At 60.0% G+C, this 56,030-nt stretch carries 53 protein-coding genes (2 of these 53 cut by a window edge); 24 read left to right on the forward strand and 29 right to left on the reverse strand.

What is annotated here, in order from left to right; translation table 11 throughout:
• From B723_RS05265 to glyQ, 4 genes are all read right to left on the reverse strand, one after another.
• Positions 1-662, reverse strand: the 5' portion of a protein-coding gene (locus B723_RS05265; protein WP_017341713.1) for a lysophospholipid acyltransferase family protein. Its footprint begins 118 nt before the window's first position; 662 of the gene's 780 nt are visible here — the first part of the coding sequence; it begins with the start codon at positions 660-662; its stop codon lies off the left edge, out of view.
• 82 nt (positions 663-744) lie between these two features.
• A complete protein-coding gene (gene gmhB / locus B723_RS05270) occupies positions 745-1,278 on the reverse strand; it encodes a D-glycero-beta-D-manno-heptose 1,7-bisphosphate 7-phosphatase (RefSeq protein WP_017341714.1) in 534 nt (177 codons plus the stop codon).
• Positions 1,279-1,284: 6 nt separating this feature from the next.
• Complete coding sequence (gene glyS, locus B723_RS05275; RefSeq protein ID WP_017341715.1) at positions 1,285-3,339, reverse strand: glycine--tRNA ligase subunit beta; 2,055 nt, start codon at positions 3,337-3,339, stop codon at positions 1,285-1,287.
• Positions 3,336-4,289 carry a glycine--tRNA ligase subunit alpha gene (gene glyQ, locus B723_RS05280; protein ID WP_003213601.1) on the reverse strand — a complete coding sequence of 318 codons (954 nt, stop codon included), beginning with the start codon at positions 4,287-4,289 and terminating at the stop codon, positions 3,336-3,338. Before glyQ ends, glyS begins: the two co-directional genes overlap by 4 nt.
• A gap of 81 nt (positions 4,290-4,370) precedes the next feature.
• On the opposite strand from glyQ, the gene tag reads away from it, so the two are divergent.
• The 3 genes from tag to B723_RS05295 all read left to right on the forward strand — a co-directional run bounded on the left by tag (position 4,371) and on the right by B723_RS05295 (position 6,168).
• Positions 4,371-4,928 (forward strand): DNA-3-methyladenine glycosylase I, encoded by a 558-nt coding sequence (gene tag, locus B723_RS05285; RefSeq protein ID WP_017341717.1) that lies wholly within the window; start codon positions 4,371-4,373, stop codon positions 4,926-4,928.
• Between the two features lie 40 nt (positions 4,929-4,968).
• Positions 4,969-5,856: a lysophospholipid acyltransferase gene (locus tag B723_RS05290; RefSeq protein ID WP_017341718.1), complete on the forward strand. Its 888-nt coding sequence runs from the start codon at positions 4,969-4,971 to the stop codon at positions 5,854-5,856.
• Positions 5,857-5,928: 72 nt separating this feature from the next.
• The gene (locus B723_RS05295) at positions 5,929-6,168 is read left to right on the forward strand and encodes a PilZ domain-containing protein (RefSeq protein WP_008027574.1); all 240 of its coding nucleotides are present in this window, start codon (positions 5,929-5,931) and stop codon (positions 6,166-6,168) included.
• Here the strand turns inward: B723_RS05295 and B723_RS05300 are convergent, their stop codons facing one another.
• The 5 genes from B723_RS05300 to def are packed head-to-tail and all read right to left on the reverse strand — an operon-like array spanning position 6,169 to position 10,757.
• Entirely contained in the window at positions 6,169-6,483 is a 315-nt protein-coding gene (locus B723_RS05300; RefSeq protein WP_017341719.1) for a tetratricopeptide repeat protein, read from the reverse strand. It abuts the gene before it with no gap.
• A gap of 46 nt (positions 6,484-6,529) precedes the next feature.
• Positions 6,530-7,903 (reverse strand): Trk system potassium transporter TrkA, encoded by a 1,374-nt coding sequence (gene trkA, locus B723_RS05305; RefSeq protein WP_017341720.1) that lies wholly within the window; start codon positions 7,901-7,903, stop codon positions 6,530-6,532.
• Positions 7,904-7,926: 23 nt separating this feature from the next.
• Entirely contained in the window at positions 7,927-9,237 is a 1,311-nt protein-coding gene (gene rsmB / locus B723_RS05310; RefSeq protein ID WP_017341721.1) for a 16S rRNA (cytosine(967)-C(5))-methyltransferase RsmB, read from the reverse strand.
• On the reverse strand, positions 9,234-10,193 hold the full coding sequence (gene fmt / locus B723_RS05315; protein WP_017341722.1) for a methionyl-tRNA formyltransferase: 960 nt from the start codon (positions 10,191-10,193) through the stop codon (positions 9,234-9,236). The genes rsmB and fmt overlap by 4 nt, the downstream gene beginning before the upstream one ends.
• Before the next feature lie 57 nt (positions 10,194-10,250).
• Positions 10,251-10,757, reverse strand: a complete 507-nt coding sequence (gene def, locus B723_RS05320) for a peptide deformylase (RefSeq protein ID WP_017341723.1) — start codon at positions 10,755-10,757, stop codon at positions 10,251-10,253.
• A 171-nt stretch (positions 10,758-10,928) separates the two neighbouring features.
• On the opposite strand from def, the gene B723_RS05325 reads away from it, so the two are divergent.
• The 3 genes from B723_RS05325 to B723_RS05335 all read left to right on the forward strand — a co-directional run bounded on the left by B723_RS05325 (position 10,929) and on the right by B723_RS05335 (position 13,747).
• On the forward strand, positions 10,929-11,954 hold the full coding sequence (locus B723_RS05325; RefSeq protein ID WP_017341724.1) for a LysM peptidoglycan-binding domain-containing protein: 1,026 nt from the start codon (positions 10,929-10,931) through the stop codon (positions 11,952-11,954).
• A gap of 80 nt (positions 11,955-12,034) precedes the next feature.
• Entirely contained in the window at positions 12,035-13,135 is a 1,101-nt protein-coding gene (gene dprA / locus B723_RS05330; protein ID WP_017341725.1) for a DNA-processing protein DprA, read from the forward strand.
• A 54-nt stretch (positions 13,136-13,189) separates the two neighbouring features.
• Entirely contained in the window at positions 13,190-13,747 is a 558-nt protein-coding gene (locus B723_RS05335) for an L-threonylcarbamoyladenylate synthase (RefSeq protein ID WP_017341726.1), read from the forward strand.
• A 112-nt stretch (positions 13,748-13,859) separates the two neighbouring features.
• On the opposite strand, the gene B723_RS05340 is transcribed toward B723_RS05335, so the two are convergent.
• Positions 13,860-14,837: an NADPH:quinone reductase gene (locus B723_RS05340; protein ID WP_017341727.1), complete on the reverse strand. Its 978-nt coding sequence runs from the start codon at positions 14,835-14,837 to the stop codon at positions 13,860-13,862.
• Between the two features lie 178 nt (positions 14,838-15,015).
• Between B723_RS05340 and hemF the strand changes: the two genes are divergently transcribed.
• Both hemF and aroE read left to right on the forward strand, forming a co-directional pair.
• On the forward strand, positions 15,016-15,930 hold the full coding sequence (hemF, locus tag B723_RS05345) for an oxygen-dependent coproporphyrinogen oxidase (RefSeq protein ID WP_008155665.1): 915 nt from the start codon (positions 15,016-15,018) through the stop codon (positions 15,928-15,930).
• A 13-nt stretch (positions 15,931-15,943) separates the two neighbouring features.
• Positions 15,944-16,765 (forward strand): shikimate dehydrogenase, encoded by an 822-nt coding sequence (gene aroE, locus B723_RS05350; RefSeq protein ID WP_017341728.1) that lies wholly within the window; start codon positions 15,944-15,946, stop codon positions 16,763-16,765.
• Between the two features lie 127 nt (positions 16,766-16,892).
• Here the strand turns inward: aroE and B723_RS05355 are convergent, their stop codons facing one another.
• The 3 genes from B723_RS05355 to betC form a co-directional block, all read right to left on the reverse strand.
• Positions 16,893-18,461 (reverse strand): SulP family inorganic anion transporter, encoded by a 1,569-nt coding sequence (locus B723_RS05355; protein WP_017341729.1) that lies wholly within the window; start codon positions 18,459-18,461, stop codon positions 16,893-16,895.
• Positions 18,462-18,614: 153 nt separating this feature from the next.
• The gene (gene choX, locus B723_RS05360) at positions 18,615-19,535 is read right to left on the reverse strand and encodes a choline ABC transporter substrate-binding protein (protein ID WP_017341730.1); all 921 of its coding nucleotides are present in this window, start codon (positions 19,533-19,535) and stop codon (positions 18,615-18,617) included.
• A 16-nt stretch (positions 19,536-19,551) separates the two neighbouring features.
• Entirely contained in the window at positions 19,552-21,066 is a 1,515-nt protein-coding gene (gene betC, locus B723_RS05365; protein WP_017341731.1) for a choline-sulfatase, read from the reverse strand.
• A gap of 114 nt (positions 21,067-21,180) precedes the next feature.
• On the opposite strand from betC, the gene B723_RS05370 reads away from it, so the two are divergent.
• Positions 21,181-22,131 (forward strand): choline sulfate utilization transcriptional regulator, encoded by a 951-nt coding sequence (locus tag B723_RS05370; protein WP_017341732.1) that lies wholly within the window; start codon positions 21,181-21,183, stop codon positions 22,129-22,131.
• A 79-nt stretch (positions 22,132-22,210) separates the two neighbouring features.
• Here the strand turns inward: B723_RS05370 and B723_RS05375 are convergent, their stop codons facing one another.
• Positions 22,211-22,876, reverse strand: coding sequence for an NAD(P)-dependent oxidoreductase (locus B723_RS05375; RefSeq protein WP_017341733.1), 666 nt, complete (start codon positions 22,874-22,876; stop codon positions 22,211-22,213).
• An 84-nt stretch (positions 22,877-22,960) separates the two neighbouring features.
• On the opposite strand from B723_RS05375, the gene B723_RS05380 reads away from it, so the two are divergent.
• On the forward strand, positions 22,961-23,287 hold the full coding sequence (locus B723_RS05380; protein ID WP_017341734.1) for a DOPA 4,5-dioxygenase family protein: 327 nt from the start codon (positions 22,961-22,963) through the stop codon (positions 23,285-23,287).
• Here the strand turns inward: B723_RS05380 and B723_RS05385 are convergent, their stop codons facing one another.
• Complete coding sequence (locus tag B723_RS05385; protein ID WP_017341735.1) at positions 23,288-23,689, reverse strand: GFA family protein; 402 nt, start codon at positions 23,687-23,689, stop codon at positions 23,288-23,290.
• Positions 23,690-24,099: 410 nt separating this feature from the next.
• Between B723_RS05385 and B723_RS05390 the strand changes: the two genes are divergently transcribed.
• From B723_RS05390 to B723_RS05430, 9 genes are all read left to right on the forward strand, one after another.
• Complete coding sequence (locus B723_RS05390; protein WP_017341736.1) at positions 24,100-25,407, forward strand: CitMHS family transporter; 1,308 nt, start codon at positions 24,100-24,102, stop codon at positions 25,405-25,407.
• Between the two features lie 85 nt (positions 25,408-25,492).
• Positions 25,493-26,260 carry a TerC family protein gene (locus tag B723_RS05395; protein ID WP_017341737.1) on the forward strand — a complete coding sequence of 256 codons (768 nt, stop codon included), beginning with the start codon at positions 25,493-25,495 and terminating at the stop codon, positions 26,258-26,260.
• Between the two features lie 267 nt (positions 26,261-26,527).
• Complete coding sequence (locus B723_RS05400; protein WP_017341738.1) at positions 26,528-28,186, forward strand: Na/Pi cotransporter family protein; 1,659 nt, start codon at positions 26,528-26,530, stop codon at positions 28,184-28,186.
• Positions 28,187-28,379: 193 nt separating this feature from the next.
• The gene (locus B723_RS05405) at positions 28,380-29,756 is read left to right on the forward strand and encodes a M16 family metallopeptidase (RefSeq protein WP_017341739.1); all 1,377 of its coding nucleotides are present in this window, start codon (positions 28,380-28,382) and stop codon (positions 29,754-29,756) included.
• Positions 29,757-29,986: 230 nt separating this feature from the next.
• Positions 29,987-31,015: a DUF5924 family protein gene (locus B723_RS05410; RefSeq protein WP_017341740.1), complete on the forward strand. Its 1,029-nt coding sequence runs from the start codon at positions 29,987-29,989 to the stop codon at positions 31,013-31,015.
• A gap of 54 nt (positions 31,016-31,069) precedes the next feature.
• On the forward strand, positions 31,070-32,218 hold the full coding sequence (locus B723_RS05415) for an ABC transporter permease (protein ID WP_017341741.1): 1,149 nt from the start codon (positions 31,070-31,072) through the stop codon (positions 32,216-32,218).
• Entirely contained in the window at positions 32,215-33,018 is an 804-nt protein-coding gene (locus B723_RS05420; RefSeq protein WP_017341742.1) for an ABC transporter ATP-binding protein, read from the forward strand. The genes B723_RS05415 and B723_RS05420 overlap by 4 nt, the downstream gene beginning before the upstream one ends.
• 1 nt (position 33,019) lies before the next feature.
• Positions 33,020-33,958, forward strand: coding sequence for an MlaD family protein (locus B723_RS05425; protein ID WP_017341743.1), 939 nt, complete (start codon positions 33,020-33,022; stop codon positions 33,956-33,958).
• Positions 33,955-34,578, forward strand: coding sequence for an ABC-type transport auxiliary lipoprotein family protein (locus tag B723_RS05430; protein ID WP_017341744.1), 624 nt, complete (start codon positions 33,955-33,957; stop codon positions 34,576-34,578). Before B723_RS05425 ends, B723_RS05430 begins: the two co-directional genes overlap by 4 nt.
• Positions 34,579-34,652: 74 nt before the next feature.
• On the opposite strand, the gene B723_RS05435 is transcribed toward B723_RS05430, so the two are convergent.
• The 5 genes from B723_RS05435 to B723_RS05450 all read right to left on the reverse strand — a co-directional run bounded on the left by B723_RS05435 (position 34,653) and on the right by B723_RS05450 (position 39,151).
• Positions 34,653-35,882, reverse strand: coding sequence for a nucleoside recognition domain-containing protein (locus tag B723_RS05435; RefSeq protein ID WP_017341745.1), 1,230 nt, complete (start codon positions 35,880-35,882; stop codon positions 34,653-34,655).
• A gap of 221 nt (positions 35,883-36,103) precedes the next feature.
• Positions 36,104-37,435, reverse strand: a complete 1,332-nt coding sequence (gene gltP, locus B723_RS05440) for a glutamate/aspartate:proton symporter GltP (RefSeq protein WP_031319203.1) — start codon at positions 37,433-37,435, stop codon at positions 36,104-36,106.
• A gap of 715 nt (positions 37,436-38,150) precedes the next feature.
• The gene (locus B723_RS05445) at positions 38,151-38,615 is read right to left on the reverse strand and encodes an inhibitor of vertebrate lysozyme family protein (RefSeq protein WP_017341747.1); all 465 of its coding nucleotides are present in this window, start codon (positions 38,613-38,615) and stop codon (positions 38,151-38,153) included.
• A gap of 2 nt (positions 38,616-38,617) precedes the next feature.
• Positions 38,618-38,782, reverse strand: a complete 165-nt coding sequence (locus tag B723_RS31970) for a DUF1328 domain-containing protein (RefSeq protein ID WP_003177151.1) — start codon at positions 38,780-38,782, stop codon at positions 38,618-38,620.
• 81 nt (positions 38,783-38,863) lie between these two features.
• A complete protein-coding gene (locus B723_RS05450; RefSeq protein WP_017341748.1) occupies positions 38,864-39,151 on the reverse strand; it encodes a hypothetical protein in 288 nt (95 codons plus the stop codon).
• 436 nt (positions 39,152-39,587) lie between these two features.
• Between B723_RS05450 and algB the strand changes: the two genes are divergently transcribed.
• Positions 39,588-40,934 carry a sigma-54-dependent response regulator transcription factor AlgB gene (algB, locus tag B723_RS05455; RefSeq protein ID WP_017341749.1) on the forward strand — a complete coding sequence of 449 codons (1,347 nt, stop codon included), beginning with the start codon at positions 39,588-39,590 and terminating at the stop codon, positions 40,932-40,934.
• Between the two features lie 10 nt (positions 40,935-40,944).
• Positions 40,945-42,735, forward strand: coding sequence for a KinB sensor domain-containing domain (locus tag B723_RS05460; protein ID WP_017341750.1), 1,791 nt, complete (start codon positions 40,945-40,947; stop codon positions 42,733-42,735).
• 7 nt (positions 42,736-42,742) lie between these two features.
• Here the strand turns inward: B723_RS05460 and B723_RS05465 are convergent, their stop codons facing one another.
• The 7 genes from B723_RS05465 to B723_RS05495 form a co-directional block, all read right to left on the reverse strand.
• Positions 42,743-44,356: an EAL domain-containing protein gene (locus B723_RS05465; protein ID WP_017341751.1), complete on the reverse strand. Its 1,614-nt coding sequence runs from the start codon at positions 44,354-44,356 to the stop codon at positions 42,743-42,745.
• Positions 44,357-44,432: 76 nt separating this feature from the next.
• Positions 44,433-45,215 (reverse strand): N-acetylmuramoyl-L-alanine amidase, encoded by a 783-nt coding sequence (locus B723_RS05470; protein WP_017341752.1) that lies wholly within the window; start codon positions 45,213-45,215, stop codon positions 44,433-44,435.
• A 100-nt stretch (positions 45,216-45,315) separates the two neighbouring features.
• Positions 45,316-47,358: a GGDEF domain-containing protein gene (locus B723_RS05475; protein WP_017341753.1), complete on the reverse strand. Its 2,043-nt coding sequence runs from the start codon at positions 47,356-47,358 to the stop codon at positions 45,316-45,318.
• On the reverse strand, positions 47,355-48,233 hold the full coding sequence (locus B723_RS05480) for an endonuclease/exonuclease/phosphatase family protein (protein WP_017341754.1): 879 nt from the start codon (positions 48,231-48,233) through the stop codon (positions 47,355-47,357). Before B723_RS05480 ends, B723_RS05475 begins: the two co-directional genes overlap by 4 nt.
• A gap of 14 nt (positions 48,234-48,247) precedes the next feature.
• Positions 48,248-48,889 carry a thiol:disulfide interchange protein DsbA gene (gene dsbA / locus B723_RS05485; protein WP_017341755.1) on the reverse strand — a complete coding sequence of 214 codons (642 nt, stop codon included), beginning with the start codon at positions 48,887-48,889 and terminating at the stop codon, positions 48,248-48,250.
• A gap of 200 nt (positions 48,890-49,089) precedes the next feature.
• Positions 49,090-49,701 (reverse strand): c-type cytochrome, encoded by a 612-nt coding sequence (locus tag B723_RS05490; RefSeq protein WP_017341756.1) that lies wholly within the window; start codon positions 49,699-49,701, stop codon positions 49,090-49,092.
• 46 nt (positions 49,702-49,747) lie between these two features.
• Positions 49,748-50,038 (reverse strand): c-type cytochrome, encoded by a 291-nt coding sequence (locus B723_RS05495; RefSeq protein WP_017341757.1) that lies wholly within the window; start codon positions 50,036-50,038, stop codon positions 49,748-49,750.
• Between the two features lie 191 nt (positions 50,039-50,229).
• On the opposite strand from B723_RS05495, the gene yihA reads away from it, so the two are divergent.
• Positions 50,230-50,871 (forward strand): ribosome biogenesis GTP-binding protein YihA/YsxC, encoded by a 642-nt coding sequence (gene yihA / locus B723_RS05500; RefSeq protein WP_017341758.1) that lies wholly within the window; start codon positions 50,230-50,232, stop codon positions 50,869-50,871.
• A gap of 290 nt (positions 50,872-51,161) precedes the next feature.
• Here the strand turns inward: yihA and polA are convergent, their stop codons facing one another.
• Complete coding sequence (gene polA / locus B723_RS05505; RefSeq protein ID WP_017341759.1) at positions 51,162-53,933, reverse strand: DNA polymerase I; 2,772 nt, start codon at positions 53,931-53,933, stop codon at positions 51,162-51,164.
• Between the two features lie 74 nt (positions 53,934-54,007).
• Here polA and B723_RS05510 point away from each other — a divergent pair, with 74 nt between their 5' ends.
• Positions 54,008-54,298 carry a DUF2782 domain-containing protein gene (locus B723_RS05510; protein WP_017341760.1) on the forward strand — a complete coding sequence of 97 codons (291 nt, stop codon included), beginning with the start codon at positions 54,008-54,010 and terminating at the stop codon, positions 54,296-54,298.
• 58 nt (positions 54,299-54,356) lie between these two features.
• Complete coding sequence (locus tag B723_RS05515) at positions 54,357-55,307, forward strand: homoserine kinase (RefSeq protein WP_017341761.1); 951 nt, start codon at positions 54,357-54,359, stop codon at positions 55,305-55,307.
• Between the two features lie 106 nt (positions 55,308-55,413).
• On the opposite strand, the gene B723_RS05520 is transcribed toward B723_RS05515, so the two are convergent.
• Positions 55,414-56,030, reverse strand: the 3' portion of a protein-coding gene (locus B723_RS05520) for a zinc ABC transporter substrate-binding protein ZnuA (protein WP_031319205.1). 304 nt of this gene lie beyond the right edge of the window; only the last 617 of its 921 coding nucleotides appear in the window; its start codon lies off the right edge, out of view; the stop codon is at positions 55,414-55,416.

Genomic DNA, 56,030 nt, shown 5'->3' on the forward strand with positions numbered 1-56,030 from the left:
CGCGGCCCGCTTCCTTCGGCGTACATCGGCTCGCCGATGATCACAGTGATGACACCCTGCTTCTTCGCCCAACCGGTTTTCGGCCAGAACTTGCCGGCATTGTGAGCAATCGGCAGCACCGGAAGCGCGGCGTTGACCGCTAACGCGGTACCACCCCGAGAGAACTTGCCAATGGTGCCGTAAGGCACTCGCGTTCCTTCAGGGAAGATCAGCACCCAGACGCCATCTTTCAGCAGTTCATCGCCCTTCTTCGCCACATGCTTGAGCGCCGCTTTTGGGTTGTCACGGTCGATGGCGATCGGTCGCAACATGGCCATGGCCCAGCCAAAGAACGGCACAAACAGCAATGAGCGTTTCAGTACCTGGCTCAACGGCTCGAAGTAGGCCGAGAGGAAGAACGTCTCCCAAGTGCTCTGGTGGTTCGATTGAATCACGCAGGGCTGGTCAGGTACGTTCTCGGCGCCCTTCACTTCGTAGCTGATGCCCAGAAAGACTTTGCTCAGCCACAAGGCGCAGCGGCACCAATACACATTGATAAATCGATAGCGCGCCTTGAACGGCAGAAAAGGCGCGATAAAAAAGCTCAGGCTGCACCAGAGCAACGAGCTGGTGCCCAGCAGCAGGTAAAAGAGAAAGGTTCTGATGGCCTGCAGTATCGACATGGCGACGTTTACCGTGCGGGCTCTGCCCGTCTATATAAAGCGCACTCCCGATCAATCCTTGGTCAGGAAATTCGAAAGCACTCTAATTGTGGATAAGTTCTGCGGCAATCGCCGCGAGATCGTCAAATATCAAGGTGCCTACCGGTAGGGACTTGCCCAACGTCTTTGCGCCTTTCCCGGTCTTTACCAAAACTGGCTGAGAATCGACGGCTTTGGCGGCTTCCAGGTCACCAAGACTGTCGCCGACGAACCATAGATCAGTCAGCGATACGTTGTAATGCGCGGCGATGGTTTTCAGCATCCCGGGTTTTGGCTTGCGGCAAACACAGCCTTCGTCCGGCCCGTGCGGGCAATAGACGATCAGCCCGACCTCACCGCCCTGCTCCGCCACCAACGAACGCAAGCGCTCGTGCATGGCGTTCAGGGTGGCGATGTCGTAATAGCCGCGAGCGATGCCCGACTGGTTGGTAGCGACCGCTACCGTCCAGCCAGCCTTGCTCAACTGCGCGATGGCTTCGATCGAACCGGGGAGCGGTATCCACTCCTCCACCGACTTGATGTAAGCGTCGGAGTCGTAATTGATTACCCCGTCCCGATCGAGAATCAGCAGTTTCAAACAGTCTTACCCCAGCAGCGAAATGTCGGCGACGCCGAGGAACAACCCACGCAAACGCGACAGCAGTGCGTAGCGGTTGGCGCGCACGTTGGCATCATCCGCGTTGACCATCACGGCTTCGAAGAAGGCATCCACCGGCTCGCGCAAGGCCGCCAGGCGCGCCAGAGATTCGCTGTACTGACGCGCAGCAGCCATTGGCTGAACAGCCTGGTCCGCCTGCTGAATCGCCGAGTACAGGGAAAACTCGTTGGCATTGTCGAAATACTTGGCTTCAACGACCGATGGAACAGAGCCTTCAACCTTGCTCAGCAAGTTCGAAACGCGCTTGTTCACTGCGGCGAGGGCAGCAGCTTCCGGCAATTTACGGAACGCTTCCACCGCTTGTACACGCTGATCAAAGTCCAGCGCCGAACCCGGCTTCAATGCCCGTACCGACAGATAAGTCCCGACATCAACGCCTTCGTCTTCGTAGCGAGCACGCAGTCGGTCGAATACGAATTCGAGTACCGAGTCGGCCAGGCCAGCCGCCTTGACCTTGGCACCGAACGCGTTCACAGCGAACGCCACGGCGTCATTCAGATCAAGGTCGAGCTTCTTGTCGATCAGGATGCGCAACACGCCGAGTGCAGCACGACGCAGGGCATACGGGTCTTTGCTACCGGTCGGCAGCATGCCGATACCGAAGATGCCAACCAGTGTGTCGAGTTTGTCGGCGATGGCCACGGCCGCACCGGTCAGGGTGGTCGGCAGCTCTGCGCCGGCACCGCGCGGCATGTATTGCTCGTTCAGTGCCAGAGCTACTTCATCCGGCTCGCCATCGTTGAGGGCGTAGTAGTAACCGGCGACGCCTTGCATCTCCGGGAACTCACCGACCATCTCGGTTGCCAGGTCGCACTTGGACAGCAGGCCGGCACGGGAAGCCCATGCCGCGTTGCCGCCGATGCGTTGTGCGATGAATGCAGCCAGTTTGGAAACGCGCTCGGCCTTGTCGTAGACGCTGCCGAGTTTTTCCTGGAACACCACGTTCTGCAGACGCAGATTGAAATCTTCGAGTTTCTGCTTCTTGTCCTGCTTGAAGAAGAACTCGGCGTCGGTGAGGCGTGGGCGAACCACTTTCTCGTTACCGGCGATGATTTGCTGCGGGTCTTTGCTTTCGATGTTGGCCACGGTAATGAAACGTGGCAGCAACTTGCCGTCGGCGTCCAGCAGGCAGAAATACTTCTGGTTGTCCTGCATGGTAGTGATCAGCGCTTCTTGCGGCACGTCGAGGAAACGCTCCTCGAACGAGCACACCAGCGGCACTGGCCATTCAACCAGAGCGGTCACTTCGTCGAGCAGGGCTGGCGGAACGATTGCCGTGCCTTCCTGCATCGTCGCCAGCTCTTCGGTGCGCTTGCTGATGATCGCGCGACGCTCGTTGGAGTCGGCCAGCACGTAAGCGGCACGCAGGTCGCTCAGGTAGTTGGCGGGCGAAGTGATACGCACGCTTTCCGGGTGATGGAAGCGGTGACCACGGGAATCGCGACCGGCCTTCTGAGCGAGGATCGTGCAATCGATGACCTGGTCACCGAGCAGCATCACCAGCCATTGGGTCGGACGAACGAACTCTTCCTTGCGAGCGCCCCAGCGCATGCGCTTCGGGATCGGCAGGTCGTTCAGAGAGTCTTCGACGATGGTCGGCAGCAGGCTTGCCGTCGGCTTGCCGGCGATGCTCTGGCTGTAACGCAGCTTCGGGCCGCTCTGATCGATTTCGCTTAGCTCTACACCGCACTTCTTGGCGAAGCCCAACGCCGCTTGAGTCGGGTTGCCGTCTGCATCGAACGCGGCCTGACGTGGTGGGCCATCGAGGTTGATGCTGCGATCCGGTTGCTGGGTGGACAGCGAGGTGATCAGCACCGCCAGACGACGTGGCGCGGCATAGACGGTTTTGGTCTCGTAGTTCAGGCCAGCGGCTTGCAGGCCCTTGTCGATACCGGCCAGGAAGGCCTCGGCCAGGGTGTTCAGGGCTTTGGGTGGCAGTTCTTCGGTGCCCAGTTCAACCAGAAAATCTTGAGCACTCATTGTGCAGCCTCCAGCTTGGCCAGTACTTCATCACGCAGGTCCGGTGTCGCCATCGGGAAGCCCAGCTTGGCGCGAGCCAGCAGGTAGGCTTGCGCAACGGAACGCGCCAGGGTGCGCACACGCAGAATGTATTGCTGACGCGCAGTCACCGAGATCGCCCGGCGCGCATCCAGCAGGTTGAAGGTGTGGGAGGCCTTCAACACCATTTCGTAGCTCGGCAACGGCAGCGGCTGGTCGAGTTCGATCAGGCGCTTGGCTTCGCTTTCGTAGAAGTCGAACAGTTCGAACAGCTTCTCGACGTTGGCGTGTTCGAAGTTGTAGGTCGATTGCTCCACTTCGTTCTGGTGGAACACGTCGCCGTAGGTCACCTTGCCGAACGGACCATCAGCCCAGACCAGGTCGTAGACCGAGTCCACGCCCTGCAGGTACATGGCCAGACGCTCGAGACCGTAGGTGATCTCGCCGGTTACCGGGTAGCACTCGATGCCGCCCGCTTGCTGGAAGTAAGTGAACTGTGTCACTTCCATGCCGTTCAGCCAGACTTCCCAGCCCAGACCCCAGGCGCCGAGCGTCGGCGATTCCCAGTTGTCTTCGACGAAGCGAATGTCGTGGACCAGCGGGTCCAGGCCGACATGCTTGAGGGAGCCCAGGTACAGTTCCTGGAAGTTGTCCGGGTTCGGCTTCAGGACTACCTGGAACTGGTAGTAGTGCTGCAGGCGGTTCGGGTTTTCGCCGTAGCGGCCGTCAGTCGGGCGACGACTGGGCTGCACATAAGCGGCGTTCCAGGTTTCCGGGCCGATGGCGCGCAGAAACGTGGCAGTGTGGAAAGTCCCGGCGCCTACTTCCATATCGTAGGGCTGAAGTACCACGCAACCTTGCTCGGCCCAGTATTGCTGGAGGGCGAGGATCAAGTCTTGGAAGGTACGCACGGCTGGCGTAGGCTGGCTCACGAAATTCACCTGTTTCTTGGGCTGCGATTTAAAGAGCGGGAGTATACCCGATTCATTGCTGCGCACGCCCCCTGGAGCCTTATGCCACGCTGCTTTTGGTGTTCCGAAGATCCGCTGTACATGGCTTATCACGACCAGGAGTGGGGCACGCCGCTACGCGATGCGCAGGGATTGTTCGAGTTGCTTTTGCTCGAAGGGTTCCAGGCCGGCCTCTCCTGGATCACCGTGTTGCGTAAACGTGAGCGATACCGCGAGGTGCTGTTCGGCTTTGACGTACAGCGCGTGGCGCAGATGAGCGACGCTGAAATCGATGAATTGATGCTCGATCCCGGCATTATTCGCAATCGCCTCAAACTCAATGCGGCCAGGCGCAATGCCCAGGCCTGGCTGGCGCTGGAGGACCCGGTGGCGTTTCTCTGGTCCTTCGTGGGTGGCCAACCGGTGATCAATCATTTCAAGGATCGCACCGAAGTGCCGGCGGTCACGCCGGTCGCTGTGGAGATGAGCAAAGGCCTGAAAAAAGCCGGCTTTACCTTCGTCGGCCCGACCATTTGCTACGCGTTGATGCAGGCCTCGGGCATGGTCATGGACCACACCCGGGATTGCGATCGCTACGCGACCTTGTCGATCGGCGGTTAGAATAGCCGCCTCGCGCACAGCACAAGATCAGGAGTGACCTGTGGATAAGTTGAAAGGCGCCTTGCTGGTAGGCGCTCTGCGGCTGTTTGCCTTGCTTCCTTGGCGAGCAGTGCAGGCAGTTGGCTCGGCCATCGGCTGGGTGATGTGGAAAACCCCTAACCGTTCCCGCGACGTGGTGCGGATCAATCTGGCCAAGTGCTTTCCCGAGATGGACCCTGCCGAGCGCGAGCGTCTGGTCGGTCAGAGCCTGAAAGACATCGGCAAGTCGCTGACCGAAAGTGCGTGCGCGTGGATCTGGCCGGCGCAGCGCTCCATTGACCTGGTGCGGGAAGTCGAAGGGCTCGACGTCTTGAAAGACGCCCTCGCCTCTGGCAAAGGTGTCGTGGGCATCACCAGCCACTTGGGCAACTGGGAAGTGTTGAACCACTTCTATTGCAGTCAGTGCAAACCGATCATTTTTTATCGTCCGCCGAAGTTGAAGGCGGTGGATGAATTGCTGCGCAAGCAGCGGGTGCAACTGGGTAACAAGGTTGCAGCTTCCACCAAGGAAGGCATTCTCAGTGTCATCAAGGAAGTGCGCAAAGGTGGTGCAGTGGGCATCCCCGCTGACCCTGAACCGTCCGAATCCGCCGGGATCTTCGTGCCGTTCTTCGCCACCCAGGCCCTGACCAGCAAGTTTGTACCGAACATGCTCGCTGGCGGCAAAGCCGTCGGCGTATTCCTGCACGCCCTGCGCCTGCCGGACGGCTCAGGCTACAAAGTGATCCTCGAAGCCGCGCCAGAGGCCATGTACAGCACTGATACCGAAACGTCCTGCGCGGCCATGAGCAAGGTGGTCGAACGCTACGTGCGGGCTTATCCGAGCCAGTACATGTGGAGCATGAAACGCTTCAAGAAGCGTCCACCGGGTGAAGAACGCTGGTACTGAGTGGATTGGCACGATCTGTGGATAACCTCGCAATCAGGGTTATCCACAACTGTTCAGAAAAGGGCGCAGAAGATGTCCGAACACAGAAAATCATTTCGTATCAAAATCAGCCATGAAAGCTTTGGCGAATGCCTGGGCCAAACCCGCAACCTCTCGACCACGGGCGTCTACGTCAAGCATCCGGGTTTGTCTGCGTTGCCTAAAGGCGCCGTGGTGTATGGTCAGGTGCAGGATTTACCCACAGGGGCGCCGCGGGTGCGCATGGAAGTGGTGTTGGTGGACGCCGACGGTATTGGCCTGCGCTATCTCTAATCAGGGCGCCTGACGCTCCAGCTTCTTCAGAAACACCGTCATCTCCTTTTCCGCCTGCTTGTCGCCGTGAGCACGAGCAGCTTCCAGACCCTGCTCCCACGCCTGGCGTGCGGCCGGATATTCGGCCAACGCCAAATGCGCCTTGCCCAACAGTTTCCACGCCGCTGAATACTTCGGATCGAACTCGACGCAACGCTGAAAATGTTCGGCGGCCTTGGTGTTTTCCCCAAGATCCAGGTAGCCCTTGCCCAGGCCGAAGCGCAGCAATGAGTTATCCATACCCTTGGCGAGCATTTTTTCCAGGGATTCAATCATGGGGGACACCTTGGGTTATTGGGTGACGTTCGAAACCACCTTCGGATCAGAAGAAGCTAAGCCCCACATGGAACAACTTCTCCACATCGCGAATATGCTTCTTATCCACAAGGAACAGAATCACATGGTCACCCGCCTCGATCACCGTGTCGTCGTGGGCAATGATCACTTCTTCATCGCGAATGATCGCGCCAATCGTCGTACCCGGCGGCAGTCCAATGTTTTCGATAGCCTTGCCAATCACCTTGCTCGATTTCGCATCGCCATGGGCGATCGCCTCGATGGCCTCCGCCGCGCCGCGACGCAACGAGTGCACGCTGACGATATCGCCACGCCGTACGTGAGCCAGCAAGGTGCCGATGGTCGCCAGTTGCGGGCTGATGGCGATGTCGATGTCGCCGCCCTGAATCAGATCGACGTAGGCCGGGTTGTTGATGATCGTCATCACCTTCTTCGCGCCCAGGCGCTTGGCCAGTAGCGACGACATGATGTTGGCTTCGTCGTCGTTGGTCAGGGCGAGGAAGATGTCGGCGTCGGCGATGTTCTCCTCCATCAGCAAATCGCGGTCGGAGGCGCTGCCCTGCAGGACCACGGTGCTGTCGAGGGTGTCGGAGAGATGGCGGCAGCGGGCCGGGTTCATCTCGATGATCTTCACCTGATAACGGCTTTCGATGGCCTCGGCCAGACGCTCGCCGATCTGCCCGCCACCGGCGATGACGATGCGCTTGTAGCTTTCGTCGAGGCGGCGCATTTCGCTCATCACTGCGCGAATATTCGCCTTGGCGGCGATGAAAAAGACTTCGTCGTCGGCCTCGATCACCGTATCGCCCTGGGGCAGTATCGGCCGGTCACGTCGGAAAATCGCCGCAACGCGGGTTTCGACGTTCGGCATGTGCTCGCGCAACTGACGCAGTTGCTGACCCACCAGCGGTCCGCCGTAGTAAGCCTTCACTGCGACCAGCTGCGCTTTGCCTTCGGCGAAGTCGATCACTTGAAGCGCGCCCGGATGCTGGATCAGGCGCTTGATGTAGTTGGTGACCACTTGTTCCGGGCTGATCAGCACATCCACCGGAATCGCTTCGTTATCGAACAGCTCGGAGCGCGTCAGGTACGCCGCTTCGCGGACCCGGGCGATTTTCGTCGGGGTGTGGAACAGGGTATGGGCAACCTGACAGGCCACCATGTTGGTTTCGTCACTGTTGGTCACCGCGACCAGCATGTCGGCGTCGTCCGCGCCGGCCTGACGCAGCACCGTCGGTAGCGAGCCGCGGCCCTGCACGGTGCGGATGTCCAGCCGGTCGCCGAGATCGCGCAGGCGTTCGCCGTCGGTGTCGACCACGGTGATGTCGTTGGCCTCGCTGGCCAAGTGTTCCGCCAGCGAACCACCGACCTGCCCTGCTCCGAGGATGATGATTTTCATCCAGTCACTCCCTTAAAAACCGGTTAACCGCGCGCGGCGGCGATCTTGATCAGCTTGGCGTAGTAGAACCCGTCGTGGCCGCCTTCCTGGGCCAGCAACTGGCGACCATGGGGCTGCTTGATCCCGGCCGTTGTGGCGAGGTCCAGCTCACGGGCGCCCGGCGTGCGGGCGAGGAAAGCTTCGATGACTTCGGTGTTCTCGGTCGGCAACGTGGAGCAGGTGGCGTAAAGCAGAATCCCGCCGACCTCCAGAGTTATCCACATGGCATCGAGCAATTCGCCTTGCAGCACCGCCAGCGCGGCGATGTCATCCGGTTGGCGCGTCAGCTTGATGTCCGGGTGACGACGGATCACGCCGGTGGCCGAGCATGGCGCGTCAAGGAGGATGCGCTGGAAGGGTTTGCCGTCCCACCAGGTTGCGGTGTCGCGACCGTCGGCGGCGATCAGTTCGGCGCTCAGGCCCAGGCGTGCGAGGTTTTCCCGTACGCGCACCAGACGTTTGGCTTCCAGGTCTACGGCGACGACGCCGGCCAATGCAGGCTCGGCTTCAAGGATGTGGCACGTTTTGCCGCCCGGTGCGCAGCACGCGTCGAGCACCCGTTGCCCCGGCGCCAGGTCCAGCAGATCAGCGGCCAGTTGCGCCGCTTCGTCCTGCACGCTGATCCAGCCTTCAGCGAAGCCCGGCAGGCTGCGCACATCGGCAGCGGCGTCGAGAATGATGCCGTCCTGGCTGTAGACACATGGCGTGGCGGCGATGCCCGCTTCGGTCAGCAACTGCAAGTAGGCATCGCGAGTGTGATGGCGACGGTTGACCCGCAGAATCATCGGCGGATGCGCGTTGTTCGCCGCGCAAATGGCTTCCCATTGCTCAGGCCAGAAGGCTTTCAGGGATTTTTGCAGCCAGCGCGGGTGCGCCGTGCGCACCACCGGGTCATGTTCCAGTTCGGCCAGCAGCGCTTCGCTTTCACGTTGGGCGCGGCGCAATACGGCGTTCAGCAATGCCTTGGCCCACGGTTTTTTCAGCTTATCGGCACAGCCGACGGTTTCGCCGATGGCGGCATGGGCCGGGACGCGGGTGTAAAGCAGTTGGTAGAGGCCGACGAGCAACAGCGCCTCGACATCGGCGTCCGCAGCCTTGAAGGGTTTCTGCAGCAGCTTGGCCGCCAGCGCCGACAAACGTGGTTGCCAGCGTGCCGTGCCGAAGGCCAGGTCCTGGGTGAAGCCGCGATCACGGTCTTCAACCTTGTCCATTTGTGTCGGCAGCGAACTGTTAAGTGAGGCTTTTCCGTTAAGAACAGCAGCAAGTGCCTTGGCGGCAGCCAGACGTGGATTCATTGAGCGTCCGCCGTTTGACCGAGGACGGTGCCGACGGCAAATTTCTCACGACGGCTGTTGAACAAATCGCTGAAGTTCAGCGCCTTGCCGCCGGGCAATTGCAGGCGGGTCAGGCAAAGGGCCTGCGCACCGCACGCAACGATCAGACCGTCCTTGCTGGCGCTGAGGATTTCCCCTGGAGCGCCCTGCCCTTCAGCGAGATTCGCGGCCAGCACTTTCAGTGCTTCGCCGTTCAGTGTGCTGTGGGTGATCGGCCAGGGATTGAAGGCGCGAACCAGACGTTCGAGCTCAATGGCCGGCCGGTTCCAGTCAATGCGCGCTTCGTCCTTGTTCAATTTGTGAGCGTAAGTGGCGAGTGTGTCATCCTGCACTTCGCCTTCCAGGGTGCCGGCAGCGAGGCCGGCGATGGCTTGTAATACTGCCGGTGGACCGATTTTCGCCAGACGGTCATGAAGGCTGCCGCCAGTGTCTTCAGCACTGATCGGCGTGGTGACTTTCAGCAGCATCGGCCCGGTGTCGAGGCCCAGTTCCATGCGCATCACGGTCACGCCGCTTTCGCTGTCGCCGGCTTCGACGGCACGTTGGATCGGCGCCGCCCCGCGCCAGCGTGGCAGCAATGATGCGTGGCTGTTGATACAACCCAGGCGCGGGATATCCAGCACCACTTGCGGCAGGATCAGGCCATAAGCGACCACCACCAGCAAATCCGGCTTCAGCGCGGCCAGCTCGGCCTGAGCGTCTTCGTTGCGCAGGGTCGGCGGTTGCAGCACCGGGATGTTGTTTTCCAGTGCCAACTGCTTGACCGGGCTTGGCATCAACTTTTGCCCGCGGCCCGCCGGACGGTCCGGTTGGGTGTAGACCGCGGCGATCTCATAAGGGCTGTCGAGCAGGGCCTTGAGGTGTTCGGCGGCGAATTCCGGGGTGCCGGCAAAGACGATGCGCAGTGGCTCAGTCATGGGAACAATCTCTGAAAAGAAAAAGGCTTGCCGCAGCAAGCCTTTGAAAGGAGGGCATCAAGCGTTCTGGCGATGGAGCTTTTCCAGTTTCTTCTTGATTCGGTCGCGTTTGAGGTTCGACAGGTAGTCGACGAACAATTTGCCGTTGAGGTGGTCGCATTCGTGCTGGATGCACACGGCGAGCAGGCCTTCGGCGATCAGTTCGTAAGGCTGGCCGTCGCGGTCCAGGGCCTTGACCTTGACCTTCTGCGGGCGATCGACGTTTTCGTAGAAGCCCGGCACCGAGAGGCAGCCTTCCTGGTATTGCTCCATCTCGTCGGTCAGGGACTCGAACTCGGGGTTGATGAACACCCGCGGTTCGCTGCGGTCTTCGGAGAGGTCCATCACGACGATACGTTTGTGCACGTTGACCTGGGTTGCGGCGAGGCCGATGCCTGGCGCTTCATACATTGTTTCAAACATATCATCGACCAACTGGCGCACTTCGTCGTCCACTACGGCCACAGGTTTGGCGATAGTGCGCAGACGCGAGTCGGGAAATTCGAGGATGTCTAAAATGGCCATAAGCTTGATTGCTGCACGTCTGAGGTAAAGTCGGGTCGATGGCCTGGCAGGTCCGGAGATGCAGGCTACCGTTGTGAAGCGTAGCTCCTTTTTCTTTTTGGCAAGAATCCGGAGCGAGCCACGAGGGCTCTGGCGTTTCACGCGAACGCACATAATAAAGGGATTCACCGCATGAGGAAATCACTACTCGCCTTGCTCCTTCTGGCCTCGGCCGGTTTGGCGCACGGGCAAGTGCAACTCAGGGAAGGTTTTCCACAGCAATACACCGTTGTCACGGGTGACACACTTTGGGACATCTCCGGAAAATACCTCCGTGAGCCGTGGAAATGGCCTGAGCTCTGGCAGGCCAATCCGCAGATCCAGAACCCCAATCTCATCTACCCCGGCGATGTACTGTCGCTGGTCTACGTCAATGGCCAGCCGCGTCTGACGCTCAATCGCGGGGAATCCAGGGGCACTATCAAGCTCTCTCCACGGGTGCGCAGCTCGCCGGTGGCGGATGCCATCCCGAGTATTCCGCTGCAAGCCATCAACAGCTTCCTGCTGAGTAACCGCATCGTCGACAAGGTGGAGGATTTCGACAAGGCGCCTTATATCGTCGCGGGCGATGCCGAACGGGTGCTCAGCGGTACCGGTGACCGGATCTTCGCCCGTGGCCAGTTCGACCCGAGCCAGCCGGTTTACGGCATCTTCCGCCAGGGCAAGGTCTACACCGACCCCGACAGTAAAGAGTTCCTGGGGATCAACGCGGACGACATCGGGGGCGGCGAAATCGTGGCCACTGAGGGCGATGTCGCTACCCTCGCCCTGCAGCGCACGACTCAGGAAGTACGTCTTGGCGACCGTTTGTTCAGCACTGAAGAACGATCCATCAACTCGACCTTCATGCCCAGCGCGCCAACAACCGACATAAACGGGCTGATCATCGACGTGCCGCGCGGGGTTACTCAGATTGGCGCGATGGATGTTGTCACGCTGAACAAGGGGCAGCGTGATGGCCTGGCCGAAGGCAACGTGCTGGTGGTGATGAAAACCGGCGAAACCGTGCGTGACCGGATCACCGGCCAGCCGCTGAAGATTCCTGATGAACGCGCCGGTTTGCTGATGGTTTTCCGTACCTACGACAAGCTCAGCTACGGGCTGGTGCTCAACGCATCGCGCTCGTTGGCGGTGATGGACAAAGTGCGAAATCCGTAAGCAGGCTCCACAAGTTACCAACAGAGTTATCCACAGCTTATTCCCGTTTGAACGGGGCTCATAACGATCAAGGATGATCCATGTCGCTGTCTGCTTTAACACCGGTTTCGCCTGCGGAACTGGAAGCTCGTTTACGCCTGCATCGTTTGCCGGAACTCGGCCCTGCGCGTTTCAAGAAATTGCTTGAAGCCTTTGGCTCGGCGTCCAAAGCCATCAGCGCGCCGGCCAGTGCCTGGCGTGCATTGGGTTTGCCGTTTGCGTGTTCAGAGGCCAGGCGCTCGAGCGAAATTCGCGATGGCGCAAGCCACGCATTGGCCTGGCTAGAGCGTCCGGGCCAGCATTTACTGATGTGGGACCAGCCTGACTACCCGGCATTGCTGGCGGAAATCAGCGACGCACCGCCGCTGTTATTCGTGGCGGGCGATCCGGGGATTCTGGAAAAGCCACAACTGGCGATGGTCGGCAGTCGTCGCGCCTCGCGACCGGGCATGGACACCGCTGCGGCGTTTTCCCGGAGTCTGGCCAGCGCCGGTTTTGTCATCACCAGCGGTCTGGCGCTGGGCATCGATGCCGCCGCGCACCAGGCCGCTCTGGACGTGGGCGGGCGAACGGTCGGTGTACTTGGCACGGGACTTGAAAAGTTTTATCCACAGCGCAATCGGAGACTGGCGGACGCCATGATTGCGTCGGGCAGTGCGGTGCTTTCCGAGTTCCCGCTGGACGCAGGGCCCACCGCCAGCAACTTTCCCCGGCGCAACCGGATCATCAGCGGTTTGTCCCTCGGCGTGCTGGTGGTGGAGGCCAGTGTCGCCAGTGGTTCATTGATCACCGCGCGGCTGGCGGCGGAGCAAGGTCGTGAGGTGTATGCCATTCCGGGGTCGATTCACCATCCCGGTGCCCGTGGCTGTCATCAGCTGATCCGTGACGGTGCGGTATTGGTGGAAACCATCGAGCATATCCTCGAAGGCTTGCGCGGCTGGCAACAGTTGCCGTTGTCCACCGAGACGCCATCGGTGACTCATCCACTGCTGATGCTGTTGCATGCGGCGCCGCAGACCAGTGAAGCGTTGGCAGACAGCAGCGGCTGGACCCTGCCCAAAGTGCTGGCGGCGTTGACGGAGCTGGAAATGGACGGCCGGGCAGTCTGCGAAAGCGGACGCTGGTTTGCGCGGGTGAGCTAGGTTTTACAAGGAAGATCGGTAAACTGCGCAGAGCCTTATTCCGGAGAGTTTTTCATGGTCAATAGTTGGCGTGTGCAACAAGCAGCGCAAGCCATTCGCGCAGGGGCGGTGATTGCCTATCCAACCGAGGCGGTCTGGGGCCTGGGTTGCGACCCGTGGGACGAAGAAGCGGTAGAGCGTCTGCTGATGCTCAAGGGCCGGTCGGTGGAGAAGGGCCTGATTCTGGTCGCCGACAACATTCGCCAGTTCGATTTTCTCTTCGAGGACTTCCCTGAGCTGTGGATGGATCGTATGGCCAGCACCTGGCCCGGGCCGAATACCTGGTTGGTGCCGCATCAGAATATGCTGCCGCAGTGGATTACGGGTGTGCACGAGACGGTGGCGTTGCGGGTCAGCGATCATCCGTTGGTGCGGGATTTGTGCGCGGTGGTCGGGCCACTGGTTTCGACATCCGCTAACCCTCAAGGACGGCCAGCGGCGCGGACGCGGCTTCGCGTGGAGCAGTATTTCCGGGGGCAGATTGATTTCATCCTCGGTGGCAACCTCGGTGGGCGCAAGAATCCGAGCGTGATTCGCGACCTGGCGACCGGTAACGTCATCCGCCCGGATTGAGACCGAGTCATCGTTCATCGCTGGCAAGCCAGCTCCCACAGGATTCCGGTTGTTCACATGACTTGTGTACGACGCTGTACCTGTGGAAGAGGGCTTGCCCGAGAAGGCGTCCTCAAGGCAGCAGAACAGTCGAACCGGTAGTCCGGCGCGCCGACAACTCGGTCTGCGCCTTCGCCGCATCAGCCAGTGAGTACTTCTGGCTGATCTCCACCTTCAACTTCCCGCTGATGATCATTTCGAACAGCTCATCCGCCATCCGCTGCAGGTTTTCGGCGTTGTTGGCGTAGGTCGCCAGTGTCGGCCGGGTCACGTACAACGACCCTTTCGCCGCCAAAATCCCCAGGTTCACCCCATCCACCGCGCCCGATGCGTTGCCAAAACTCACGACCAGACCCCGAGGCGCCACGCTGTCCAGCGAGGTGAGCCAAGTGTCCTTGCCGACGCCGTCGTACACCACCGGGACTTTTTTGCCATCGGTCAATTCCAGTACGCGCTGTGCGACGTTTTCATGGCTGTAATCGATGGTCGCCCACGCACCGTTGGCCTTCGCCAGTGCGGCTTTTTCCGGCGAGCTGACCGTGCCGATCAACTTCACGCCCAGGGCCTTGGCCCATTGGCAGGCCAGGGAGCCGACACCACCGGCAGCGGCGTGAAACAAAATGGTTTCGCCGCCCTTGAGTTCATAGGTCTGACGCAGCAAGTACTGCACGGTCAGGCCTTTGAGCATGACCCCTGCCGCTTGTTCAAAGCTGATCGCGTCTGGCAGGTGCACCAGATTGGCCTCCGGCAACACGTGAACTTCGCTGTAGGCGCCCAACGGACCGCTGCCATAAGCCACGCGGTCACCGACCTTGAAGCGGGTGACTTCACTGCCCACCGCCTCGACCACGCCCGCACCTTCCGAACCCACGCCCGACGGCAAGGCGGGTGGCGCATAGAGGCCACTACGGAAGTAAGTGTCGATGAAGTTCAGGCCGATGGCCTTGTTGGTAACGCGAACTTGCTGCGGGCCGGGTTCGGCGGGCTGGTAATCCACATACTCGAGTACTTCGGGGCCGCCATGGGTGCGGAACTGGATACGCTTTGCCATCAGAACTCTCCATAGGTCTTAGCTTTTGGATTAGTAGCGCCAAGCCCTCTATCGGACTCCTAAGCTTGATCCCCGTCAACTGCGGCAGGCCCATCTGCGATGTTATGCTACGCGCCCATTTGCGTCGGCCCTGCTCCGAGGGAGCGCCGCGTAGTTTTGCCCGATTCAAGGTGATGACATGACGACCCGCACCGAGGCCGTAAAAGCCTACCTGCTCGACCTGCAAGACCGCATTTGCGCTGCCCTGGAAGCCGAAGACGGCGGCACGCAGTTCGTCGAAGACGCCTGGACCCGCCCTGCCGGCGGTGGCGGTCGCACGCGAGTGATCGAGAACGGTGCTGTCATCGAAAAGGGCGGCGTCAACTTTTCCCACGTCTTCGGCAGCGGTCTCCCACCGTCCGCCAGCGCCCATCGGCCGGAACTGGCCGGGCGTGGCTTCGAGGCCCTGGGCGTGTCGCTGGTGATTCACCCGCACAACCCGCATGTGCCGACTTCCCACGCCAACGTGCGCTTTTTCATCGCTGAAAAAGAAGGTGAAGAGCCGGTCTGGTGGTTCGGTGGCGGCTTCGACCTGACCCCGTATTACGGCAACGAAGAAGACTGCGTGCACTGGCACCGCGTCGCCGAGCAGGCCTGCGCGCCGTTCGGTCCGGATGTCTATTCACGCTACAAAGCCTGGTGCGACAGCTATTTCCATATCAAGCATCGTCACGAACCGCGCGGCATCGGCGGCCTGTTCTTCGATGACTTGAACGAGTGGGACTTCGACACCAGCTTCGCCTTCATGCGCGCCATTGGTGATGCTTTTATCGACGCTTACTTGCCGATCGTGCAGCGTCGCAAGAACGATGCGTTCACCGCCAAACAGCGCGAATTTCAGGAGTTCCGCCGCGGCCGTTACGTCGAATTCAACCTGGTTTACGACCGTGGCACGCTGTTCGGCCTGCAATCGGGTGGGCGTACCGAGTCGATCCTCATGTCACTGCCGCCGCAGGTTCGCTGGAGCTATGACTGGAAAGCCGAGCCGGGCAGCGAAGAAGCGCGCCTGACCGAGTACTTCCTGCAAGATCGCGATTGGTTGGCCAAGGCCTGAACGAGGAATCCTGATGGACCGTTACGTCGTATTCGGTAACCCGATTAGCCACAGCAAGTCGCCAATGATTCATCGTCTGTTCGCCGAGCAGACCGCTCAGCAACTGGACTACAGCACTTCGCTGGCACCGCTTGATGATTTTTCCGACTTTGCCCGGGAGTTTTTCCTTGAAGGTCGCGGGGCGAACGTGACGGTGCCGTTCAAGGAAGAAGCGTTTCGCCTGGCGCACAGTTTGACGGCGCGAGCGCAGCGCGCCGGTGCGGTGAACACCCTGAGCAAACTCGCCGATGGCACGCTGCTGGGCGACAATACCGATGGCGCCGGTCTGGTAAGGGATCTGACGGTCAACGCCGGATTCAGTCTCAAGGGCAAACGCATCCTGCTGCTCGGTGCCGGTGGCGCAGTGCGCGGCGCGCTTGAGCCCCTGCTGGCCGAGCAGCCGGCCTCGGTGATCATTGCTAACCGCACGGTGGATAAAGCCGAGTTGCTGGCGGAGCTGTTCGCTGATCTGGGGCCGGTGTCAGCCAGCGGTTTCGATTGGCTGCAAGAGCCGGTGGACCTGATCATCAACGCGACGTCCGCCAGCCTGACAGGCGATGTACCGCCGATTGCCAGCAGTTTGATCGAGCCGGGCAAGACCGTTTGCTACGACATGATGTACGGCAAGGAGCCGACCTCGTTCTGCCGCTGGGCTACGGAACAGGGCGCGGCAGTGTCGATGGATGGCCTGGGGATGCTCGCTGAACAAGCAGCAGAAGCTTTCTTCCTGTGGCGTGGCGTGCGCCCGGACACGGCGCCGGTGCTGGCCGAACTGCGCCGCCAACTGACACTTTAGGCTTTTGTGGCGAGGGAGCTTGCTCCCGCTGGGGGGCGAAGCAGCCCTGATATCTGGAGGGCGCTTCGCACCCTAGCGGGAGCAAGCTCCCTCGCCACGGGTATTTGGTTGTCCAAAAAGCGGTGTTTCAGTCTTCAAACCGGATCGGGCATTTCTCCGCGCCTTCGAGCTTCCTCAACTCCTCCACCACCGGCGGCCGCGCACCGCGCAAGGTCAGGCTGCGGTCCTGCTTACGCAGCCGTCGCGCTTCCTGGTGCAGCATTTCCACACCCGAATAGTCGATGAAGTTGATGTGCTGCGCCTCGATCACCACGCGCGCGCCGTGCATCCGTTGCAGGCGCACTTGCAGGTAATGGCTGGCGCCGAAGAAGATCGACCCGCCGACCCGCAGAATGTCTTCATCGCCGTCGCGCCAGTGCTGCACCCGAGGTTGTGAGGTGCGCTTGAGGTAGAAAAACAGGGACGCGAGCACTCCGGCATAAATCGCCGTCTGCAACTCCAGCAACAGCGTGGCGATACAGGTCAGCGCCATCACCACGAACTCGGCGCGGCTGACCCGCAGCAACGCGCGAATGCCGCGATGGTCGATCAATCCCCAGGCGATCAACAGAATGCTGCCGGCCATGGCCGGGATCGGAATATGCGCAATCAGATGGGCGCCGAAGATCGCGAACAGCGCCACCCACATCGCCGAAAAAACCCCGGCCAGCGGCGAGCAGGCACCCGCTTCGTAACTCAGTCCCGAGCGTGTGAAGGACCCGGCTGACAGCGAGCCGGAAAAAAACGCACCGACAATGTTCGACAAGCCTTGGGCGCGAACTTCCTGATTCGCATCGAGCAACTGCTGCGACCGCGCCGACAAGGAGCGGGCAATCGACAGACTCGTCACCAGCCCGAGCATCCCGACCGCCACGGCGCTGGGCAACAGACGCAGGATCAGATCCAGGTCCAGCGGCAACGGGCTGAAGGGCGGCAGGCGCCCGACAAACGCGCTGACCAACTGCACGTGACCAAACATCGTTGGCCAGAGCCATACCAGCAATCCGCTCAGGACCAGGGTGATCAATAGCGTTGGCCAGCGCGGCAACAGCAGTTTCAGCGTCACCCCCACGACGACAGTTGCCAGGCCCAGCACCAGCGAAGGTTGGTCTACCTCGCCGAGATGCCTGAACAGCATCATAAAACTGTCCAGTGCCGTGGCTTGGTTGGGCACGTCCAGCCCCAGCAGATTGGGTATTTGACCGATGGCAATCACTACCGCGGCGCCAAGCGTGAAACCGAGCACGACCGAGTGCGAGACAAAATTTACCAGCGCGCCGAATCGCAGCAAACCCAGCAGCCACTGGAAAATACCGGCGAGGAGCGTCAGAAGCAGGATCAGCGTGATGTAGTCCTTGGACGCGGGAACGGCCAGAGGACTGACGCTGGCGTACAGGACAATCGAAATGGCCGCCGTAGGGCCGCAGATCAGATGCCACGACGATCCCCAAAGACAGGCAATCAGCACCGGGATGATCGCCGCGTACAAGCCGTATTCCGGTGGGAGACCGGCAATCAGCGCGTAGGCAATGGATTGCGGCAACGCGAGAATGGCGCCGCTGAGGCCGACAATCAGGTCACGGCCGACGCTGGCGCGGGTTTGCCGGGGCAACCACGTGAGGAAGGGAAAGAGTGAATGGCGGCTGGGAAGGGCCATGGGTCCTCTCGGTCGGGGGTTTTGCGCAGGGTAACAGGACGACGCGATCATTGTGGCGAGGGAGCTTGCTCCCGCTGGGCTGCAAAGCAGCCCTAAACATCTGCGGGCGCTTCGCACCCGAGCGGGAGCGAGCTCCCTCGCCACAGATCATGCTTACAACTTGGCTTTCACTGCCGGCAACGCATCCTTCCCGTCCACGGTCTTCACGCCATCCAGCCACTTGTCCAGCACCGCCGGATTAGCCTTGATCCACGCTTTTGCTGCATCGGCATTGCTGACCTTCTTGTTCACCACGTCCGCCATGATGCTGTTTTCCATTTCCTGAGTGAAACTCAGGTTGGTGAGCAATTTGCCAACATTCGGGCAGGCCTGTGCATAACCTTTGCGGGTCAGCGTGTGAACGCTGCCGGTATCGCCGAAGTATTTCTCGCCACCTTTCAGGTAATGCATTTTCAACTGCACGTTCATCGGGTGCGGCGTCCAGCCGAGGAAGGTCACGAACTTCTGCTTCTTCACGGCACGAGACACTTCGGCCAGCATTGCCTGTTCGCTGGACTCGACGAGTTTCCACTGACCCATGTCGAAGTCGTTCTTCTTGATGATTTCTTGCAGTGAAATGTTCGCCGGGGCTCCGGAACCGATGCCGTAGATCTTCTTGTCGAATTTGTCGGCGAACTTGTTCAGGTCGGCAAAGTTATGCACACCCGCGTCCCACACATAATCCGGAACAGCCAGGGTGAACTCGGTGCCATCGAGGTTCTTCGCCAGTTGCGTGACGTCGCCGGTGGCCACGAACTTGTCGTAGAAACCCTGCTGCGCAGGCATCCAGTTACCCAGGAACACGTCAACCTGACCATCCTTCAAGCCGCCAAAGGTAATCGGCACCGCGAGGGTGTCGACTTTGGGCTTGTAGCCCATGCCGTCCAGCAGAAACCCGGTGATGGCGTTGGTTGCGGCGATGTCGCTCCAGCCAGGGTCGGCCATTTTCACCGTCTCGCAGCTCTGATCGGCATACGCCGATGCACTGCCCAGGGCCAGCAGCCCGACCGTCAGTACTGTGGATAACTTTTGCATGGACTTCCCCTTAACATTATTGGTTTTGGCAGGGTTGTGGATAACGTGCTTTGCGCTCCAGGTCGTCGAGGTCGATGTGGTTGCGCATGTATTGCTGACTGGCGTCCACCAGCGGCTGGTGGTCCCAGCTCTTCAGCTTGCCGATGGTCAGCGCGTCGGCGACAAATCGCCGGCGACGCTGGCTTGCGAGCACCTGCTGGTGTATCGCCGGGATGTTCCATTTGGCCCGCGCTTCGCTAAGAAACTCTTCGAACAGTGGCCGATGTTGCGGCGATTGGCTGAGTTCTTCCTGCTCACGCGGGTCGTTGTGTACGTCGAAGAGTAGGCATGGGTCGTCTTCGCTGTAGATGAATTTGTAGGCGCCGCGACGAATCATCATCAAGGGGCTGATGGTGCCCTCGGCCATGTATTCGCCGAAGACTTCGTCGTGACCGCCCTGCCCTTGCAGGTGCGAAACCAGCGAGCGGCCATCCAGTGGCAGGCCCGGCTCCAGCGAGCCGCCGGCCAGCTCTACAAACGTCGGCAACAGGTCGGCGGTGGAAACCGCTGCGCTGACCCGCCCTGCGCCGAACTGTCCCGGCGCACTTATCAACAGGGGAACGCGCGCGGCCATTTCGAACCAGTGCATTTTGTACCAGAGCCCGCGCTCGCCGAGCATATCGCCGTGGTCGCCGGAGAAGACGATGATCGTGTCGTTGATCAGCCCCGTTTCTTCGAGTGTTTGCAGGAGTTTGCCGACATTGCTGTCGATATAGCTGCATGCACCAAAGTACGCACGGCGCGCATCCCGGATTTTATCCACAGGCAGCGGTTTGTCCCACAGGTCGTAAACCTTGAGCAAACGCTGGGAGTGCGGATCGAGCTCGGTTTGCGACGGCGTCTGGGGCAACGGGATGTCCGCATCGTCATACATATCCCAGAACGCCTTGGGAATCGTGTACGGATCGTGTGGGTGAGTCATCGACACGGTCAGGCAGAACGGCTGATCGCCATCTTCGCGGATGTGATCGAACAGGTATTGCTGGGCCTTGAACACCACCTCTTCGTCGAAATCCAGCTGATTGGTACGCACGCACGGCCCGGCTTGCAGCACCGACGACATGTTGTGATACCAGGTCGGACGCACGTCCGGTTCATCCCAGTTCACCGCCCAACCGTAGTCGGCCGGGTAAATGTCGCTGGTCAGGCGTTCTTCGTAACCGTGGAGCTGGTCCGGGCCGCAGAAGTGCATTTTGCCGGACAGCGCGGTTCGGTAACCGAGGCGCCGCAGGTAGTGGGCGTAGGTCGGTACATCGGCAGGGAAATCCGCCGCGTTGTCATAAGCGCCGATCTTGCTCGGCAACTGACCGCTGACCAGGGTAAAACGCGACGGCGCGCAAAGTGGGCTGTTGCAATAGGCGGCGTCGAACACCACGCCTTCGGCGGCGAGGCGGCTGAGATTGGGGAGTTTGATCGGCGAAGGACCGTAGAACGGCAACATTGGCGCGGCCATCTGATCGGCCATGATGAAAAGAATATTCTTGCGCTTCATGTGATCGCGGCATTCCATAGTGAATATTTATGCGAGAGTGCTGTGATCGAGCATGGAGTCCATGCTCTTTGTGGTAAAGCCCATGTCAGGCAATGACTAGGATAAGCACAGCTTATGTATGACGCTCTGGGTGATTTGTCCCTTGATCTGCTCCGTGCCTTTGAAGCCGCGGCGCGCCAGCGCAGCTTCACCGCGGCCGCGGTTGAACTGGGCACCACGCAACCGGCCATCAGTCAGCAGATCAAACGACTGGAAGATCAGCTCGCCACCCGGCTGTTCGATCGCATTTATCGCGGCATTGAGCTGACCGAGGCTGGGACGATTCTTTTTGAACAAGTTCAACTCGGTTTGCAGAATATCGACGCAGGGTTGAGCGCAATCAGTGCACAGCATCAGCATGAAGTATTGCAGGTGGCCACCGATTTCGCCTTCGCCGCCTATTGGTTGATGCCCCGTCTGCACCGCTTTCACGCCGCCAATCCGCAAGTGGACGTCAGCCTGGTCACCAGCGAGCGCAGTCTCAATATGCTGCGAACCGACATTGATGTCGCGGTGCTGTTTGGCGACGGGCGTTTCAAGCAGGGCGAAAGCCACTGGCTGTTCAGCGAAGAAGTGTTTCCGGTGTGCAGTCCGCTGCTGTTGAAGGATCGTGCCCTGCCCTTGCCTGCACAGTCGCTGCTGGAATTTCCGCTGCTGCACCTGCGCGGTGAAAACAGCAGCAACTGGTTCGACTGGAGCGGCGTGTTTCGCGAGTTAGGGATCACGTCGGCGCCAGCGCCCGGACAACTGCGGTTCGACAATTACACCCTGCTGATTCAAGCGGCGATTGGCGGCCAGGGAGTGGCGATTGGCTGGCGGCACCTTGTGGATAACTTGCTCGCGCAAGGTTTGTTGTGTCGACCGATTGCTGACACGGTGATGTCCCGGCTGGGTTATTACGTGGTCCTGCCGCAGCGCAAACGGCGCGGGGCATTGATTCAACAGTTTGTGGACTGGTTAATGGCCGAGCAGGCCAGCAACGCGCAATCGCTCAATGGTCTGCCGTTGCCTTCGATTGCGGTGTGAAAGTTAAAAGATCGCAGCCTTCGGCAGCGCCTACCTGGGAACACATTCCAAGGTAGGAGCTGCCTTCGATTGCGATCTTTTACTGCTCTGAAGTCGCGATGAAATTAACGTGTTCGCCAACGTGCAGATTCAAGTGCAACTCATCGGCAATCCCCACCGCGACGCGGCTCAACCGCTGAAGGGGTTCGGCCAGCCCTGGTTCCAGGCTGCTGCTGACTTGACTGAAATGCTCGATTGTCAGCCCGGCAACGCCGCGTGGCGCATTGACCATCGTCCAGTGCAACGCACTGCCTTGCAGCGCCTCGCGGATTTCCTCGGCGGCGTGGCGTTGCAGTTGATCCTCGATCTGCGGATCGTCCAGCACCTCGAAGTCGCCCACCAGAAACAGTCTGGCGATGCCGGCGGCCTCCATGCCATCGACAAGTGCATCGACCGCCAGTACTTGTTCAACCGGACCTAGCAGGATGGATTTTTCTACGTGCTCGCTATTAAACGGTAACCCGGGTGCATCCAGTAGACAGATAACGGCCGAGCAGCCCGCTACGCTTTGCTTGACTCGCTCGGCATCAAACAGATCACCGGTCTTGGTGCGCAGACCGGGGCGTGGTGCCAGCGCCGTCAGGTCGTCGAGAATCGCGATCACTTCATGTTGGCGCCGCAGCATTTCAGCCATCAGCGCACTGCCCAGGCTACTCATGGCACCATACAGCACCACTTTTACCACTGGGGTTTCGGCATTTTTCATGGCTGGACTCCGCACTTTCCTATGTATATGGCGTGTGACCTGCAGGAATCGGTGAGGGTTCGACCGGGTTTCAGAGGGATTCAGATGCAACAGATCAAGGGCTATCACGCCCATGTGTATTTCGATGCCGCCCACATGGATCAGGCGCGCACGTTGTGTGAGCAAGCGGCGCACCTGTTCCCGCTGAAAATGGGCCGCGTGCACGAACGTCCGGTGGGTCCGCACCCGGACTGGAGCTGCCAGTTGGCGTTCGGGCCGGAGCTCATCGGCGACGTGTTGCCGTGGTTGGCCCTCAACCGCAAGGGACTGGTGGTGTTCCTGCACCCGGACACCGGCGACGATCTGCTTGACCACACGGAACATGCAATCTGGATGGGCGCGATCCGGACACTGGACCTGTCTGTTTTTTGATCACAGGGTTTCTTCGGCTTCACCCGGCAAGTGCTCGTCCAGATGCAGCCATGGCAGACGGCTGTCGGTCCAGATGTGCCGCTCCGCCGGGGCCTGCTCAGGATGATCGAGGGTGGCGATGGTCAGGTCGATGCTCTCGGGACTGAGCTGCGTGACCAACGCAATCTGAGCCCCACAGGTCGGGCAGAAATAGCGTATGCAGCTGGAAGACGAGGCGTACTGCGCCGGTGTGCCTTTCACCCACTCGAAGGCGGACGCGGGCACGGTGATCCAGGTGGTCACGATCCCGCCGCTGACCCGTCGGCAAATCGAGCAGTGACAGTGGGCGATGTCGCGCAAGGGGCCGCTGAATTGATAGCGCAGATGTCCGCAGTGGCAGCCGCCGGTGTGAATGTCGCTCATGACCTTTCCTCCTGTTGCGATATCACGGACGCCATCGCGGGCAGCCCGCTCCACACAGAGAACTCATTTCAATGTGGGAGTGAGACCGGCTTGCCGGCGATGGCCCCAACCCGGTTTCCCTTCCTGCCCCGGTCCGACGACCGGTTGTACATCCCATCAATGCTTTCATCAGCGAAAGCTCGGTGAAAGCTTCCCCGATTAGGATCGCCCCACTACCGGCAACAGACCGGTCGGCCAATGCCAGTGTTTTATCGCTCGCACAGCCCATTTAACAACAACAATGGTGACCCTGATGTCCTTTGCAACCCGCCGCTTCGCTGCAACTCCGCCCGTACGCCTCGTGCTTCCCGTTCTGCGCTGACCCACCCGGTTCGCCCATTCCCTAGCCGCGCTACGCCTGGAGTATTCCCATGCTGACTTTCCTTGGCTTCGCCATGGTCATCACGTTCATGTTCCTGATCATGACCAAGCGCCTGTCCGCGCTGATCGCCCTGATCATCATCCCGATCGTCTTTGCTCTGTTCGGCGGTTTTGCGCCGAAGATCGGCCCGATGATGCTCGAAGGCATCACCAAGCTTGCGCCGACCGGCGTGATGCTGATGTTCGCCATTCTCTACTTCGCCCTGATGATCGACTCCGGCCTGTTCGACCCGGCCGTGCGCAAGATCCTCAAACTGGTCAAGGGCGACCCGCTGAAGGTTTCGGTCGGCACCGCCGTACTGGCGCTCGTCGTTTCCCTCGACGGTGACGGCGCGACCACTTACATGATCTGCGTGGCCGCCATGCTGCCGCTCTACAGCCGCATCGGCATGAGCCCGCGGATCATGGCCGGCCTGATCATCCTCGCCGGTGGCGTGATGAACATGACGCCATGGGGCGGCCCGACTGCCCGTGCGGCCAGTGCGCTGCACGTGGACCCGTCCGACATTTTCGTTCCGATGATTCCGGCGATGGCGTTCGGCGTGGTGGCAATCCTGGCGATTGCCTACTTCTACGGCAAACGCGAGCGTGCGCGTCTGGGTGAACTGCACCTGGTGGGCGATGAAATCGACCACAGTGAAATCAGTGTTTCGCAGTTCCCGGATGCCCGTCGTCCGAAGTTGATCTGGTTCAACGGCGCCCTGACCCTGGGCCTAATGTGCACCCTGATCGCCGGTCTGTTGCCGATGCCGGTGTTGTTCATGGTGGCGTTCAGTATCGCGATGATCGTCAACTATCCTTGCCTGCAACAGCAGAAGGATCGCGTCGCGGCTCACGCTGGCAGCGTACTTGCGGTGGTCGGTTTGATCTTCGCGGCGGGCATTTTCACCGGTATCCTGTCGGGCACCGGCATGGTCGATGCGATGTCGAAAAGCCTGCTGGCGGTGATTCCTGATTTCCTCGGCCCGTACCTGGCCGTGATCACCGCGCTGGTGAGCATGCCGTTCACGTTCTTCATGTCGAACGACGCATTTTATTACGGCGTGTTACCAGTACTTGCCGAAGCCGCCAGTCATTACGGTATAACCGCGGTTGAAATGGCACGTGCCTCGATCGTCGGTCAGCCCGTCCACTTGCTGAGCCCGCTGGTACCATCGACCTATTTGTTGGTGGCCCTGGCCGGTATCGACTTCGGTGACCATCAGCGCTTTACCCTGAAATGGGCAGTGCTGGTGTGCATGTGCATACTGGTCGCCGCGTTGCTGATGGGGATCTTTCCGCTGTTCAGCACTCTATAAGCCCAAGACTCACCACAACGGGTCCAGGCTTTGCTGTTTGAAGCCCGGGCCCGTTCTGGTTTAACACTCGCTCAAAGGAATACACATGGAATGGCTGACCAACCCTGAAATCTGGGTTGCCTTCTTTACCCTGACCGCCCTGGAAATCGTCCTGGGTATCGATAACATCATCATGATTTCGATCCTGGTCAGCCGCATGCCCAAACACATGCAGCAGCGCACCCGGATTTTCGGCCTGGCGCTGGCCATGATCACGCGGATTCTGTTGCTGCTGTCGATCACCTGGGTCATGCGCCTCACCGCAGACCTGTTCGAAGTGTTCGGCCAGGGTATTTCCGGACGCGACCTGATCCTGTTCTTCGGTGGTCTGTTCCTGCTGTGGAAGAGCTCGCAAGAGATGTACCACGCGCTGGAAGGTGAAGACGAAACCCATGAAGAGCCTTCGGGCAAGGGCGGCAGCTTCATCTACACCATCATCCAGATCGCGATCATCGACATCGTGTTCTCGCTGGACTCGGTGATCACCGCCGTCGGCATGGTCTCCCACGTTCCGGTCATGGTCGCGGCAATCATCGTGGCTGTGCTGGTGATGATGTGGGCTTCGGGCACCATCAGCGAGTTCATCGACAAGCACCCGTCGCTGAAGATGCTGGCGCTGTCGTTCCTGTTGATCGTCGGTACCGTGCTGATTGCCGAATCCTTGGACGTGCACGTGCCAAAAGGCTACGTCTACTTCGCCATGGCGTTCTCGCTGGCGGTGGAAGCGATCAACATCAAGATGCGCACCGCGATGGCGAAAAAGAAAAAACAGCAGGATCCGGTGAAACTGCGCAAGGACATTCCGGGCCAGTAACACTTGTGGCAGTGAGCTTGTTGTGGCGAGTGGATAAATCCCCTCGCCGCACACGGGCTCTTACAGGAAGTGCGGGGGGACCTTCGGGTCCCTTTTTCTTTGTCTGCATCAAATTGTTTTCATGACAGTTTTGTTTCAATCGCCTCTTTAGCTATGCGATGCTGGCGCCCAGACCGTTAGCCAACTACAGCTTAAGTACACAACGTAGAAAGTCGCGCGGCACCGTCAACTTGCTCCTTTGGGGCGCTACCACCACAGGGGGCCCGTATGCTCACCCTGCTCAATTTGCTTTCTGCCGTGGCCTTGTTGATCTGGGGCACGCACATCGTCCGAACCGGCATTCTGCGGGTCTATGGTTCCAACTTGCGCCATGTGATTGGCCAGAACATGTCCAAGCGCTGGCTGGCGTTCATCGCGGGCATTGTCGTGACCGCCATGGTCCAGAGCAGTAATGCCACCGCCATGCTCGTCACGTCCTTTGTCGGCCAGGGCCTGATGGCGCTGATGCCGGCGCTGGCGACCATGCTCGGTGCCGACGTGGGTACGGCGCTGATGGCACGGGTCCTGACCTTCGATTTGTCATGGCTGTCGCCGCTGCTGATTTTCCTCGGGGTGATTTTCTTTCTGTCGCGCAAACAGACGCGGCTCGGGCAGATGGGCCGCGTCAGCATCGGCCTCGGGCTGATCATTCTGGCGCTGCAACTGATTGTCGAAGCGGCTGCGCCGATCACCCATGCCCAAGGGGTCAAAGTGATTTTCGCCTCGCTGACCGGCGACATCCTGCTCGACGCCCTGGTCGGCGCGTTGTTCGCGATGATTTCCTACTCCAGCCTCGCCGCCGTCCTGCTGACCGCGACTCTGGCCGGCGCCAGTGTGATCAGCTTGCCCGTGGCCATCGGCCTGGTGATCGGTGCCAACATCGGCAGCGGTATTCTGGCGTTCATGAGCACCAGCATGCAGAACGCCGCGGGCCGTCAGGTGGCGCTCGGGAGCCTGCTGTACAAGCTGATCGGCCTGTTGCTGATCATTCCCGTACTCGACCCGCTCGTGCACTGGATCGACAGTCTGGATTTCAGCCCACAGGAAATGGTCATCGGCTTCCACCTGCTCTACAACACCGTGCGTTGCCTGATCCTGCTGCCAAGCGTCGGGCCGATGGCCAGGCTTTGTGCGTGGCTGCTGCCGGAGCGGCCGGAAACCAACGGCACCGCCAAACCTCGGCACCTTGACCCGACGGCGCTGGTGACCCCCAGCCTGGCGCTCGCCAACGCTGCCCGGGAAACCCTGCGCATTGGCGATCTGATCGACAATATGCTTGAGGCCATGCTCGACGTGCTGCGCGGCAAGCAAACCGCCGTCACCCAGGAAATGCGTCGCCTGACCGATGATGTGGAGTCGCTCTACAGCTCGATCAAGCTTTATCTGGCGCAGATGCCTCGCGAAGACCTTAGTGAACACGACAGTCGGCGCTGGGCGGAAATCATCGAACTGGCGATCAACCTCAAACTCGCCAGCGACCTGATCGAGCGCATGCTGCGCAAAGTGCAGCAACAGAAAACCTCGCAGCGCCGGTCTTTTTCCGAGGTCGGTCTGGACGAATTGGCGGGGCTGCACAGTCAGCTGATTTCCAATTTGCGCCTGGGATTGTCGGTGTTCCTCAGCGCCGACAAGGAAAGTGCCCGTCAGTTGCTGCGGGAGAAACGTCGCTTTCGCGCACAGGAACGCCGCCTGGCCCATGCTCATGTCAGCCGGTTGCAACGCAAGATCGTGCAGAGTATCGAGACCAGCTCGCTGCACCTGGAGCTGATTGCCGACATGAAGCGCCTGAATTCATTGTTCTGCAGCAGTGCGTATGTGGTGCTGGAAACGTCTGACACCGGCGCGCTCATCGTCGATGATTTGTCTGACATCACGCATTCGCCTTGAACGTCTGGCAGTGTGGTCAGTCAGTTACAGTGGTTCAGCCTCAAGACCGTCTTCGCGGGCGAGCCCGCTCCCACAGGTGATCCGGGTCGGACATAATCCCAGTTACACAAAAGATCACTGTGGGAGCGGGCTTGCCCGCGATAGCGGCCTAAAGGACGACACGGATCTTCGATTGATTGCCTGGAAGCTTGCTATGCGTTGTCTGTTGTTCGCCTGCCTGTTGCTCGGATCGCTGCCCTCGTTTGCCCTGGATCGGTTTCAGGTCGAGGGCTATACGCTGCCCAATGGCCTGCAAATGCTGCTCAAACCCGGCACCGAACGCGGGCATGTAGCGATTCGACTGGTGGTCGGCGTCGGTATCGATGATTTCAGCTGCGCCGAAAAAGAACTGCCGCATCTGCTCGAACACCTGCTGTTCAGCGGCATCGATGCCACCGGCGAAGGCGGTCTTGAAGAACGCATGCAGACGCTTGGCGGTGAGTGGAACGCTTACACCAGCAACGCCGACACCACATTTGTCATCGAAGCGCCGGCGAAAAACCAGCGCAAGGTCCTCGACCTGCTGCTGGCTCTTCTGACCCAGACCCGAATCGACGACAACGCCATCAACGCCGCCAAACAGGTGGTCGAGCGCGAGGACGGCGGTCATTACTCACACTTGCAACGCTGGCTGGATCGTCAGGATCTGGGCCACACGGCGAGCAATCAACTGGCGGTGGAACTGGGGCTCAAGTGCCCGGAGCGGGCCGAGGTCGATAACCTGACCCGCGAACAACTGGAGACGGTACGCAAGGCCTGGTACGCGCCGAACAACATGACACTGATCATGGTCGGCGACCTCGACCGCTTGCTGCCGGCTTATCTGGAACGGGCCTGGGGCGCACTCCAGGCAGTTGATCCGTCCGAGCACCCGCCACTGCCGCAAATCCAGGCCAGCGCGGCCCATGAGCGCACGTTGAGTCACGGCTTTGTCGGCGGCGGAGCGAAGTTGCACTGGCTGGTGCCGGAGCCGGTGCTGGAAGACCAGCATGACGAAACCTTTGACCTGCTCAAGGACTATCTGGACTGGGCGCTCTATCGCCAGTTGCGTCTGGCGCACAGTTTGTCCTACGGCCCCTCGGCCGAACGCGAGGTGTTTGGCGGCGTGGGTTTCATGAGCCTCAACGCCGACCTTGAGCGCGACGATGTGCCCGAGGCCGAGCAAGTCCTGGATGAATTGAAGGCTGACTTGCTCAAGAACGGACTGGACGTCGACACCTTCAACCGCCTCAAGCAGGCCGCCATCGCTCGCCAGGCCTGGGCCGTGCAAGGCAACAGCGCACTGGCCGACTACTACTGGAGCGCGCTGGGAGACTACGAGGAAGGTCGTTTCGCTAACCCGGCCAGAGAACTGCAGGGCGTGACGCTGGCAGAGGCCAACAAGGCCATGCGTGAGTTGCTGTTGCAACCGGGCTATCTGCGGATCGAGAAGCCGTTGATGAGTTATGACCAGGTGATGTGGGTGGTCGCGGGGGGATTGGGGCTGCTGGTGTTCGGGTTATTGGCCTGGCGTGTTTATCGCAGAAAGTAACGGTTCCCCTGTGGCGAGGGAGCTTGCTCCCGTTCGGCTGCGCAGCCGCCGCCTGCGTATTAGTTGAAAGAATGCGGTTTTCCGGTTTTGGGGGCGCTTCGCACCCCAGCGGGAGCAAGCTCCCCCGTCACAGTGCCGTGTTGGGTCAAACGGACGTATCCCCCTCGCCACACTGCCCCACGGGCGGTAACCTGTCGGGGATTTTTCCCACGACTACTGTGAATCGCCGAATGCCTACCCTGACCTTGTTCGTACAGCGCATCCTCGAACTGATGAAGCGCTACCCAGGGGTCATTGCGCTTGGCGGTTTCATCTCCGGGGTCGGCAGCTTCATGCTGGTCGATCGCCAGCAGGGCCTGGCGACCTGGATCACCATTATCATGGTGCTCAGCTGGATCTGGCTGATGCTGGAAAACAGCCTCACCAAGCTCTTCACCCGAATCTTCAAGCGCGAAATCCCCCAGCCGCTGCTGCGCTACGCCACGCAGATGATCCATCAGGAAAGTCTGTTTTTCGTTCTGCCTTTCTTTTTCATCACCACCACCTGGAACAGCGGCCAGTTTTTTTTCACCGGGCTGCTGTGCATCGCCGCGCTGATTTCCATTACCGACCCGCTCTACTACAAATGGCTGGCGCCCCGGCGCTGGGCGTTTCTGGCGCTGCACACCCTGACGCTGTTTGCCGCGCTGCTGACCGCCCTGCCCGTCATCCTGCACCTGACCACGTCCCAGAGTTTCAAACTGGCCCTGGGCACAGCCGTCGTCCTGTCGTTCCCGAGCCTGGCGTCGATCTTCCCGATCCGGACGGTGCGCAACGCGCTGGCCATTCTGAGCATCACCGTCGGCATCGGCGGCGTGGGTTGGGTGTTGCGCTCATGGGTGCCGCCGGCCACGCTATGGATGACCGATGTCGCGATCAGCACCCAGATGCAGGACCGCACGCCAGGCAAAAGCCTGGAAGAAGTCAGCGCCGAGCAGATTCGTGGCGACGGTCTGTACGCCTACACGGCGATCAACGCTCCGCGCGGTCTGGACGAGCGGATTTACCATGTCTGGCAGTTCAACGGCAAGGAAGTCGATCGCATCGCACTGGACATCCATGGCGGGCGCAAGGAAGGCTATCGCGCCTGGACCCATAAGCAGAACTTCCCCGGTAACCCGGCGGGCAAGTGGCAGGTTCGGGTGCTGACCGAGGACGGTCAGTTGATCGGTGTGTTGCGCTTCAAGATCACGGACAGCACACCGATCAAAGAAAAGTAATGCGGTTCGTGCTATTACGTAACTCTGCGTAATAGCCGAACAAGCACGGAGCTTATGACCAGCAGCACAATGCCCGGCAGTGCCTCACTGGACACCTCGCACACCCCTGCGCAATTGCACGTCACGGGTGACTGGACGCTTGCCCATTACGCTGACCTCAAGAGTTTGAGCGAAAAGCTCCGCGGGCAATACGACGACAGCACCCACATCGACCTCAACAGCCTCGGCGCGCTCGACACCGCCGGCGCATCGTTGTTGGTGGAGTTGCTCGGGTCGGACCGCCTGGGCAAATCCGCCGAACATCCCGACTGCACGTTGTCCGTCGCCGATCGTGCCCTGTTGCAGACTGTTTATTGCTCGATGACCGACTTCTGCGTGCCGATCAAGGAGCCGGAAATCGGCGTCGGCATTCAGCTGCTGACGCGCATTGGCCGCGCGGTAGACGCCATCTGGCAAGACACCCTGCAACTGCTGGGCTTCGTCGGCCTGATCCTGGAAACCATCACCCGCAACCTGTTGCGCCCCAAACGCTGGCGCATCACGCCAATGATTGCGCACATCGAACAGACTGGCCTCGACGCCGCCCCCATCGTTGCCTTGCTGACGTTTCTGGTGGGCGCCGTCGTCGCGTTTCTCGGGGCGACGGTGCTGAAGAGTTTCGGTGCGAGCATCTTCACCGTGGACCTTGTGGCGTTCTCCTTTCTGCGGGAATTCGGCGTGCTGCTCACCGCCATCCTGATGGCCGGTCGAACCGCAAGTGCCTTCACCGCGCAGATCGGCTCGATGAAGGCCAACGAAGAGATCGATGCCATTCGCACCTTGGGCCTCGATCCGATGGAGTTGCTGGTGGTGCCGCGCGTGCTCGCGCTGCTGGTGGCGCTGCCGATGCTGACCTTTCTGGCGATGCTCTCGGGGATTGTCGGCGGCGGTGTGGTGTGCGCCGTGGCGCTGGATATCTCGCCGGCCATGTTCCTCTCGCTGCTGCAAACCGACATCGGCGTTCAGCATTTTCTGGTCGGTCTCGTCAAAGCGCCAATCTTTGCGTTCCTCATCGCCGCCATTGGTTGCCTTGAAGGCTTCAAGGTCAGCGGCAGTGCTGAATCTGTGGGTGCGCACACCACGTCGAGTGTGGTGCAGTCGATTTTCGTGGTGATCGTGCTCGACGCCGTGGCCGCGCTGTTTTTCATGGAGATGGGCTGGTGAGTCGTCTACCCCGAGCGCCCTCCGAGGCGGTGATCGAAGTCCGAGGGCTGTGCAATCGTTTTGGCCGTCAGAGCGTGCACGAGAACCTCGACCTGGATCTGTACAAGGGCGAAATCCTGGCCGTGGTCGGAGGTTCCGGCAGCGGTAAATCGGTACTGTTGCGCAGCATTGTCGGCTTGCGCCAGCCCAGCGAAGGGGTGGTGAAGGTGTTCGGCAAGAACCTTCCGACGCTGTCCGAACACGAGCGTTCGATGGTCGAGCGGCGCTTCGGTGTACTGTTCCAGAAAGGCGCCCTGTTCTCTTCGCTGACCGTGACCGAAAACGTCGCCCTGCCGCTGATCGAACACGCGGGCCTGAGCCGCAACGATGCCGAACACCTGGCGGCGGTCAAACTGGCGTTGGCCGGGTTGCCGCTATCGGCCGCTGACAAGTACCCCGCTTCGCTGTCCGGCGGGATGATCAAGCGCGCGGCACTGGCCCGGGCGTTGGCACTGGACCCGGACATCCTGTTTCTCGACGAACCCACCGCCGGCCTCGACCCGATCGGCGCGGCGGCCTTCGATCAGTTGATCCTGACCCTGCGCGATGCGTTGGGTTTGAGTGTGTTTCTGGTGACCCATGACCTCGACACGCTCTACACCATCACCGATCGGGTGGCGGTGCTGGCGCAGAAGAAAGTGCTGGTGGCGGACGCCATCGACAAGGTCTCGGAAACCGACGACCCGTGGATTCACGAATACTTCCATGGCCCTCGCGGCCGCGCGGCGCTGACGGCCGCCCAACAGTTGAATGAGGTCTGACATGGAAACCCGAGCCCATCATGTATTGATTGGCCTGTTCACCGTGATTGTGGTGGCGGGCGCCCTGCTCTTCGGCTTGTGGCTGGCCAAGTCCAGCGTCGACACCGAGTTCAAGGATTACGAAATCGTCTTCAACGAGGCGGTCAGCGGCCTGTCCAAGGGCAGCGCGGTGCAGTACAGCGGGATCAAGGTCGGCGACGTGGTGACGTTGCGCCTGGACCCGAAAGACCCGCGCCGGGTGTTGGCCCGGATTCGCCTGGGCGGTGATACGCCGATCAAGGAAGACACCCAGGCCAAACTGGCGCTGACCGGGATCACCGGAACGTCGATTATCCAGCTCAGTGGCGGTACGCCGCAAAGCCCGACGCTCAAGGGCAAGGGCGGTGATCTGCCGACGATCGTCGCATCGCCCTCACCTATCGCCCGGCTGCTCAACGACAGCAACGATTTGATGGCTGGCGTGAACGTCTTGATGCACAACGCCAATCAGATGTTTTCCGCGGAGAACGTCGAGCGCATCAGCAAGACCCTCGAACACCTGGAACAAACCACCGGCACCATCGCCGATCAGCGCGGCGACATCCGTCAGGCAATGCAGCAACTGGCGTCGGTCGGCAAGCAGGCCGGTGCGATGCTGGAGCAGACGTCGGCGCTGATGCGCAACGCCAACGGTTTGCTCAACGATCAAGGCAAGCAGATGTTCGGCAGCGCCGAGCAGGCGATGAAGTCGCTGGAGCAAAGCAGCGCGACGATCAATACGTTGCTGACCCGGAATCAGGATTCCCTCAACAGCGGCATGCAAGGCCTCAACGGACTGGCCCCGGCGGTGCGCGAGTTGCGCGATACCTTGACGTCGTTGCGGGCGATTTCCCAGCGTCTGGAAGCCAACCCCAGCGGTTATCTGCTGGGCAATGACAAGAACAAGGAGTTCACGCCATGAAGCTGACTCACATCGCCCTCCTCGGCGCTTTTGCGCTGACCAGCGCCTGCTCGATCCTTCCCACGTCCGAGCCGTCTGATGTGTATCGGTTGCCTTCGGCCCAGAGCGTTTCTCCCAGCCACGGCACACCGCAGCGCTGGTCCCTGCGCCTGACCAAACTGCAGGCCAGCGAGGCGTTGAACAGTCCGCAGATTGCCGTGATTCCTCAAGGCGACCTGATCAGCAGCTACAAGGCTTCCCGCTGGAGCGACCCGGCGCCGGTACTGCTGCGCAATCGTCTGCTGGATGGTTTTCAGCGTGACGGTCGGGTGGCGTTGCTGAGCACCGACGACAGCAATTTCCAGGCGGACCTGGAGTTGGGCGGGAGTTTGCAGGCGTTCCAGACTGAATACCAAGGCACCACGGCGAGTGTCGTAGTGCGTCTGGATGCGTTGTTGGTGCGCGGTTATGACCAGCGCATCCTCGCCAGCCGCCGCTTTGAAGTGAGTCAGCCGCTGAGCGATGTGAAGGTGCCAGCGGTGGTGGCCGGGTTTGGCCAGGCGAGTGATCAGTTGACGGCACAAGTCGTCAGCTGGGCGGTGGAGCAAGGACAGAAAGTCGCACCGCCTCCCCGCCCTTGAATACACTCAGGGCCTTTGTGGCGAGGGAGCAAGCTCCCTCGCCACACAAGCCCGCTCCCACAGGGGATGTGTGCTTAACCGAAGAACCAGTAGCAAACCCCGATTGCGCCCAGCACCCCGGCGAACTCCGCCAGCAATGCACACCCCACCGCATGCCGTGCCCGCTGGATCCCCACGGCGCCGAAATACACCGCCAGCACATAAAACGTCGTTTCCGTACTGCCCTGAACCGTCGCCGCGACCAACGCCGGGAAGCTGTCTACCCCGGACGTCTTCATGGTTTCGATCAACATCGCCCGGGCCGCGCTGCCTGAGAACGGCTTGACCATCGCCGTCGGCAACGCATCGACGAAGCGCGTGTCCCAACCGGCCCACTCCACCAGATGACGAATCCCGTCGAGACCAAAGTCCAGCGCCCCGGACGCGCGCAGCACGCCCACCGCGCACAGCATCGCCACCAGGTACGGCAGCAGATTCCTGGCCACGTCGAAGCCTTCTTTCGCACCTTCGACGAACGCCTCGTAAACCTTCACCTTGCGCAGCGCGCCGATCACCAGGAACAGCATGATCAGCCCGAACAGCGTCACGTTGCCGAGGATCGAGGACAAGCCGGCCAGAGCGGTCGCCGAGAGCGTACCCAGCAACGCCATGAAGCCGCCGAGGGCGAGGGCGCCGGGGATCAGATAGGCGAGCACCACCGGGTCCCACAGGCGCAGGCGCTGCATGAACGCCACCGACAGCAATCCCACCAGCGTCGAACAACTGGTGGCGAGCAGGATCGGCAGGAACACCAGCGTCGGATCCGGCGCGCCTTGCTGGGCGCGGTACATGAAGATCGTCACCGGCAGCAGGGTCAGGGAGGAGGCATTGAGTACCAGGAACAGGATCTGCGCGTTGCTGGCAATGGTGTCGCTGGGGTTGAGCTCTTGCAGCGCCTTCATGGCTTTAAGGCCGATCGGGGTGGCGGCGTTGTCCAGGCCCAGGCCGTTGGCGGCGAAGTTCAGGGTGATCAGGCCGATGGCCGGATGACCGGCCGGCACTTCCGGCATCAGGCGCAGGAACAACGGGCCCAGCGCCTTCGCCAGCCATTCGACGATCCCGGCCTTCTCGGCGATGCGCAGAAAACCCAGCCAGAGGGTCAGGGTGCCGAACAGCAGGACCATGACCTCGACCGACAACTTGGCCATGGCGAAAATGCTTTCCACCATCGCCGCGAAGATCCCGGCGTTGCCCCCGATCAGCCATTGCGCCAACGCCGAAACGGCCGCCACGATGAAGAAGCCAAGCCACAGGCCATTGAGCATCAGTTGAATCCCCCGAAGAATGTGGCGAATGATAGCGGGGTCACCAGAAACGACAAACCCCGGATTTCTCCGGGGTCTGTTCGTGCGGCTTGCTCAGGTCACTGTGGGAGCCAGCCTGCTGGCGATAAGGCCGGCACGTTCAACATCTCTGTTGTCTGATGCACCGGTATCGCCGACGGCCTGGCTCCTACATAAAAGCCAGACTCCACAGGGTTCAGCTATCAGTTGTGGGAGGTTTCACCGGCCGGCAGTTTTTCCTTGCTGCGCCAGTGCGGCAGCGAGTTCCAGTAGCGCTGCCCTTTGGCATCGTCGTACATGCCTTCCCAGCGGGAGATGACCAATACAGCCAGGGCGTTGCCGATCACGTTCAGTGCGGTACGCGCCATGTCCATGATGCGGTCGACACCGGCGATGAACGCCAGGCCTTCCAGCGGAATACCCACGCTGCCCAGGGTCGCCAGCAGCACCACGAAGGACACACCCGGAACACCGGCGATGCCTTTGGAGGTGACCATCAGCGTCAGCACCAGCAGCAATTGCTGGCTGATCGACAGGTCGATGCCGTAGAGCTGGGCAATGAAGATTGCCGCGATGCTCTGATAAAGCGTCGAACCGTCGAGGTTGAACGAGTAACCGGTCGGCACCACGAAGCTGCAAATGGCTTTCGGCGCGCCGTAGGCTTCCATCTTCTCGATCACACGCGGCAGCACGGTTTCGGAGGAGGCGGTGGAGTAGGCCAGCACCAGCTCATCCTTGAAGATGCGCATCAGTTTGATCACCGAGAAGCCGAACAGGCGAGCGATCAGGCCCAGCACCATGAAGGCGAAGAAGGCGATAGCGAAGTAAACCAGGATCACCAGTTTGGCCAGCGGCAGCAGGGAAGCGAAGCCGAAGTTGGCGACGGTCACTGCGATCAGTGCGAAAACGCCGATCGGGGCGTAGTTCATGATCATGTGGGTGACCTTGAACATGCTTTCCGAAACGCCCTGGAACATTGTCACCAGCGGGTCGCGCAACTCGGGCTTGAGACTCGACAGACCGAGGCCGAACAGCACGGAGAAGAAGATGATCGGCAGCATTTCACCGCGAGCGATGGCGGCGAAGATGTTCGACGGGATCAGGTTGAGGATGGTTTCGATGAACGCGTGTTCATGCTGTACCTCGGCCGCCGTGGCCTGATACTTGGAAATATCCACGGTACCGAGGGTGCTCATGTCGATGCCGGCGCCCGGATGGAACACATTGGCCAACACCAGACCGACAACGATAGCGATCGTGGTAACGATCTCGAAGTAGATGATGGTCTTCAGGCCGATGCTGCCGAGTTTCTTCGCGTCACCGACACCCGCGATACCGACGATCAGCGAGGAGATCACGATCGGGATCACAATCATCTTGATCAGACGGATAAAGATATCGCCTGCCGGTTGCAGGACGTTGCCAATCCACCAGGCCTTCTCGGCACTGAAATGGTTAAGCAGCGCACCGATTGCAATCCCCAATACCAGACCGATGAGGATCTGCCAGGCGAGGCTGAGCTTTGCCTTCTTCATATCTTTACCCTTACTTGCGTTTGACTCGGGCAGATGCAGGAACTGGAACGCTTGTGGCGAAAAAGTCTTGAGCATCTGCCCCCGTATAAGGTGCCCCGGAGCGATTATTCATGGCTCTCTGGCAGGCGAAAAAAGGCGCAACTATTCCGATGCAAGGAAGCGACGTCTAATGCCGTAAACGCCTACCCTATGCCGAATCGGCATGAGGTTTTTTTACTGAAACCGACGTCGCAAACGGTTCGAATGTGACATTTCGGCAGGCATAAGTGCCGTGAACCGGCCATTTCCGGGCAGGGTGAGTGTTTTTTGATCATTTTTGCGGGAGGGGTATTTCAGAAAAATCCGACCATGAGAGGCGAGAAATCGCTTCAAAATCAGGTGGTTTTTTCTCGATGTACGGTCACGCAAGAAACACCGGGAAATTATTCTCCGGTGATCATTCGTGCGAATGGAGAGCAGGGCAGCGAAACCGAGTGGTTCGCTGTGTTTCAACACATTGCGCGCATAAGCTCTCCGCAAGTCCGTCGCCCCATCACGGGACGGCGAACTTGCGTCGCAGCTTTTACCTGACCCGGCCCTTGCGCAGGCACTCCCTGTACCCGTAGGTCACTCCGCCCCTGAAACAGGCAGAACGTCCCGACCCCTTGGTCATGCGACTACCTTCCTCAGGTAGCGCATTGGAAAGAAACAATGCTGCTTCTTTCTTGTGACAGATTCAGTACCAGTTCGGATCTTTCTTCAGTTGTTCCATCAACAGGTCCTGCATGCCCTGGTCAGGCTTGCCCAGGAAGCGGTAATCGGCATGCCGCGTGGGCGACTTGTCGGCCGGCAACCCTGCAGGCACTTCGACCAGCATGGCGTAGGCATCCTTCTTGTCGAAGCTGACGGCAACGATCAGGCGTTTGTTGAGGCATGTGTCATGCGTTTCGCAGAGCGGCCCCACCAGATACTTGTCGCCATCTTCTTCCACCGCATTCATTTGCTCGGCGTCACCGGACAGATTCATCACCCATTCCGGCAGGCGTTCTTCCTTCTTCACCACGCCTTGCCAAGTGTCATGAAACTGCGGGTCTGCGCTTAACAACTCGTTGACCCGCGCCTGGCCGTCATTGGCCGCCATCACGGTGGCACTGCCGCCCAGAAGCAGGGCGGCTGCCATCGTTTTCAGTAAAACGTTCATCTTCAACCTCGACCGCGACGGCCAAAGAAGAACGAAGCAATGAACATCACCAGGAACACGACAAAGAGAATCTTGGCGATACCCGTGGCGGTGCCCGCGATACCACCGAAGCCCAGTACTGCAGCGATGATGGCAATGATCAAGAACGTGATTGCCCAGCTCAACATGGTGATTCTCCTTACGCTTCTATTTAGAGGTGATGCTTGTGGTGCATGTCCCGGCGCATCGAATGCGCCAAGTTCGTGTGTCTAGAACACCCAGCGCTCCTGACGTGGCATCTCATCCGCAGGCTGAGCCTGGTCGACGTCCATCATTCGCATCGGTGCGCTGTCGACAGCAGTGCTGCTGACGGCGCTGAAGTGGGTTTGGGTCGGATGCTGGATGGACAGGCGTGGCACTTCTTGCTCCTGACTCTGCTCCCAGCGCTGAAACTGCTGGCCGCCGATCAAGGTGATCAATAGCGCCAGGACAGCAAACAGACCTTGCTGGATATGCAGTGGCGAGATACGCAATTGGGCGGCACGTTGGCGACTCATCCTGAAGCTCCTCCCACACTGTGGTGATTTTGTTGAGGGCGACGGTTGCGATGCCCTTGGTTAATCAGACTATTGCAGCCCGCATGCCAGCTTTTTAATAAGAAAAAATACATATAAATCAATAAGTTATGTTTGATGCAGGAAACAGGTGGGACGCATCCTGCACGATGACCCCTTTGGCGTCGTGCGTAATGCACGATAAGTTCGTAGGAAGTTTCAGAATTTTTGAATTGCGGGGAGGGCGTAGATGTCACAGAGGGAGTCGGGAGTGCACCTGAAAACCAGCGATCCGATAAAAAAACAACAAAATCAGGTGATTAGCCGTAGGGTGAGTAGATAACTACCCTGATGTGGTCGGAATCGACCAGAATCAACCATGCAACTTGCCCGATTTTTCCGGGACTAACCAAGATCATTCGTTAAGGAGCGTAGGAAAATGGAATCAGCCACCGAGCATCAGGGCCGCATTCTGCTGGTGGACGACGAGTCTGCCATCCTGCGAACGTTCCGTTACTGCCTCGAAGACGAGGGCTACAGCGTCGCCACGGCCAACAGCGCAGCGCAGGCCGATGCGTTGTTGCAACGCCAGGTGTTTGATCTGTGCTTCCTCGATTTACGCCTGGGTGAAGACAACGGCCTCGATGTCCTGGCCCAGATGCGCATTCAGGCACCTTGGATGCGCGTTGTCATTGTCACTGCCCACTCGGCCGTAGACACCGCCGTGGATGCGATCCAGGCGGGCGCCGCTGATTACCTGGTCAAACCGTGCAGCCCGGATCAATTGCGCCTGGCCACCGCCAAGCAACTGGAAGTGCGGCAATTGTCAGCCCGCCTGGAAGCGCTGGAAGGTGAAGTGCGCAAACCCAAGGATGGGCTGGATTCCCACAGCCCGGCCATGAAAGTCGTGCTCGAGACTGCCCGCCAGGTGGCCAGCACCGATGCCAATATTTTGATTCTCGGTGAATCCGGCACCGGTAAAGGCGAACTGTCCCAGGCCATTCACGGCTGGAGCAAACGCGCGAAGAAATCCTGCGTCACCATCAACTGCCCATCGCTGACGGCCGAATTGATGGAAAGCGAACTCTTCGGCCACAGCCGTGGGGCGTTCACCGGCGCGAGCGAAAGTACGCTGGGGCGGGTGAATCAGGCGGACGGAGGAACGCTGTTTCTCGACGAGATCGGCGATTTTCCCCTGACATTGCAGCCAAAGTTACTGCGTTTCATTCAGGACAAGGAATACGAGCGGGTCGGCGACCCCGTGACTCGCCGCGCCGATGTACGCATCCTGGCTGCCACCAACCTCAATCTTGAAGACATGGTGCGCGACGGTCGTTTCCGTGAAGATTTGCTCTATCGCTTGAACGTCATCACCTTGCATCTGCCGCCGTTGCGCGAACGCCGGGAGGATATCCTGAACCTGGCTGACCGCTTCCTGGCCCGGTTCGTCAAGGAATACGCGCGCCCGGCGCGAGGCTTCAGCGACGAGGCGCGTGAAGCGCTGCTGGGTTATCGCTGGCCGGGGAACATTCGGGAGTTGCGCAACGTTGTTGAGCGGGCGAGCATCATCTGTCCTCAGGAGCGTGTCGAGATCAGCCACCTCGGGATGGCCGAGCCCCCGGTGAACAATGCGCCGCGCATTGGTGCTGCGCTGAGTCTGGACGAGTTGGAGAAGGCGCACATCGGCGCGGTACTGGCCACCGCCGACACGCTGGACCAGGCCGCGAAGACGCTCGGGATCGATGCTTCGACGCTGTACCGCAAACGCAAGCAGTACAACCTGTGAGTCTTGCCCGATGAAACTGGCGATGAAGTTGCGTACTCGGCTTTTCCTGAGTATTTCCGCACTGATCACCGTTGCGCTGCTTGGGCTGTTGCTCGGGCTGGTTAGCGTGATGCAGATGGCCGGAACCCAGGAAACACTGGTGCGCAACAATTTCGTCACCCTGGATCTGGGTCTGAAACTGCGCCAGACCTTGGGCGACCAGTTGATGTTGATGATGGATGACAAGCCCGATCCGGCGGCGTTCGAAGCGTCCAAGCAGCATTATCTCCAGTTGCTGGATGAAGGCATCGCCCATGATCAGGGGGGCGAGGGTCGCCAGTACGGCTTTTTGCAGGCCAAGAACGATTACCTGAGCTTTCTTCAGGCGTTGGACCTGTCGGGTGATCCGTCCCATGTGCTGAGTGGCAACGAAGAGCTCACCGAAAAATTCAACGTGCTGCGCAACGGGCTGATTACCGAGCACAAGCACGCGCTGGACAGCATCAATGAAACGCAACGCAAGGCCCGGGATCGGGCGCTGCTCATTGCCGGCCTGCTCGGGTTGGTCGGGCTGGCAGTGCTGATTATCGGATTCGTGACGGCCCATGCGATCGCTCGACGCTTCGGTGAGCCGATTGAAGCCCTGGCTCAGGCCGCAGACCACATCGGCCAGGGCAACTTCGAAGTGACCCTGCCGATTTCATCGGCAGTGGAAATGAATCAGCTGACCAAGCGCTTCGGGATCATGGCCGAGGCACTGCGTCAGCACCAGGCGACCAATATCGACGAGTTGCTCGCCGGCCAGCAGCGTCTGCAGGCGGTACTCGACAGCATTGACGATGGTTTGTTGATGATCGACCGCGACGGTCATCTCGAACACTTGAACCCGGTGGCGCAGCGCCAGTTGGGTTGGGACACCGACCGTCTCGGCCAAGGGCTGGGCTCGGCGCTCGAACGTCCCGAGCTGGATCAACAGCTGCAACTGGTCCTGCGCGGAGGCACGCTGGAGCGCGCACCGGAGGACCTGAGTATCGAGGTCGATGGTGAATCGCGCTTGCTCACTTACAGCCTGACGCCTGTCAGTCATACCCAGGGCCATATTCTGGGGGCGGTGATGGTGCTGCATGACGTCACCGAACAGCGGGCGTTCGAGCGGGTGCGCAGCGAATTTGTATTGCGCGCCTCCCATGAGCTGCGCACGCCGGTCACCGGGATGCACATGGCGTTCGGCCTGTTCCGCGAGCGCGCGCATTTTGCCGCGGACTCGCGAGAAGCCGACCTGTTGGACACCGTGAATGAAGAAATGCAGCGCCTGATGCAGTTGATCAACGACCTGCTGAACTTCTCGCGCTACCAGAACGGTTTGCAGAAACTTTCACTGGCGCCGTGTTCCATCGAGGAACTGCTGGAGCAGGCCCGGTCGCGGTTTGCCGATTCGGCGCAAGAGAAGGGCATCGACTTGCTGGTCGAAGTGCAGGGACCATTGCCGTGGTTACAGGCCGATCAGCCTCAACTGGACCGGGTGCTCGATAACCTTATCGACAACGCGTTGCGTCATACCGGCGCTGATGGACAGATCCGCTTGCAGGCGCGACGCCACGGCGAGCGGGTGATTATCAGTGTCGAGGACAATGGCGAAGGTATCGCTTATGGCCAGCAGGGGCGGATCTTCGAGCCGTTTGTACAGGTCGGGCGCAAGAAGGGGGGGGCGGGGCTTGGCCTGGCGTTGTGCAAGGAAATCGTGCAGTTGCACGGTGGGCGGATGGGCGTCTATTCGCGGCCGGGGCAGGGCACTCAGTTCTACATGGCGCTAGCGGTTTAACGCGCGTTTACGCTTCGTCATCCAGGCGTCTGCTGGCCAGGCGCCGGCCACGGGTGATCAGCTCAATGAACTGAACGGCGCTCAATGCATGGGCGAACAACCAGCCCTGACCGAATTTCACTCCTTCACTGCTCAGAAACGCCGCTTGCGCTTCATGTTCGATGCCCTCGGCAATCACATTGAGTTGCAGCGCCTGGGCCATGTGAATGATGTGCGGTGCCACGCCACTGCTGGCGGCGTCATGTCCAAGCGCATCGATGAACGCCTTGTCGATTTTCAGGCAATCCACAGGCAGTGTCTGCAGGTAGGCGAGGCTGCAATAGCCAGTGCCAAAGTCATCGATCAGCACCTGATGCCCGACGTCGCGCAAGGACTGAAGGTTTTCCCGGGCCACTACCACGTCGATCAGTCCGCGCTCGGTCACTTCAAAGGCAATCTGTTTGGCTGCGACCCGGTGCAGGAGCAACAGCCGCGCCATGACTTGGCCGATACGCGGCACCATGACGTCGCAGGCCGCCAGGTTGACCGAGATGTACAGCTGCGGATTGGCCCGCAACAAGTGCCCAAGCTGCTCCAGCAGGCGTTGCAGGACGAAGTCGGTCATCTGGCGGATCTGGCCGGTGTTTTCCGCCATCGGAATAAAAAGCTCCGGGCTGGTCAGGGTGCCGTCCGGCCGGCGCCAGCGCAGCAAGGCTTCAGCCCCGACACAATTGCGGCTGTCGAGGTCGAAGATGGGTTGGTACAACACCTGCAACTCGCCTCGCCGTATGGCGCCGGACAATTCGGCATCCAACGACTGTCGCTGGCGCACCAGCAGAAACACCAGGAAGCCCACTACTACGCCCAGCGCCAGGCTGGCCGGCACCAGCCACCACCAGGCGGCGGGCACATTCACGCCGGTGCGCGGGGTGATCAGCACCAATTGGTATTCAGGGCTTTTGGTTGGCATGAGGTAAATCAAGCGAGTCGGGGTGACTTGCAAGACATCGCTGCCTTTCGGTGGCCAAGGCACGGTCGGCGGCCAGGCTTGCGGGGAGCCCAGCACCGGAATCGCCCGAGTGCCGTGGTCGAGTATCACCAAAAGGCTGCTGCCCGGCGACAAGTCGACCATGTCGGTCAAATGTCCGCGAGAGGTCGCGACACGGAAATTGCCACGCCCGAGCATGAGCGCGGCCCGGTTCTCGTCAGGTTCGGTAGTGGTGTTCAACCAGTAACTGTAAGTGGGGTCTTTGATGTCGGGTGGCCGTGTCAAAGATAATCCTGCCTGGCGCGGACGGTTAGAGCAGATCTTCGAGGCATCCATATACGCAGCCTCGTACACGAACCGGTAATTGAAAGTGACCTGCTGCAAAGTGGCGATCATTTCTTTGTCGCAGGTTCGCAGCGGTTGGGCCTCCAGATCATCGAGGCTTTCGCGCAGTTGTCCGAACAACTGCTCCAGGCGCGCAAGAAATCGCTCACCTTGCGCGTTCATTTCCGCACTTTCGTTCTGCTCGATCTGACGAACGGCCACGAACAGGCTGAGCGCCAGGAGCAATACGCTGCTCAGGACAGCCGCCAGCATCGCCAAAAACCAGGGGCGATAGAACCAGCTACGTAGCGTCTCTCGAGCAGCGGCCATATTGGAATATCCGAAGAATTACCAATGAGTTATAGCTGCTGATTGGGAAAAAGCGCGGACCGTCGGGCGGGCGTCATTATTTTGTCTGATTCAATACCAGAAGAAGTGCTGCCGTTTGCGCATCCGGCATGCCGTCGAAGCGGGACGGCCGGAAATGCATCTGGAAGGCTGCAATCACGTGACGTGTTGCAACATCCAGCTCACCGGTTTGCGGCGTGGCATAGCCCAGGCGAGCCAGCTGTCCCTGAAACCAGCTGATGCTCGGCAGTTCGGTATTGAACTGCGCTTGTTGGCGCGCCACCGCCTGTTCGTTCGGCCAGACGCCAAGGCCTTCGGCGGCTAGCCGTTTCCAAGGGAAAAGCGGCCCCGGATCCAGCTTGCGCAGTGGGGCGATGTCGCTATGGCCGATGATGCTGCGGGGGGTGATGGCGTAACGTTTGCTGATGTCTTTGAGCAGGACGATCAACGACTGGATCTGGGCTTCGCTGTAGGGATACCAGTAACGCCCTCCGGTGGGGGTTTCCTTGAATCCTGGATTGACGATTTCGATGCCGATTGAGCTGGAGTTCAGCCAGGTCCGACCCTGCCACTCACTTTCCCCGGCGTGCCATGCCCGCAGGTTTTCATCCATCAGCTTGTAGATGGTGGCGTTTTTATCGTCGCCGATCAGATAGTGGCTGCTGACTTCGCCGTGGGTCAGCAGTTGCAGCGAACGTTCCAGAGAGGCGGAGGTGTAATGCACCACCACGAACTGAATACGGCTGTCGTGATTGGCTGAAGGATGGCTGGTGTCGAACCGGGGACCGCTGGTACAGCCGGCCAATAGAACCAGCGACACGATGAGGGCGAGAAATTTCATGGTAGAGGCAGTACACGCAAGACAGTAATGCAACAGTGTAACGTACTGCCTTGCGCGACGACGCTTAGCGGCCCCATTTAAACAAAATGGAACAATTGGCCTAGCCGAGTTCCACCCGATTGCGGCCAGCATGTTTGGCGCGGTACAAAGCCTGATCGGCTCTTTTAAGTACCATATCGCTGTGCTCTCCGGGTTTGAATGCAGTCATTCCCATCGAAACGGTGATGGTCACCGGCTCCCCCTTGAAGTGGAATGGGCAGGCTTCGATGGACGCGCGCAGGTTTTCCAGCAGTTTTGCCCCCGTCGCCGGCACAGTGCCTGGCATCAGCAGGACAAACTCTTCACCGCCAAACCGTGCAATGAAATCGGTCCCGCGCAGGCGCTTGCGCAACACGCTGGCGATGATTTTCAGTACCTTGTCGCCCGCCAGGTGGCCATAGTTGTCATTGATGCGCTTGAAGTGATCAAGGTCGAGCATGGCCAGCAACAGGGTGTTGCCGTGTTGTTGCCACTGGCTGATTTCGTGATCGAGCCGTTCGCTCCAGGCCGCACGGTTGGGCAGTCCGGTCAGTGGGTCGATCAAGGCTTTCTGGCGCTGCTCTTCAAGATGCTCGCGGTAGCCTTGGGCTTCCTGCTCCATGTGCGCCACGCGTTCTGCCAGGCCTTTAAGGCGAGCTGCCACTTCCTGTTCTCGCGCATCGCGCTGCTTCTGGTGCTGATCCATGGTCCCGAGCAGGCCTTCGAGGTGGTTCTCCAGAACGTGCTTGAGGTCTTCGAGGTCCGCTGCCTCTTGCATGCTGCTCTGCAGGCCGTCGACCTGCTCGCGGATCTGCGTGTCCATGTCCCGCGCAGCCGAGCGGTTGTCCGCATGGCCATCGCTGGCGGCTTGCAGGTTGCTCTGGAATGACTCGAGGCGCTCATTGAGTTGCTGCAAATAGACTTCAAATTCGTGCTGGCCACTGTTGTTTATTGCCAGCATCAAGGTCGCCAGATCGTCGAGAATCGGTAGCAACTCGTACCAATTCAAGCCGTTTTGCAGACGATCGCGCATCGCTTCGGCTTGTGGGCGATACCGCTCTGGCAGTGACAGGTCGTCCAGCAGGCCCAGAAGCGTGTCTTCGATGTGCTTGGCGACGGAGCTGTAGGACGGCTCCGGCGAGTCCGGCAGGGCGTAGAGAATATCGTGTTCGGATTGTTCCGGATCGATGGCGGCCAATGCGCTATCGAGAAATACCGCCGGGGTCAACTCGTCTGGATTGGTCGCCAGCTGAGTCTCGGATACCGCAGTGATGACGGCTGGTGAGGCGACTGGTGCCGGTTGCTCTGGCTGTTCACTCTCTGTTTGGACAGAAGGAACAGGCGCTCGCTGAGGTTCATGGACTGGCGGTATAAAAGCCACGACTTCAGCGATCGTCGTCGCTGCGGGTACTTCGATCATCTCTGGATCGGGCGGGGCAGGATGATCGGCAGGCGGCGTCACGGGTGGCTCGTCGGCAACGGGCTCGGGATCGACGATCAGTTGCGGCAGTTCGTGAGGCGCGGCCGCAATCTCTTCGACAGGCGGCGGGGTGGGCGCTTGTGCCTCCGGGGGAACCACCCGCTGTACCGCATCTTCCGTTTCACGATTGCCAAACAAGCGCTGTAACAAGCCTGGGCGACCGGGTTCCGCCGGGTTCTCCAGCTGACTCAGGGCTTTCCCTTGCAGGCCGCTCAGCTCGCTGAGCAGCAACGGGATCTCGCGCGCCTGGCTGACGCGTCCGTCCAGTGTCTTGGCGAAGTTCTTGAGTGGGCGGCTCACTTCGCGGGGCAGCGGCAATGTCTGCAGTTGCGCCACCAGCGCGGTCAGTGCGGCGCTGGTCTGATTGACCCGGGTCTCGCGGCGCTGTTCTGAGTCGAGTACGGCTTTTTCCAGGCGCGGAAGCAGTGCCGCCAGGCCGGCGTCCATGTCATTGGTGCGGATGACTTCGCGCATTTCTTTCATGCACTGATCAACCGCGCGGTCGGTGCCCTCGGCCGCCAGCGTACTGCGCACCAGTCCGCGCCGCAGCAGGTCGAGCCGGGCATCCCAACGACGTTCGAGCTTTTCCTGTTGTTCGATGCTTTTAAGGTATTTCTCTTTCCAGCGCTGTGTTTCGTCGCTCATTCATGGGTTCCGCGAGGGGCAGGACTCAACGCGGGCAATGCATCGGCCGTGAGCGAACCCGGCAGACGAATCTCAACCGCGACCGGCAGGTGATCGGAAATGGGTTGTGCCAGCACTTCGACCTTTTCCAGCGTCAGCGTCGGGCTCAACAGAATGTGGTCCAGACAGCGCTGCGGGCGCCAGCTGGGGAAGGTTGCTTCCAATTGCGGCGCCAGCAGGCCGAGGTCGCGCAACGGAGAATTTTGCAGCAGGTCACTGGCGTGGGTATTCATGTCGCCCATCAGCACCTGATGTTTATAACCACCGATCAGCTCGCGGATGTAAGCCAGTTGCATGCTCCGGGCGCGGGCGCCCAGCGCCAGGTGCATCATGACCACCACCAACGCTTCCGGACCTTCACCGAAACGCACCAGGATCGCACCGCGACCCTTGGGCCCCGGCAGCGGATGATCTTCAATCGCCCACGGGCGCAGGCGACTGAGCACGCCATTGCTGTGCTGGCCGAGGCGACCGAGATTGCGATTGAGTTGTTGATACCAGTAGGGGAAGGCACCGAGTTGCGCCAGGTGTTCAACTTGATTGACGTAGCCGGATCGCAGGCTGCCGCCGTCGGCTTCCTGCAGGGCGACCAGATCGAAGTCGCCCAACAGATTGCCGATCTTTTGCAGATTGTCAGCACGACCGGTGTGCGGCAACAGGTGTTGCCAGCCCCGGGTCAGGTAGTGCCGATAGCGCTCGGTACTGATACCGACCTGAATGTTGAAGCTGAGCAAGCGCAGACGGCTGTCTGCGGGCAGGCCCGTCGATTCCAGGTGATGTTCGTTGACCCGCGGATCATGCAGGCCAACGACGCGTTCAGTTCCCCAGCGGCGCATGGCAGTTGCCGCGCTTAGTTGGCAGCAGCCTTGTTAGCCGCTCGCTCTTTGTCGACCAGTTTGTCGGCCAGTTGCAACGCCTGCTCGGCGCCGCCGGCAGAACCCACGTCAAAGCGATACTTGCCGTTGACGATCATGGTTGGAACGCCGGAGATTTCATACTTTTTGGCCAGCTCGCGAGCTTTGTTGATCTGGCCCTTGATGGCGAAGGAATCGAAGGTCGCCAGGAACTTGTCCTTGTCTACGCCTTGAGTCGCCAGGAAGTCGGCCATTTCGTTTTTATCGGTCAGCTTTTTGTGTTCCTTCTGAATGGCGTTGAACACGGCAGCGTGAACCTTGCTCTCGACGCCCATGGCTTCCAGGGTCAGGAACATTTGGCCGTGTGCGTCCCATGGGCCGCCAAACATGGCTGGAATACGGACGAAATTCACGTCGGACGGCAGTTTCTCGACCCAGGGATTGATCACCGGCTCGAAAGCGTAGCAATGCGGGCAGCCGTACCAGAACAGCTCCACCACTTCGATCTTGCCAGGCACGGCTACCGGAACCGGATTACTCAGTTCGACATAAGGGGCGGCGGGTGCCTCGGCGGCTTGGGCAGTCATGCCGAAAAGGCTGGCAGCGACGAGTGCGGCGCTGATGATCAGATTACGCATGCTTTACTCCTGGACAATTCGGGTCGCCTCGCGCGACCTGTTTTCAGACAGGTCATGGCGGGCTTGAGTTCTGTAGTGTAACGGCAGCAGGCACAAAAAAGGGCGGCCTGAGCCACCCTTTTTATACTTGCTGCGACGGATTAATAGAGCGTTAACGTTGCAGGAGATGTACATCTCGCATATCGCTCTATCCGCCGGTCCTAGTGCAGACCCTGAATGTAGCTGGACACCGCAGCGATGTCTTCGTCGCTCAGGCGTTTGGCAATGGTCTGCATGGTTTTGGTGTCGCCGTCGTTGTTGCGACCGCCTTCTTCCTTGCGGAAATCGGTCAGCTGCTTGGCAATGTATTGAGCGTGCTGGCCACCCAGGTGCGGGAAGCCGGCGGCCGCGTTGCCTGCGCCGTTTGGCGAGTGGCAGCCGGTGCAGGCTGGCAAGCCCTTGGCAAGGTCACCGCCACGGAACAGTGCTTCACCGCGAGCCACGACTTTAGGGTCGGCGGCGCCAACGCTGCCTTTCTGGCTGGCGAAGTAGGCAGCGATATCGGCCATGTCCTGATCGCTCAGGTTGGTCAGCAGGCCGGTCATTTCCAGTACCGTGCGTTTGCCGGACTTGATGTCGTGCAGCTGCTTGTTCAGATAACGCTCGCCTTGACCTGCCAGTTTCGGAAAGTTAGGCGCCATGCTGTTGCCATCCGGGCCATGACAGGCGCCACATACTGCGGCTTTCGCCTGACCAGCAGTTGCATCACCTGCAGCATGGGCTATGCCGGAGATCCCCACGGTCAACAGCAGACTCACGATCAATTTGTTCATCAGCTAATCCAACTACGGCTAAGGGTTAAAGAGTTATGGACCGGGATCACTCGCTCATCCACTGGATGATGGCTTGGTAATCCTCGGCACTGCAGTCCATGCACAAACCACGCGGCGGCATCGCCTTGAAACCCTGGGTCACGTGTTGCACCAGCGTCTCCATACCTTTCGCCAACCTCGGCGTCCAAGCTTCCTGATCGCCCTTTCGGGGCGCCATGGGGAGTTGGCCGGAATGACAGGCACCACACACACGGTTGTACACAGCTTCCGGATCCTGTGTAGCCTGAGCGCTGTAAAGCGGCATCAAGACACCGGCAGCTAGCAGCCATTTCGTCATAAAACGACCTTTTCAGGGTTGAGAGCGTTCTGCGTTCTAGTGCGCAATCAAGGTCAATCGCTCTCGTGAACTTCATCCTACGCTGGGACAAAGCGCACACAAAATCTGCGGCATTATATACTGGCGTCACTGAAACGGAAACGACACCGCTTGCCGCGTCCATTCCCGGCGCCGCCCACATCGGAAATCCCATGCAACTCAAGAACCCCATCCTCGGCCTGTGCCAACAGTCCACCTTCATGCTCAGCGCTGCCAAAGTCGACCAATGTCCCGACGACGAAGGCTTTGAAGTGGCCTTCGCCGGGCGTTCCAACGCCGGTAAATCCAGCGCGTTGAACACCCTGACGCATGCCAGCCTGGCGCGGACCTCGAAAACTCCGGGTCGCACGCAACTCTTGAACTTCTTCAAGCTAGACGATGATCGTCGTCTGGTCGACCTGCCGGGCTACGGTTACGCGAAAGTACCAATCCCGTTGAAGCTGCACTGGCAGCGTCACCTGGAAGCTTATCTGGGTGGTCGCGAGAGTTTGAAGGGTCTGATTCTGATGATGGACATCCGTCATCCAATGACCGACTTCGACCTGTTGATGCTCGACTGGGCCGTCGCCAGTGGCATGCCGATGCACATTCTGCTGACCAAGGCGGACAAGCTGACTTACGGCGCCGCGAAAAACGTGCTGCTCAAGGTTCAGTCAGACATTCGTAAAGGCTGGGGGGATGCGATCAGCATTCAGCTGTTTTCGGCGCCAAAACGCATGGGCCTGGAAGACGCCTACACTGTATTGGCGGGCTGGATGGAACTGGCTGACAAAGGCTCCGAACTCGCGGAATAACAAATCGCGGGCAAAAAAAACCCCGGACTTCTTATGGGGAGGGGGAAGTTCCGGGGTTCAAGTTCCGGACCGCTAGGGCGGGGTCCAGATTATCTGCCAACACTTAACACAACATAGGAGCATCGAAGGGCTTCACCAGCCATTCAGTTACTCTGAGTGGCAGTTCACAGGTTTAGTTCCGGGGTTACAGAAACCATTTGAAATAAGCCGGATCGCCAACCGAAATAAGCGCCCTTCGACCCTTCTGCCGCGGCACTATGCCGCAGCAGACACCGCCTGTTTCAGACGGCTCAGTGAGCTTCGTCCCAGTTATTGCCCACGCCAACCTCGACCAGCAGCGGCACATCAAGCTTCGCGGCATCGGCCATGTGGGAGCGAATCTCCTCGCGAACCTGATCGACCAGGTCTTCACGCACCTCAAGCACCAGTTCATCGTGCACCTGCAGGATGACTTTGGCGTCCAGACCCGATGAGGTCAGCCAGTTATCCACAGCCACCATGGCTTTCTTGATGATGTCCGCCGCCGTGCCTTGCATCGGCGCATTGATCGCCGTGCGTTCGGCGCCTTTGCGCAGGGCCGGGTTTTTCGCGTTGATTTCCGGCAAGTACAGACGACGACCGAAGAGGGTCTCGACGAAACCTTGCTCGGCCGCCTGGGCGCGGGTGCGCTCCATGTACTCCAGGACGCCTGGATAGCGAGCGAAATAGCGGTCGATGTACGCCTGGGACTGTTTGCGATCGACGCCGATCTGCTTGGCCAGGCCAAACGCGCTCATGCCATAGATCAAACCGAAGTTGATCGCCTTGGCGCTACGACGCTGATCAGTGGTGACGTCTGCCAGCTCGACACCGAACACTTCGGCGGCGGTGGCTTTGTGTACGTCCAGGTCATTGCGGAAGGCGTGCAGCAAGCCTTCATCCTTGGCCAGGTGCGCCATGATCCGCAGTTCGATTTGCGAGTAGTCCGCAGCCAGTAGCTTGTAGCCTTTGGGCGCCACGAACGCCTGGCGAATCCGCCGACCTTCGGCGGTGCGGATCGGGATGTTCTGCAGGTTCGGATCGCTGGACGACAAACGCCCCGTCGCCGCGACAGCCTGATGATAAGACGTGTGAATCCGCCCGGTGCGAGGGTTGATCTGCTCCGGCAGGCGGTCGGTGTAAGTGCTTTTCAGTTTGCTCATCGAGCGGTATTGCATCAGCACTTTGGGCAGCGGGTAATCCTGTTCGGCCAGTTCCGCCAGCACCGCTTCGGCGGTAGATGCCTGGCCCTTGGCGGTTTTGCTGAGAATCGGCAAGCCGAGTTTTTCGTACAGGATCACGCCCAGTTGTTTCGGCGAGCCAAGGTTGAATTCTTCGCCAGCGATGGCAAATGCCTCACGCTCCAGCGCGACCATTTTCTCGCCCAGCTCAACGCTCTGGATGCCCAGCAGGTTGGCATCGACCAACGCGCCCTGGCGTTCGATTCGCGCAAGCACCGGCACCAGTGGCATTTCGATGTCGCTCAAGACTTTGCTCAGGCTCGGAATCGCATTGAGCTTTTCCTGCAGGGTTTGATGCAGGCGAAGCGTCACGTCGGCGTCTTCGGCGGCGTACGGTCCGGCCAGTTCCAGGGAAATCTGGTCAAAGGTCAGCTGCTTGGCGCCTTTGCCGGCGATGTCCTGGAAGCTGGTGGTGGTGTGATTCAGGTATTTGAGCGCCAGGCTGTCCATGTCGTGACGGGTCGCGGTGGAATCCAGCACGTAAGATTCGAGCATGGTGTCGAAGGCGATACCTTGCACGGTGATGCCGCAGCTCTGATCGCCGCCGATGGCGCAGTTGGCCAGGATGTTCATGTCGAACTTGGCGTGCTGGCCGACCTTGAGTTTCTTCGGGTCTTCCAGGATCGGTTTCAGCGCGCGCAGCACGGTGTCACGATCGAGTTGCTCTGGAACGCCCATGTAGGAATGGGTCAGCGGGATGTAGGCCGCTTCGTTGGCCTGTACAGCGAACGACAGGCCGACCAGCTGCGCCTGCTGCGCATCGATGCCGGTGGTTTCGGTATCAAAGGCGATCAGCGTGGCGTCATTGAGTTTTTTAAGCCAGAGGTCGAAATCCGCCTGAGTGAGAATCGTCGTGTACTTGAGTTCGGTCTCGACCGCGGCTTCTTCAGCTACCGGTGCGGTGACTTCCTGGCCGGAGCGCTTGGCGTCGCGCTGGTTTTCTTCGAACCAGCTCTTGAATTCCAGCAGGGTGTAGAGCTCGGCCAGTTTGTCGTGATCCGGCTTGCCCATTTGCAGGTCGTCGAGGCCGATGTCCAGTGGCACGTCGATCTTGATCGTCGCCAGTTGATAGGAGAGGAAGGCCATCTCCTTGTGCTCTTCGAGCTTGGCCGGCAGTGTTTTCGCGCCGCGAATCGGCAGGGTCGGAACGATATCGAGCTGGGCATACAGCTCGGTCAGGCCGCCGTTTACGCCGACCAGCAGACCGGAGGCGGTCTTGGGGCCGATGCCCGGAACGCCCGGAATGTTGTCGGACGAATCGCCCATCAGTGCCAGATAATCGATGATCTGCTCGGGAACGACGCCGAATTTCTCCTTCACGCCCTCCACGTCCAACGCGCTACCGGTCATGGTGTTGACCAAGGTAATGTGGCCGTCGACCAACTGCGCCATGTCTTTGTCGCCGGTGGAGATGATCACTGGGCGGTCAGCCGCCGCACTGCTGCGGGCCAGGGTGCCGATCACGTCATCGGCCTCGACGCCTTCGACGCACAGCAGCGGGAAGCCCAGAGCGATCACGCTTTGGTGCAGCGGTTCGATCTGCACGCGCATGTCGTCGGGCATGCTTGGGCGGTTGGCCTTGTACTCGGCGAACATTTCGTCCCGGAATGTCCCGCCCTTGGCGTCGAACACCACGGCGAACGGACTGTCCGGGTACTGCTTGCGCAGACTCTTGAGCATGTTCAGCACGCCTTTGACCGCTCCGGTCGGCAGACCTTTGGAAGTGGTCAGCGGTGGCAGGGCGTGAAAGGCGCGGTACAGGTAAGAAGAACCGTCCACCAGGACGAGGGGGGCTTGGCTCATGAGCAGGATCAACCTTTTCGGCGGGTCAGGCGCTAGAATAGCGGGACCGTTGACGACAAAGGGACAAGGTTATCATGCGCACACTAAATCGCCTGTTGCTGGCTGGCTTGTTTGCAATCGCACCATTGGCCGTCATGGCGGCGGACGATGCGCCATCGCCGGAACCGGATGTGACCATCCGCACCGAAGGGGACAAAACGATCCAGGAGTACCGCCAAAATGGTTTCCTGTACGCGATCAAGGTCACTCCGAAGGTCGGAAAGCCTTATTTTCTGGTACGCGCGGACGGGTCGGATGCGAACTTCATCCGCTCGGATCAGCCGGATATGCTGATTCCGTCGTGGAAGATTTTTGAATGGAAGTAGGTTCTTAATTTCAATCGGCGCTGGCTCAATCAGCGGCGCCCGGACTGGCAGCTAAAACATGTCTGTGTTCACCCCGCTGGCTCGGCCCGAGCTGGAAACCTTTCTCGCCCCATACGGGCTCGGCCGCCTGCTTGATTTCCAAGGGATTGCCGCCGGTAGCGAAAACACCAATTTCTTTATCAGTCTGGAACAGGGCGAATTTGTCCTGACCCTGGTTGAGCGCGGTCCGGTTCAGGAAATGCCGTTCTTCATTGAACTGCTGGACGTGTTGCATGAGGCCGACCTTCCGGTGCCTTATGCCTTGCGCACCACCGATGGCGTCGCCTTGCGCGAACTGGCCGGTAAGCCTGCACTGTTGCAGCCGCGCCTGCCCGGCAAGCACATCAAGATTGCCAACGCACAGCATTGCGCCCAAGTGGGCGAGTTGCTCGCGCACCTGCATCTGGCAACCCAGGCCAACATGATCAAGCGCAAGACCGATCGTGGGCTGGACTGGATGCAGGAAGAGGGCACGCAGTTGTTGTCGCACCTGAATGCCGAGCAGAGTGATTTGCTGCAGCGGGCGCTGGATGAGATCACTCAACAGAAAGAGAAGATCCTGGCGTTGCCCCGGGCCAACATCCACGCGGACCTGTTCCGCGACAACGCGATGTTCGAAGGCACGCACCTGACGGGATTGATCGACTTTTACAATGCTTGCTCGGGGCCGATGCTCTACGACGTGGCGATTGCGCTGAATGACTGGTGTTCGGATGACGACGGGTTGATCGATGGGCCGCGAGCTCGGGCGTTGCTTGGAGCATATGCGGCGTTGCGGCCATTCACCGCTGCCGAGGCGGAGTTGTGGCCAACCATGCTGCGGGTGGCGTGCGTGCGGTTCTGGTTGTCGCGGTTGATTGCCGCAGAGTCTTTCGCCGGGCAGGACGTGTTGATTCACGATCCGATGGAATTTCAGCAGCGGTTGGCACAGCGGCAGAAGGTCAGCACGCCGCTACCTTTCGCCCTCTGAATTGTGACGAGGGAGCTTGCTCCCGCTGGCCTGCGCAGCAGGCCCATCTTGGGGCCGCTTCGCTGCCCGGCGGAAGCAAGCGCCCTCGCCGCAGGGTATCGCAGTGTTACAGCGACTCCAGACACCCCGCCAAATCATTCCCCAATTTCTCCAGCACCTGCTCATAACCTTGAGCAGTTGCCGGCGTGTATCCGCCCAGCGCATCCAGTTCCGCCAGTTTCACCGGCAGGCCAGCCACCAGTGTTTCCGCCAGGCGCGGACGCAATGGCGGTTCACTGAACACACAGGTCTTGCCCACTTCCTGCAACCGCGTGCGCATTGCCGACACATGCTGGGCACCCGGCTGGACTTCGGCGGCGACGCTGAACACACCCGTGTGCTTCAGGCCGTAAGCGTCTTCGAAGTAGTCGAAGGCTTCATGGAACACAAAGTACGGCTTGCCCGCGATACCCGCCAGCCGCGCCTTCAAGCGGAGGTCCAGCGCATCCAGGCGCTCATCGAACGCCTTGAGATTGCTTTGATAACGCGCCGCATTGGCCGGATCGGCAGCACTTAAATCAGCGGCCATTTTCGTCGCGATCACCCGAGCATTGACCGGCGACAGCCACAGGTGCGCATCCAGGCTGCCCGGACGGTGATCGTGATCATGCTCATCGGCTTCTTCGGCGTGGGAGTGACTGTCCTCGGCGAAGCGACGCAATTTCAGACCCGGCAGATCCTGCA

The sequence above is a fragment of the Pseudomonas fluorescens NCIMB 11764 genome (genome assembly GCF_000293885.2).
Taxonomy (GTDB): Bacteria; Pseudomonadota; Gammaproteobacteria; order Pseudomonadales; family Pseudomonadaceae; genus Aquipseudomonas; species Aquipseudomonas fluorescens_B.

Excerpts from the sequence above, each read along its gene's own strand:
- glyS (WP_017341715.1), bottom strand. The coding sequence starts at position 3,339 with ATGAGTGCTCAAGATTTTCTGGTTGAACTGGGCACCGAAGAACTGCCA.
- tag (WP_017341717.1), top strand. The coding sequence starts at position 4,371 with ATGCCACGCTGCTTTTGGTGTTCCGAAGATCCGCTGTACATGGCTTAT.
- B723_RS05295 (WP_008027574.1), top strand. The coding sequence starts at position 5,929 with ATGTCCGAACACAGAAAATCATTTCGTATCAAAATCAGCCATGAAAGC.
- B723_RS05300 (WP_017341719.1), bottom strand. The coding sequence starts at position 6,483 with ATGATTGAATCCCTGGAAAAAATGCTCGCCAAGGGTATGGATAACTCA.
- trkA (WP_017341720.1), bottom strand. The coding sequence starts at position 7,903 with ATGAAAATCATCATCCTCGGAGCAGGGCAGGTCGGTGGTTCGCTGGCG.
- rsmB (WP_017341721.1), bottom strand. The coding sequence starts at position 9,237 with ATGAATCCACGTCTGGCTGCCGCCAAGGCACTTGCTGCTGTTCTTAAC.
- fmt (WP_017341722.1), bottom strand. The coding sequence starts at position 10,193 with ATGACTGAGCCACTGCGCATCGTCTTTGCCGGCACCCCGGAATTCGCC.
- def (WP_017341723.1), bottom strand. The coding sequence starts at position 10,757 with ATGGCCATTTTAGACATCCTCGAATTTCCCGACTCGCGTCTGCGCACT.
- B723_RS05325 (WP_017341724.1), top strand. The coding sequence starts at position 10,929 with ATGAGGAAATCACTACTCGCCTTGCTCCTTCTGGCCTCGGCCGGTTTG.
- dprA (WP_017341725.1), top strand. The coding sequence starts at position 12,035 with ATGTCGCTGTCTGCTTTAACACCGGTTTCGCCTGCGGAACTGGAAGCT.
- B723_RS05335 (WP_017341726.1), top strand. The coding sequence starts at position 13,190 with ATGGTCAATAGTTGGCGTGTGCAACAAGCAGCGCAAGCCATTCGCGCA.
- B723_RS05340 (WP_017341727.1), bottom strand. The coding sequence starts at position 14,837 with ATGGCAAAGCGTATCCAGTTCCGCACCCATGGCGGCCCCGAAGTACTC.
- hemF (WP_008155665.1), top strand. The coding sequence starts at position 15,016 with ATGACGACCCGCACCGAGGCCGTAAAAGCCTACCTGCTCGACCTGCAA.
- aroE (WP_017341728.1), top strand. The coding sequence starts at position 15,944 with ATGGACCGTTACGTCGTATTCGGTAACCCGATTAGCCACAGCAAGTCG.
- B723_RS05355 (WP_017341729.1), bottom strand. The coding sequence starts at position 18,461 with ATGGCCCTTCCCAGCCGCCATTCACTCTTTCCCTTCCTCACGTGGTTG.
- choX (WP_017341730.1), bottom strand. The coding sequence starts at position 19,535 with ATGCAAAAGTTATCCACAGTACTGACGGTCGGGCTGCTGGCCCTGGGC.
- betC (WP_017341731.1), bottom strand. The coding sequence starts at position 21,066 with ATGAAGCGCAAGAATATTCTTTTCATCATGGCCGATCAGATGGCCGCG.
- B723_RS05370 (WP_017341732.1), top strand. The coding sequence starts at position 21,181 with ATGTATGACGCTCTGGGTGATTTGTCCCTTGATCTGCTCCGTGCCTTT.
- B723_RS05375 (WP_017341733.1), bottom strand. The coding sequence starts at position 22,876 with ATGAAAAATGCCGAAACCCCAGTGGTAAAAGTGGTGCTGTATGGTGCC.
- B723_RS05380 (WP_017341734.1), top strand. The coding sequence starts at position 22,961 with ATGCAACAGATCAAGGGCTATCACGCCCATGTGTATTTCGATGCCGCC.
- B723_RS05385 (WP_017341735.1), bottom strand. The coding sequence starts at position 23,689 with ATGAGCGACATTCACACCGGCGGCTGCCACTGCGGACATCTGCGCTAT.
- B723_RS05390 (WP_017341736.1), top strand. The coding sequence starts at position 24,100 with ATGCTGACTTTCCTTGGCTTCGCCATGGTCATCACGTTCATGTTCCTG.
- B723_RS05395 (WP_017341737.1), top strand. The coding sequence starts at position 25,493 with ATGGAATGGCTGACCAACCCTGAAATCTGGGTTGCCTTCTTTACCCTG.
- B723_RS05400 (WP_017341738.1), top strand. The coding sequence starts at position 26,528 with ATGCTCACCCTGCTCAATTTGCTTTCTGCCGTGGCCTTGTTGATCTGG.
- B723_RS05405 (WP_017341739.1), top strand. The coding sequence starts at position 28,380 with ATGCGTTGTCTGTTGTTCGCCTGCCTGTTGCTCGGATCGCTGCCCTCG.
- B723_RS05410 (WP_017341740.1), top strand. The coding sequence starts at position 29,987 with ATGCCTACCCTGACCTTGTTCGTACAGCGCATCCTCGAACTGATGAAG.
- B723_RS05415 (WP_017341741.1), top strand. The coding sequence starts at position 31,070 with ATGACCAGCAGCACAATGCCCGGCAGTGCCTCACTGGACACCTCGCAC.
- B723_RS05425 (WP_017341743.1), top strand. The coding sequence starts at position 33,020 with ATGGAAACCCGAGCCCATCATGTATTGATTGGCCTGTTCACCGTGATT.
- B723_RS05430 (WP_017341744.1), top strand. The coding sequence starts at position 33,955 with ATGAAGCTGACTCACATCGCCCTCCTCGGCGCTTTTGCGCTGACCAGC.
- B723_RS05435 (WP_017341745.1), bottom strand. The coding sequence starts at position 35,882 with ATGCTCAATGGCCTGTGGCTTGGCTTCTTCATCGTGGCGGCCGTTTCG.
- gltP (WP_031319203.1), bottom strand. The coding sequence starts at position 37,435 with ATGAAGAAGGCAAAGCTCAGCCTCGCCTGGCAGATCCTCATCGGTCTG.
- B723_RS05445 (WP_017341747.1), bottom strand. The coding sequence starts at position 38,615 with ATGAACGTTTTACTGAAAACGATGGCAGCCGCCCTGCTTCTGGGCGGC.
- B723_RS31970 (WP_003177151.1), bottom strand. The coding sequence starts at position 38,782 with ATGTTGAGCTGGGCAATCACGTTCTTGATCATTGCCATCATCGCTGCA.
- B723_RS05450 (WP_017341748.1), bottom strand. The coding sequence starts at position 39,151 with ATGAGTCGCCAACGTGCCGCCCAATTGCGTATCTCGCCACTGCATATC.
- algB (WP_017341749.1), top strand. The coding sequence starts at position 39,588 with ATGGAATCAGCCACCGAGCATCAGGGCCGCATTCTGCTGGTGGACGAC.
- B723_RS05460 (WP_017341750.1), top strand. The coding sequence starts at position 40,945 with ATGAAACTGGCGATGAAGTTGCGTACTCGGCTTTTCCTGAGTATTTCC.
- B723_RS05465 (WP_017341751.1), bottom strand. The coding sequence starts at position 44,356 with ATGGCCGCTGCTCGAGAGACGCTACGTAGCTGGTTCTATCGCCCCTGG.
- B723_RS05470 (WP_017341752.1), bottom strand. The coding sequence starts at position 45,215 with ATGAAATTTCTCGCCCTCATCGTGTCGCTGGTTCTATTGGCCGGCTGT.
- B723_RS05475 (WP_017341753.1), bottom strand. The coding sequence starts at position 47,358 with ATGAGCGACGAAACACAGCGCTGGAAAGAGAAATACCTTAAAAGCATC.
- B723_RS05480 (WP_017341754.1), bottom strand. The coding sequence starts at position 48,233 with ATGCGCCGCTGGGGAACTGAACGCGTCGTTGGCCTGCATGATCCGCGG.
- dsbA (WP_017341755.1), bottom strand. The coding sequence starts at position 48,889 with ATGCGTAATCTGATCATCAGCGCCGCACTCGTCGCTGCCAGCCTTTTC.
- B723_RS05490 (WP_017341756.1), bottom strand. The coding sequence starts at position 49,701 with ATGAACAAATTGATCGTGAGTCTGCTGTTGACCGTGGGGATCTCCGGC.
- B723_RS05495 (WP_017341757.1), bottom strand. The coding sequence starts at position 50,038 with ATGACGAAATGGCTGCTAGCTGCCGGTGTCTTGATGCCGCTTTACAGC.
- yihA (WP_017341758.1), top strand. The coding sequence starts at position 50,230 with ATGCAACTCAAGAACCCCATCCTCGGCCTGTGCCAACAGTCCACCTTC.
- polA (WP_017341759.1), bottom strand. The coding sequence starts at position 53,933 with ATGAGCCAAGCCCCCCTCGTCCTGGTGGACGGTTCTTCTTACCTGTAC.
- B723_RS05510 (WP_017341760.1), top strand. The coding sequence starts at position 54,008 with ATGCGCACACTAAATCGCCTGTTGCTGGCTGGCTTGTTTGCAATCGCA.
- B723_RS05515 (WP_017341761.1), top strand. The coding sequence starts at position 54,357 with ATGTCTGTGTTCACCCCGCTGGCTCGGCCCGAGCTGGAAACCTTTCTC.